We start from the raw sequence: 42,378 nt of genomic DNA, 5'->3' as shown, positions 1-42,378 counted from the left end.
TGCTCGCGATCTCGATCCATTAGTCAACACTTACGTCGACTGACACGACGCGATCGCGAGCAGGCTCACTCCTACAAAATCTAATCAGCTTTCAATCTTGAACTGCCCCTACTGTCGCTCAAGTTGACGTTAACGTAAAGGGTGATTGACAGCCCTTCATCGCAGGCTTACGTTAACGTAAAGGTGAGAGCCGAGTGACCGCCCTCCCCACCCTACAAAAAAGCCAAAAGGTGACCCATGAGCTATCCATCCCTGAACTTCGCCCTCGGTGAAACCATCGACATGCTGCGCGATCAGGTTCAGTCTTTTGTCGCCAAGGAAATTGCTCCGCGCGCTGCGCAGATCGACAGCGACAACCTGTTCCCCGCCGACATGTGGCGCAAATTCGGCGACATGGGCCTGCTCGGCATCACCGTGCCGGAGGAGTACGGCGGCGCAGGCCTGGGTTACCTGGCGCACGTGGTGGCGATGGAAGAAATCAGTCGCGGTTCGGCCTCGGTGGCGCTGTCCTACGGCGCGCATTCCAACCTCTGCGTCAACCAGATCAACCGCAACGGCAACCACGAGCAGAAATCCAAATACCTGCCGAAGCTGATCAGCGGCGAGCACGTCGGCGCACTGGCGATGAGCGAGCCCAACGCCGGCTCCGACGTGGTCTCGATGAAACTGCGCGCCGATAAACGCGGTGACCGCTTCGTCCTCAACGGCAGCAAAACCTGGATCACCAACGGCCCCGACGCCAACACCTACGTGATCTACGCCAAGACCGATCTGGAGAAAGGCCCGCACGGCATTACCGCATTCATTGTCGAGCGCGACTGGAAAGGCTTCAGCCGCAGCAACAAGTTCGACAAGCTCGGCATGCGCGGTTCCAACACCTGCGAGCTGTTTTTCGATGACGTCGAAGTGCCGGAAGAAAATATCCTCGGCGTGCTCAACGGCGGCGTAAAGGTGCTGATGAGCGGCCTCGATTACGAGCGAGTGGTGCTGTCTGGTGGCCCGACCGGGATCATGCAGTCGTGCATGGACCTGATCGTGCCGTACATCCACGACCGCAAGCAGTTCGGCCAAAGCATCGGTGAATTCCAGCTGATTCAAGGCAAAGTCGCCGACATGTACACCCAACTCAACGCCAGCCGCGCCTATCTCTACGCAGTTGCGCAGGCTTGCGAGCGCGGCGAAACCACCCGCAAGGACGCCGCCGGGGTGATCCTCTACACCGCCGAACGCGCCACGCAAATGGCCCTCGACGCGATCCAGATTCTTGGCGGTAACGGTTACATCAATGAGTTCCCGGCCGGTCGTCTGCTGCGTGACGCCAAGCTGTACGAAATCGGCGCTGGCACCAGTGAGATCCGTCGCATGCTGATCGGTCGCGAACTGTTCAACGAAACCCGCTAAACGGAGCTGGCCATGGCTACCCTGCACACTCAGCTCAATCCCCGCTCAGCGGAGTTCGCCGCCAACAGCGCGGCGATGCTCAAACAGGTCGACGCCCTGCACACCCTGCTCGCCCAAGTGGCGCAGGGTGGCGGCGCGAAAGCCCAGGAACGCCACACCTCGCGCGGCAAACTGCTGCCGCGCGAACGCATCAACCGTTTGCTCGATCCGGGCTCACCGTTTCTGGAAATCAGCCAATTGGCCGCCCACGCCGTGTATGGCGAAGACGTGCCCGCCGCTGGCGTGATTGCCGGGATCGGTCGGGTCGAAGGCGTCGAGTGCATGATCGTCGCCAATGATGCGACGGTGAAGGGCGGTTCGTACTACCCGCTGACCGTGAAAAAACATCTTCGCGCACAGACCATCGCTCAGCAGAATCGTCTGCCGTGCATTTATCTGGTGGATTCCGGCGGCGCCAACCTGCCGCGTCAGGACGAAGTGTTTCCGGACCGCGAGCACTTCGGGCGGATCTTCTTCAACCAGGCCAACATGAGCGCGATGGGCATTCCGCAGATCGCCGTGGTCATGGGCTCCTGCACCGCTGGCGGCGCTTATGTGCCGGCAATGGCCGACGAAGCGATCATGGTGCGCAATCAGGCCACCATTTTTCTCGCCGGCCCGCCACTGGTGAAAGCTGCGACCGGTGAAGTGGTCAGCGCCGAGGATCTGGGTGGCGCCGATGTGCACTGCAAGATTTCCGGGGTCGCCGACCATTACGCCGAGAGCGACGAACACGCCCTCGCCCTCGCCCGCCGCAGCGTCGCCAACCTTAACTGGCGCAAACTCGGTGAAGTGCAGCAACGCACGCCGATTGCGCCCCTGTACGCCAGCGATGAGTTGTACGGCGTGGTTTCCGCCGATGCCAAGCAGCCGTTCGACGTGCGCGAAGTGATTGCGCGGCTGGTCGACGGTTCGGTGTTCGATGAATTCAAGGCTTTGTTCGGCACCACGCTGGTGTGTGGCTTTGCGCATCTGCACGGCTACCCGATCGCGATTCTGGCGAACAACGGCATCCTCTTCGCCGAAGCCGCGCAGAAAGGCGCGCACTTTATCGAACTGGCCTGCCAGCGCGGCATTCCGCTGCTGTTTTTGCAGAACATCACCGGCTTCATGGTCGGCCAAAAATACGAGGCCGGCGGCATCGCCAAACATGGCGCGAAACTGGTCACGGCCGTGGCTTGCGCGAAAGTGCCGAAATTCACCGTAATCATCGGCGGCAGCTTCGGCGCCGGTAACTACGGCATGTGCGGGCGCGCTTACGATCCGCGCTTCCTCTGGATGTGGCCGAACGCGCGGATCGGCGTGATGGGCGCCGAGCAGGCGGCGGGCGTGTTGGTGCAGGTCAAACGCGAACAGGCTGAGCGCAGCGGTCAGGGTTTCAGTGCCGAGCAGGAAGCCGAGATCAAACAACCGATCCTCGACCAGTATGAAGAGCAGGGTCACCCCTACTATTCCAGCGCACGGCTATGGGACGACGGCGTCATCGACCCGGCGCAGACCCGCGATGTGCTGGCCCTGGCCCTGTCCGCGTCGCTGAACGCGCCAATCGAACCGAGCCGCTTCGGCGTGTTCCGGATGTGATCGGGAGAATCTCATGAGTGATTTCAACACCCTCGAACTGCAGAGCGACCCACGGGGTTTCGCCACGCTGTGGCTCAACCGCGCGGAAAAGAACAACGCCTTCAACGCCGAGATGATCCGCGAGCTGATCCTCGCGCTGGACAAAGTCGCCAGCGACGCCAGCCTGCGTTTCCTGCTGGTGCGTGGCCGTGGCAAGCACTTCAGTGCCGGCGCTGATCTGGCGTGGATGCAGCAATCGGCCGAACTCGATTACCACACCAACCTCGACGACGCCCGTGAACTGGCAGAGTTGATGTACAACCTCGCCAAGCTGAAGATCCCCACCGTGGCTGTGGTACAAGGCGCGGCATTCGGGGGCGCACTGGGGTTGATCAGTTGCTGTGACATGGCGATTGGCGCCGATGACGCGCAATTCTGCCTGTCGGAAGTACGCATTGGTCTGGCGCCGGCGGTAATAAGCCCGTTTGTGGTGCAGGCCATCGGCGAACGCGCTGCACGTCGATATGCCCTGACCGCCGAGCGTTTCGGCGGGCAGCGTGCGCGCGAAATCGGTTTGTTGTCCGAGAGCCATCCGGCCGCTGAACTTGATCAGCAAGTCGAGCACTGGATCAACAACTTGCTGCTCAACAGCCCCGCCGCCATGCGCGCCAGCAAGGACCTGCTGCGTGAAGTCGGCAACGGCTCACTGACCCCGGCGCTGCGCCGCTACACCGAAAATGCCATCGCCCGTATCCGCGTCAGCCCGGAAGGTCAGGAAGGCTTGCGCGCCTTTCTGCAAAAACGTCCACCGAGCTGGCAAGCCGCAACCACCACCAAGGAGCCGCATTGATGAGCGCACCCGTTCTCACCACCCTGCTGGTGGCCAACCGTGGCGAAATCGCCTGCCGCGTGATGCGCACCGCCAAAGCGCTGGGCCTGACCACGGTCGCCGTGCACAGCGCCACCGACCGCGAGGCGCGGCACAGCCGGGAAGCGGATATTCGCGTCGACCTGGGCGGCAGCAAAGCCGCCGACAGTTATCTGCAAATCGACAAACTGATCGCAGCGGCCAAGGCCAGCGGCGCGCAGGCGATTCATCCGGGTTACGGTTTTCTCTCGGAAAACGCCGGCTTCGCTCGTGCCATCGAAGCGGCCGGGCTGATTTTCCTCGGCCCGCCCGCCTCGGCCATTGACGCCATGGGCAGCAAGTCCGCCGCCAAAGCGCTGATGGAAACCGCCGGTGTGCCTTTGGTGCCGGGTTATCACGGCGAAGCACAGGACCTCGACACCTTCCGCGATGCCTGCGAACGCATTGGTTATCCGGTGCTGCTCAAAGCCACGGCCGGCGGTGGTGGCAAAGGCATGAAAGTGGTCGAGGACGTCAGCCAGTTGGCCGAAGCCCTCGCCTCCGCTCAGCGTGAAGCGCAGTCGTCGTTCGGCGATTCGCGGATGCTGGTGGAGAAATACCTGCTCAAACCGCGTCACGTGGAAATCCAGGTGTTCGCCGATCAACATGGCAACTGCCTGTACCTCAACGAGCGTGACTGCTCGATTCAACGACGCCATCAGAAAGTCGTCGAAGAAGCGCCGGCACCGGGCCTGACCCCGGAGCTGCGTCGCGCCATGGGCGAGGCGGCTGTGCGCTCGGCGCAGGCAATCGGTTATGTCGGCGCCGGTACTGTGGAATTTTTGCTGGATGCGCGCGGTGAGTTCTTCTTTATGGAGATGAATACGCGCCTGCAAGTGGAGCATCCAGTGACCGAGGCCATCACCGGTCTGGACCTGGTCGCGTGGCAGATCCGCGTAGCCCGTGGTGAAGCGCTGCCGATCACCCAGGCGCAGGTGCCGTTAAACGGTCATGCGATTGAAGTGCGCTTGTACGCCGAAGACCCTGCGAATGACTTCCTGCCGGCGACCGGGCGTTTGGCGTTGTATCGCGAATCGGCGCAAGGACCGGGGCGCCGGGTGGATAGCGGGGTCGAAGAAGGCGATGAAATTTCGCCGTTCTACGACCCGATGCTGGGCAAGCTGATTGCCTGGGGCGAGGATCGTGAGCAGGCGCGCCTGCGTCTGTTGAGCATGCTCGACGAATTCGCGATTGGCGGATTGAAGACCAACATCAACTTTTTGCGGCGGATCATCGCCCATCCGGCGTTTGCGGCGGCGGAGTTGGATACCGGGTTTATTCCGCGTTATCAGGAGCAATTGCTACCCGCGCCGGGCGCGTTGAGCGATGCGTTCTGGAACGCGGCGGCTCAGGCGGTGGCGCAGAGCCTGCCGCAGTTGGCGCGCCAGGATGACCCGGCTTCGCCATGGTCACTCAACAGCGGTTTGCGTGCGGGATTGCCTCGGGAAATCACCCTGCATTTGAGTTGCGAGGGACAGGATCGAGCACTGACGCTGAATGCCGATGATCACGCCAGACTGTCCGGCGAAGCCCTCATCGTCGAGCACGATGGCGTACGTCGTACGTTGCGGGCTATCCGCCAAGGTGATGCGCTTTATCTGCAATGGGAAGGTGAGTTGCGGCGCATCGAGACGCATGACCCGATCAGCGCCGTCGAAGCCAGTCACAGTCATCAGGGTGGCCTGACTGCGCCCATGAACGGCAGCATTGTCCGTGTGCTGGTCGAGGCCGGGCAATCGGTCGAGGCCGGTGCGCAACTGGTGGTGCTGGAAGCAATGAAGATGGAGCACAGCATCCGCGCGCCGCATGCGGGAGTGATCAAAGCGCTGTATTGCCAGGAAGGCGAAATGGTCGGCGAAGGCAGCGCTTTGGTTGAACTGGAAGCAGTGTGATGGGGAGGATCGATCCTACGCCGGGCGCGGATCGATCTGACTAGTAACGCGCCGTTGCCTGAACCACAACACCGATGATTCGACACTCATCGGTCAGCAGGGCTTTCGGCCAGGTCGGATTGAGCGGCACCAGGTAACGCTGGCCGCCCTCTTCGTCGAGTTTGCGGAAGATCGCTTCAGGGCTGTCGGGCCACTGGGCGATCACCAGTTTGCCGGGCACCGCTTCGGCCGCCGGGTCGACCAGAATCAGCATGCCTTCGGCGATGCTCTGGCCACTGGGAGCGGTCATTGAATCCCCCGTCACCGTCAGCCAGAACGCCGGGCCACGCGCATGGTAATCCGTCAGTTCGAAGCGCTGCTTGCCGGATGCCTTGGTGTAAGACGCCGGATCGTTCTCGCGCACCTCGCAGGTCGTCTGCCAATCGCTGACCGGGTAACGGAAGTACGGGTTGTACTTCTGCGCCAGCGGCATCTCGTCGTCCGCCATTGGTTGCGGTTCACGGATCACCAGCACCACTTCGAGGAAATCCATGCCCAACGCCTGCAGCACGCGGTTCATTTCCGTGATGCCGGGTTCGCGACGCTTGTTCAGCCAATGGCCTATCCCGCCCTGGGACATGCCGACGCGCTCTCCGAGCTCTGTTTGAGTGATTTTGAGTTCACTCATCTTGGCCTTGACCAACTCAATCCATTTATCCATGTGCAGCACCTTACGTCGACGCCTTCGGCCAACAAAACACATATTGTAGTATTTAAATTCTGGTCACAACTACACAGAGTACTATTCTGAGAGCACGGATTTACAATCGACCAAGGAGTGCTTCTTCATCATGAATATCAGCAGCAAAGACTTGCCCGACCTGCAAATGGACACCAGCTTCACCTCCCCTCAGGGCAATGCGGCAGCGCAGCGAGCGCTGGACTATTACTTGAAACCAGCTGTTTCAGAACCAGAGGTCGACGAGCGTTTTTTTGATGTCAGGCGCCATCTCAGTGGCGAAGAAGCCCTGGTACACGCCTCGGACCTGCTGCGCTGTGCGGCAGCCACTGCGTTCAAGGCAGCCGAAAGCCTGCAAGGCGCGAGTCGCGATCTGGCATTTTCAGTGGTGCACATGGTGGATATGGCGCGGGCGATGGTCGACCATTCGCTCGATGGCGATGAAGCCTGAGAGGGACGCGAGTGTGGGCGGACGGGAAAGAATTTTCCAATCGCGCAGATAAAAACATTTGACTTGCAAATGATAATGATTATTATTGCATGCAGCTGGTCGCGAGATCAGTCGATGGACCAGAGACCTTAGGTCGGTCTTCTGGACTATCTCCTCATCAGGCTAATCACGGTTTTTGACCCGGCTTTTTGCCGGGTCTTTTTTTGCCCGTTTTTCGGGCTTATGGCTTCAGGCTAATGAAGTCTTTAAGTGCTGCAAATTCAATGGCGCGGATAATATCAAAAGAATATCGCTTGGCAAGCGAGGCCCGGCCAGATTGGGGCAAACTAATGACAATTAGCACTTGAGAATCAATCGCACAGTCTCTAAGCTGCTTGCGCGTCATGGAGGACGCCCCCCGCCACACCCCGCAATTCCCCTCGGTTTCAGCCCTGCCTGCGTGTACAGTAACGGCCATAAAAATCATATTCAGGAATCGATTATGACCGTGGCCAAATCTTCGTTCGACATCAGCGCCAACTTCGACAGCGGCAACATCCAAGTCATCGACATCAGCAACCCGCTCAATCCGGTTCTGGCCATTCGCCCGGACACCCGCAGCGCTCACTTTCAGTGGTTCCACTTCAAGGCCAGCGGCCTGCATGTTCATCAGGAACATTGGTTCCGCCTGGTCAACGCCAGCCAATCTTCCTATAACAAAGCCTGGACCGGCTATCAGGCAGTCGCCTCCTACGACCACGTCAACTGGTTCCGCATTCCAACCAGTTTTGAAGGTGACAGCCTGCGCTTTTGCCTCGAAGCCGAGCAAACCCATGCATGGTTTGCGTATTTCGAACCCTACAGCCGTGGCCGTCACGACTGGTTGATCGATCAGGCACTGAGCAAGGCCGGCACCGAATTGCTGGCAACCGGCAAGAGCGTCGAAGGTCGCGACATTCAGCTGCTGCGCAAAGGCACCGGTGCCGAAGGCCAGCGCAAAGTCTGGATCATTGCTCAGCAGCATCCGGGCGAACACATGGCCGAATGGTTCATGGAAGGCGTGATCGAACGCCTGGAAAGACATGACGATCCGGTGCTGAACAAGCTGCTGGCGAGTGCCGATCTGTACCTGGTGCCGAACATGAATCCGGACGGTGCCTTCCACGGTCACCTGCGCACCAATGCGATGGGCCAGGACTTGAACCGCGCTTGGCAGAACGCCAGTCAGGACGTCAGCCCCGAAGTACTTTTCGTACAACAACAGATGGAAAAGTATGGCGTCGACCTGTTCCTCGACGTACACGGCGATGAAGAAATCCCCCATGTGTTCACCGCCGGTTGCGAAGGCAATCCGGGCTACACGCCACGAATCGAGAAGCTCGAAGAGCACTTTCGCAGCCACCTTAAACACACCACCAAAGATTTCCAGACCAAGCACGGCTACACCCGCGACGAACCGGGCCAGGCCAACATGACCCTGGCCTGCAACAGCGTCGGGCAGAAATACGACTGCTTGTCGCTGACCCTGGAAATGCCGTTCAAGGATCACGACGACCACCCTGACAAGGAAACCGGCTGGTCGGGCAAACGCTCCAAACAGCTGGGCAAAGACGTGCTGACCACCATCGCTGAAATGGTTGATACCCTGCGCTGATCCCCTCCTCCGTCCATCAAAAGATCGCAGCTTGTCTGCGATCTTTTGCTTTTTGCCATTCACACACTCGCGCAAACAGGTTGCAAAATAAAACCCGCACTCATACCGTGATCAAGGTTTTATTTTGAAACCTAAAAGGATGCGGGATATGAAACCTCTCAAAAGCAGCGCCGTTTTGCTTTTCTCTGTGGCCTGCGGTCTGGCCGTGGGCAACGTGTATTACGCACAGCCATTGCTGGACGCCATGGCCGAGGCGTTTGCCCTGTCGCCGGCGACCATCGGCATCGTCATCACCCTGACGCAAATCGGCTACGGCATCGGTCTGGTACTACTGGTGCCCCTCGGTGATCTGCTCAACCGGCGCCGATTGATCGTCACTCAAACGCTGCTATCGGCAGCGGCATTGTTGATGATCGCGCTGGCGCCCAACAGTGCGTGGCTGCTGCTTGGCATGACCTTGACAGGGCTGCTCGCGGTAGTGACGCAGGTGCTGGTGGCTTACGCCGCCACGCTGGCGCTCCCGGCCCAGCGCGGGCGCGTGGTCGGTGTGGTCACCAGCGGCATCGTGATAGGAATTCTGCTGGCACGCACGGTCGCCGGCGGCATGGCCGATCTGGCTGGGTGGCGAGCGATTTACTTCCTGTCAGCAGGGCTGACATTGTTGATGGCGCTGCTGCTGTTTCGCGTCCTGCCCAAGCATGAAGCCCCACAACCGGCGACTGGCTACACCGCACTGATCGCCTCGGTATTCAGTCTGTTCAAAGAAGAACCGGTACTGCGTCAACGCGCGATCCTCGCGCTGCTGACCTTTGCCAGCGCAATGGTGCTGTGGACGCCGATGGTGTTGCCGCTCGCCGCGCCGCCACTTTCTTTGTCGCACAGTGAAATCGGTCTGTTCGGACTGGCTGGCGCAGCGGGTGCGCTGGCCGCTGCACGCGCCGGGCATCTGGCTGATCGCGGCCTCGGACAATGGGTCAGCGGTCTTTCGCTGTTGCTGATGCTCGCTTCATGGCTACCAATCGCCCTCACCCAATCTTCGCTGTGGGCATTGCTACTCGGCGTGATCACTCTGGATCTGGGTCTGCAAGCGGTGCACGTCACCAGCCAGAGCATGATCTACAGCGTGCGCCCCGAAGCGCAAAGCCGTCTCACCGCCGGTTACATGCTGTTCTACTCGATCGGCAGCGCGCTCGGCTCCATCGGCTCGACCGCGATGTACGCGTGGGCCGGATGGATCGGCGTGTGCCTGCTCGGCGCGGGCATCAACGCCGTGGCGCTCGCGTACTGGTGGCTGACCCTGAAAAGCGGCGCACCGGCACGCTGCGCCACTCAAGCGAGTTAACCGCGGTCGCGACCGCGCAACATACTGTCGAGCACCTCGTCGCGGCGGATCCAGCCATGAAACAGCGCCGCCGCCAGGTGCAGCAGCACCGTCAGAAACAACAGATAGGCCAGATACCCGTGCGCCTTGCGCAATAACGCGAACAACTGCGCATCGGCCGGAACAATGGCTGGCAACTGCAACGTTGTGCTGAGCATGACCGGTTCGCCCGAAGCACTGATCATCGCCCAGCCCAGCAACGGCAACACCAGCATCAACGCGTACAGCAGCAGATGCGAAGCCTTCGCCGCCATCACTTGCCAACTTGGCAAATCCGCCGGCAGCGGCGGTTGGCGCGTAGTGAACCGCACCAGCAAACGGACAATCACCAGCCCCAGAATCGCAATGCCCAGCGGTTTGTGCAGATGGATCAACCATTCATGCCGCTCGGAAACCGAGGTGACCATGCCGGCACCAATAAACAGCATGGCGATGATCATGATTGCCATCAGCCAGTGCAGCAGGCGCGCCAACAGGGCGAAATGCGTCGGTTGAGTGCTCATGGACGAGCCTCCTGTTTGGCAGCGGGCAACTGGCTGACTTCGCTGGTGCGACGCAGATAGGAATTGGCGTAACCGGCGGAACGCGCCGCGAGCAACGGGTCGTCGGAGCCTTGAATCCCGGCCGGCAGCACCAGCGGGTCGTAGTTGATATCACGGCATTCGCCGCTCAGTTGTGGCTGGGTTTTTTCCAGCACCAGTGTGCCGGCGTTCAACACTTTGCGGCCGTCGGGCCAGGTCTTGCTGGCATCGTTCACCGGGTCCTCAGGATTGGCCAGGGTGATGTTCAACTGAAAACGCAACGGCGCAGACGCCAACCGCTGCACCAGATCCTTCTCGAGAAAATCGCCGCCCTCAGGCGCAGTGGCGCCCGCAGCGTCTCGCGCCAACGGCGTCATGCTCCAGCGCACCGCCTGTTTTTTACCGCTGGCGTCGACCAGATAAAACGCGTTGACGCTGTTGTAGGTTTCGGTGGCGTAACTGGCCGAGGGTTTGGCGGTCTTCACCCAGGTCAGAAACGGCACGGCTTCCGGATGCGATGCGAAGAACGCTGGCACCTTGCTCGGATCCGGTTTACCGGTGGCCGGATCTGGCGACTGCGCCTGCTGCAATTGATAAAACGCTTCAGGCGTACCGACCGGGAACACCGGCATGCTGTTCATCCCGGTGCGCCACTGCTGCCCGTTGGCCTGGGTGAATCGCAACGCCAGACTGCGAATCGGCACGCTGCTGTCCGGTGCATACGGATTGCCGGCTGGCAAGGCGAATCGCCCGACTACCGGGGTCTGCGGCTCGTTGAACACCTGCGCGGTAGAAAACGCCCGTGCCTCACCACTGCTCTCGAAATGCCCGATCACGCACACGCCTTTGGCGTGGTTACGGCGAAACCCGGGGTGCACGCCGTTGTTCTTCTCCAGCACATCGACCAACGCTTTTGGCGTCAGGCGTTGTGGGTCAAAGTTGCCGTGAACGTAGGCGAATGCTCCGGCCACTGCGGCGACTACCACGGCAATGCCGCCCAGACGCAGAACCAGGCTCGCCGCACTCAGTGGCGGACGCTGCGGCCCGCCGGGCGGTGCAGCATCGGGTGATGAACGATCAACCATGAAAAACTCCAGGGCCATCGGCCACAAGTAGGAAGAATCAGCAAGACGCGCCTCGTCCGGGTTTATTCCACGCGACGGTATTTATTTTTCCGAACGTGGAATAACCTCCAACGACGGGCGTCTCCCTAGTCCACAGCGTAGTGACTAGCAGAATTTCATGAGCGAATTCGACGAACAGTTGAGAGAAATCATTCCCAGATTGCGCCGCTTTGCCGTGTCACTGACACGCAACAGCAGCAGCGCCGACGATCTGGTACAGGCTTGCCTCGAGCGGGCACTGTCGAGTTGGGGCGATAAACGCGCCGACGGCGACTTGCGCGCCTGGCTGTTTGCGATCCTCTATCGGCAGTTTCTCGACGCCCATCGGCGCTCCCGACGCTATGCGCGCATGCTCGAATTCTTCACCGGTCGCGACGACGCCGAGCCCTCGGTCGAGCGCACCGTCATCGCCCAGTCGACCCTGCAAGCCTTCGATCGCCTGCCCAGCGAACAGCGCGCCCTGTTGCTGATGGTCTCGGTGGAAGGCCTTTCCTATAAAGAGGTCGCCGAGATTCTCGGCGCCCCGATCGGCACCGTGATGTCGCGCCTGTCCCGCGCCCGCCAGGCCTTGCGCCAACTCAGCGATGGCGAAATCAGCAGCCCTTCTTTGCGGATACTCAAATGATCAGCCTGCCTCCCAACGAGCGTGACCTGCACGCCTATGTCGACCACCAGCTCAGCGACGCCGACCGGCGTGTGCTGGAGACCTGGCTGGCCAGTCACCCGGATGAAGCGGCGCAGGTTCGCGCCTGGCAACAGGATGCCCAGCAATTGCGCGCGGCACTTAGCGGCGCATTGCAGCAACCGGCCAACCCGGCGCTTGATCCGGCGATGATTCGCCAGCGCCGCCAGCGTCAATCGCGTCGCCATCTGGCCAGCGCGGCGGTGTTGCTGATCGCGGTCAGCGTCGGCGGATTCAGTGGTTGGCAGGCTCGGGAAATGACCCTGGTGCGCCCGTCCATGTTGCCGATGACCGACGCCTTGCAAGCCTATCGCCTGATTGCCCAGCAAGGCATGCTGCCGGCTGATTACAAGGTCGACAGTGATGGCGACATGCAGCGCTGGCTCGACCGTTATTTCAACCGGGCCAGTCGTTTACCGGATCTGAAGGCGGCCGGGTTTGAACCGGTCAGCGGACGCCTGCTCAGCACCGACGAAGGCCCGGCAGCGATGGTGATGTATGAGGATGGCAACGGCCACAAAGTGAGTTTCTACGTGCGCCCGCCAGGACCGAAAAACACTTTTTTGCCGCGTGGAAGCCGCAGTGATGGCGACTTGCAGGCCGAATACTGGTCGGGTGGCGGCTACAACTACGCCATGGTCAGCCCGGTCGATACGCCAGCGGCGCAACAGCTCAAGCAATCACTGCAATTCTGAAAACACCGCTGTTCTATGTAGGAGCTGCGGCACGCTGCGATCTTTTGATCTTGTTCTTAAGGGCAAGATCAAAAGATCGCAGCCTCGTTTCACTCGACAGCTCATACAAAGGATCGTGTCAGCTCAGAAACCCACGTCCAAAACCACATTGTCCAGATACGTGCCCGCCGGCGGCGTGGTCTGGTCGGTGTAGATCTTCGCGTTGTAGTTGAAGATCTGACTGCCCGTGCCCAAGCCGTTTCCCGGATTGACCTCGGCGTCGGTACTCGCCCGCCGTGCCGCGCCGACACTGCCCCAACGCGTGGTGCCGGCACTTTTGAAAATGTCGTAGGCCAGATAATTGCTTCCGGAAATCATCCGGCGCCGGCCACCGACACTCACCGCGTTCTGCCCGTCGCTCAGCCCCACGGTGTAGGCACTGCCCTTGGTGCAGGCCAGATTGATCGTCTGTCCGGTCACCGGGGTGAACGCGCTGACCACCGGCGCGCTGCCGAAGGCAATGTTCGGTGCGGTAATCGTACAGTCGTTGGACACCGTCAAGTTCACCGTCAACGACGTCGTGCCGTTGGCGATATCACGCCCGAGGCAAATAGCACCGATGCCGATGCCCGAACAGTAATTCCAGTTCCAGAAAATACTCAGGGTTTCGGTATACACCCCGGCGGCGACGTTGCTGCCAATGGTAGTACCGAGATACAGCGGCACCGTTTTCGGCGTCGTACCGTTGAGCAAGCCCAGAGCATCGATGATGCCGTTGCGCGCAAAGTCATAGGCAGTGCCGCGAGTCAGCGGATAGCTGGTGCTGTTGTTGGCGTAGATCGTGTAATTGATGACATCGCCGGTCGGCCCGACCAGACCACTTTGAGTCGATGAAACGGTGCCCCAGAAGTGGTCGTTGCTGGTCAGCAGGGACAGCAGCGAACCGGTGCAACTCAAACCCGCATTCAACGTGGAACTGGGTTGCGAAGTTGTGCGCACGGCAATCGAACTGAGCGTGCCAAACGCCGCTGGCGTGGTGCTGACCACCGAGCACGCGGCCTGCACCGCCCCGGGTATAAGCAGTGCCAGACATAACAGCCATCGCCGGAACATCATTGGCACACCAACGGGCCAATCAACGGCACCTGATCCTGATTCAGATCGACACTGAACTGCGCCTGACAGGTCTTGCCGTCGGCCAGCGTCACTTGCAACGAGTTCTGCGCCTGCAGGTTTTCCAGATACACCAGCCCATCCCAACCGACCACCGTCCGCGTCCCGCTCTGCTCATGCAGCACGCCCGCGCCCAGCGGCAACTCGCGCTGCTGCGCGTCGACCAGCACGATGCTCGCGGCAATCACTCGGGTCAGCGGAAACTCCAACAGATAACCGCTGCCACGCCGCACAGCGATGCGCTGTTCGACGTTGGGGCTGCGCACGTTGGCCGGCAGATTCAGTGGATCGATTTCATACTTGCCGCGGTAATAGGCACTGCTCCACGGCACCAGCAGATGCCCATTCTTGTCAGTCTGGCCGACCTGCTGATTTTCGTAGCGCACCGGAATGTCGGCAAAACCCTCAGTACTGACCACCACAAATGCATCGTCGATGCGGTTGGCGGCGAACACCTGACGATCCATCCACACCAGCGAACCACTGGCATCGGCCCAACGGGTTTCGGCGTCGGAAGTACCGTAGACGCCGGCCTGCAACTGCACCGATTGCAGACGCCAGGTGACGTCGGCCTGACGATAATCGGCGCCGTCACCCTTGGCGTAACCCAGATTGAAACCCACGCCGCCCTCAGTCGGCACCGCGCGACTGTAGTTGACCCGCTGCTGACTCTGCCCGGTTTTACTGCGATCGCTGCTGATCGCCAGGCTGCCGCGCAGATCGAATGGAATCACCAGTTGCGCCTGCACCGCCCAGTTGCTGTCGCCGATCTCACGGTTGGCCGAGAGGTAGAAACTGCTGTTGCGCCACAGCGGCTTGCTCCAGCTGAGGTTGAGCAGCCGCGTGCGCGAATCGTCCGCCGCGCGCACATCGAAATAACCGGCGCCGAGACTGCCCCAGCGGTCTAGGTTGAGGCTCAGGGTCGCTTGCTCGCTACGCCGGCTAAGACTGATGTACGGGCTGTCGACTACGGTCAGATCGGCGTATTGAGCGTGACGTTGCAGCCGCTGATAAGAAAAGCTGAAACGCTGGTTGCTGTACTGATAGCCCAGGCTTAATTGCTGCCCGCCCTCGCCGTCGAAGCGGCTTTGACTCATCGCGCTGTTGAGTACGCCGAAATTGCCCAGACGCAGGTTGCCGCCGAGGCCGCCCAGTGTCAGCGAATCGGCCGCTTCGGCATGGCTTTCCAGAGTGAAACTGTCGCTGATGCCGTAACGCAGGCTGCCTGAGGTGACCCCCGGCCCGTAACTGAAATCCTTCAAACCGTAGTCGCGACGCAACGTACCGGCGGCCACGGAAAAGTCGCTCAAGCCTTTTTGCAGCAAGGTGCTGGTGACATAGAACGGCACCGTGGTCGAGACCTGCCGACCGAGCGCATCAGTGGTCACAACGACAGCTTCGCCAGCGCCGTTGATGAACGGAATATTGGTCAGTGTGTACGGCCCGGGCTGCAAGTCTGCACTGCTGGACTTGTAGCCATTGATGAACAGATCCACCGAGGACGGCACCGCTGCTTCACCGGCAAATTGCGGCAACGGATAGGTCACCAGATCCGGGCGCACCGCGAAATCCCGCGAGAACTGCACGCCGCCCAGACGCACCGAACTGCTCCACGGCAAAGCGCCGCTGATCACGTCGCCGGCCTCATAGGTAAGCATTCGCTCGTCGTCGGAGTAACGCCAGGTGGTGTCGTATCGCAAGTAGCCGTTGTCCAGCGTGTTGAGCGAATCACCGGACAAGGTGCGCCGGTATTGCCCGGTATTGGACAACGTGCCCCAACTGTCGAACAGCCGCACTTCGTTCCACGCCGCCAGGTAAGTGCCGGCATCGTCAGTGTCGTTGAGGTACAGGTCATAGTTGAACAGCGCGCCGAAACTGCTCAGCGCCGGGGTGCGCGGATAGGCTTGTCGATTACCGATGAACTGTTCCGGCAGCCAGTCCGGCGGCACGTCCAGCAGCAGGCGTTGACCAACACTGTCGTAGTCAGAGTGCAGCCCCGCCAGACTGTCGAGATCGACCTCGGCGCCGAGACTGTCGGGCAGCTTCATGCCGGTTTCACGCAACGCCGTCGCCGGGACAAACAAGCGCCCGTCGCGCTGCTGCACCGCCACTACGCGCCCGGTATTCATCTGGTTGACCACCAGTTCCAGAAACAACTGTGCATCACTCACGGCCTCCATGCCGCTGGGTGGCGGCGGCAGATCGCCGGCCCCGGATGGTTGAATGAACATCAGGCAACACGCGCCGGTGATGAGCCACAACGGACGCTGAATACGGCGAACCCGTCCTGGGCTCATACGCGCTTTACGTCCGTCAATGGACTCAATCCTCCTGATACCGCTTGCGTCGACGCCAGATGCCAGCGCTACGACTCACTCACTTGGCTGGCGTGATGCTCTGCACCTGTGCCGCGCCATTTACTCGTACCTGCAACGCTGAATCACTGGTCAGCGGCGTCGGTGCCGGCCAGCGCATCACCGCACCGGGCAGCACATAACCCAACAACCCTTCGGCCAATGGCTTGCTCTGCCCGGCCTGTTTGATGGCCACGTCGGTCAGCCGAGCATGCACCGCGCCCTGATTGCGCACTTCGACGTAGGGCTTGCCGTCCACCGCCACCGTGCGCCAGCTCAACTGCGGCAGACCGACACCTTTGGGATCGCGCTCACGGGTGCTGTCTTCCTTGCTCCACAGCCCCGCGCCATAGGCAAACAGCGGTACCGAATAACGCATCTGGAAGCGGATCGCGGCGGCGGTTTTGCCGCCGTCGGTAGTCGCTGGTTGCGCAGTGGGAATTTCGTCGATGATGATTCGATAGGCCAGTTCCTGCCCCGGCGGCACTTCCTTGGTCCGGGTCAGACGCACCAATTGTTTCTGCCCCGGTTCGATTTTCGCCACCGGTGGGCTGCCGATCACGTCGCGCTGGTTCTGGTATTGCTCGGCGAACCCACTCTGGCTCCAGCCGAACACGCGGATCTGCAGATTGGCGGTTTCGCTGCCGCGGTTCTCCAGCCACAGCGCACTGGCCTGCTGATCAGCCTCCAGCACCGGATCGATCGGCCAGATCAGCACCGAACTGGCAGCGTGTGCGTTGCTTGCCCCGAACATGACCACCGCGCACATCGCGCAACACACGAGCGAATGCCGTGACGTAACTGCCCCCATAAACCTGCTCCTTGTCGGCCATTCAACTTCGCCTTACCACGACAGTTGCACCTGCAACACGTCGCTGTACGTCCCCCCAGGCTGATTGCCCGGCAATTGCACCTGACCGTAAATCGGCAGGCTGATGTTGTTCGCATCGCTGTAAGCCACCGCCACACTCTGGCCAATACCCAGGCTCTGGCTGTAAGCCGCATCACGAAACAGTGCATACGCCACCCGCGCGCTGCCGCTGTTGACCTGCATATGCCGGCCGCTGCTGTTGTACTGGCCGCCATCGACGCTCATGTTCAGCGTTACGCCCGGCGTGCATTGCAATTGCACCCCGCCGGTCAGCGCGACCTGTACGGTGCCGGTGGCCAGTGCCGAACGTGAACCGAAATTCAGCCCGCCATAATTCGATACCCCGCCCACCACCAGACACCCGGCAGTGACCGTGGCGCTGACCTGAAAGCTCTGGCTGGTCGCGGCGGTCAGCGGCAGCGGTGCACTGCCCGCACAAAGCAGGAGCAACGCGGCGCAGCCATGGCAGCGCATGGCATCAGAACGTCAGTTCAACAGCGACGGTGTCGGTGTAAGTCCCCGCCGGCAAACCGGCCTTGCCCACCGCCTGACCGTAGAGGTTCACCGTCTGCGCGACACCGGTGCTGGCCGCAAGGTTGATGGTCCCGTCGATCGCCAGCAGTTGCGAGTGCCCGGCATCGGTGTACAAGTCGTACGGCACGTAATTGGCCACCCCGTCATACAACGCTCGCGTGCCGCCCGGCGACATGCCGTCATGGGAACCCGCGCGCACCTTGACCGTCGGCGTGGTGCCACTGGAGCAGAGAATCGACAGCGCCCCGCCACCACCGCCCAACACCTGCCCGGTGGCGGTGGTGAACAGGCTGTTGGCGGTGCCGAAATTCAACGCACCGAAGTTCAGCCCGGTGGAACCGCCGGCGCCGTTGACCTGACAACTGCTGATCAGGATCAGGCTGGAGGTGATCTGGCCGGTGACCGTGGTGGCGGCGTTGGCACTGGAAACCAGCGCCAGGCCGAGTAACGACAAACCTATCCTTGATGCAAACGTACGCATGGTGTCCGTCCTCTACGGGTTTACCAGTCGAGCGTCACCGTCAGGGTGTCGGTATAGACCCCTGCCGGCACCGCGCGGGTATTCGCCACCACCGAGCCAAATACCGGAATGGGTATCTGCGCACCGCTGGTGACAGCGAAATTGTGTTGCTGGCCGATGCTGTAGCTCCGGGCGCCGGAGGGATCGACAAACAGCTGATAGGGAAGGGTCTGGCGGCCGTTGCTCAGGCGCCGGGTGTTGCCGTCACCGTGGGTACCGCCATCGATAGTGACGGTGAAGCCGGTGACCGAAGGATTGCAGGCAACGTTGAGTGTACCGCTGCTGTCACCGTCGAGACTGGCCTTGATCGGTGCGTTCCAGGTGGGCCCCTGAAGGCCGAAATCGAGGGTGCCGAGGGCACTGACCGGGCTCTCGGGCGTGCTGGTATTGGTGACTTCGCAGCCGGCAATCAGGATCAGCCGCGCATTGATCTGCCCGCTCATCGCCGCTTGCGCGTCATCTGCGAGCAATGCCAGCGTACCTGCCGCCACCACCATCCAGTGTTTGCCTGTCATTGCGCCCGTCCCTGCTCCTTCACGCTGAATCGATCACCGCGCTCATGATTGAACGCCTTCCTTGTGCACCCGCGTCCAGCGGTTGCCTTGATACCGCGATCACCAGGTAACCGTCACCTTGACCAGATCCGAATAACGACTGACCTGCGGCACCTCAGCCAGGCGTTCGATCCGCGCATACAGCGGCAGTTCTACCGTGCCACTGTCCGGCACCCGCCCGCTGACTGGCACATCCACCACCAGCGGTACCCGGCGCGCCGCGTCCTGATACAAGCGATACGGAATCGGTTTGCTGCCGAACGAACCGGCCATATAGCGGACTTCACCGACACCGCCATGCAAGCCGCCATCGACGCGCATCTGGTACGGCGTGTCCGGGTTGCACTCCAGCCGTGGCAGGCGCTGATTGGTCAATGCGGCAGCCAATGGCCCGGCGGGGTCATCGAGGCGTGCGGTGCTGCCAAAGTCGAGCACACCCAGTTGCTCAATGCCGGCGCCACGCTGCTGGCCGATCAACTGGCAGCCGCGCTGCACGTCAACGCGCACTTCGACTTGAAGATCCGCCGCATGAACAGGCGCAACGAGTACAACCAGCAAGCCCATGACTACCTGTACATTCACTGCGCCGTTCCTTGTCAGCGATCGCTTGCGACGTCGTTTCTGTGATTGAGGTTAGCAATGGTCGACGATTCCGCCAGTCGATTGGATCCAGGGATCGCCCGAGATATGTTTCGAAAGGTTGGCAACACGTCGAGCCATGTCGCTAAAAATAGCTGTACGTGCCGCACAAATTTGTCCAATAACCGCCCACTCTCGGATCGTTGCGGTGGCTGGCCAAGTCGGCGTCTGGTTACACTACGTTGCCGCGCTCCCGGGTGCCGGTCTTGACGAACACGGAGACGCCCACAGTGCCTGCCCAACCGCCGAAACGATCACGACTGATCCAGCGCTGGCCGGCGTTGCGCCGCTGGTTCGGCAAAGGTTTTCCGGCCAGTGCCGGGCATGATGCCAGTGCCCAGTCGATCCGCGATTACTTTCGGCACAAGGCCAGTGGTCAGGGCTACACCCTCAGCCACAGCCAGCAGTGCGTCATCGATTGCATGGCGCAGCAGGCGAGTCTTTTGCTCGGCGCAAGCGCTCGCACACCCCAGAACCTCTATTTGTTCGGCGCTGTCGGACGTGGCAAGAGCTGGCTGCTCGACGGTTTCTTTCAAGCCTTGCCGATCACCCAGAAACGGCGTCTGCATTTCCATCAGTTCTTCGCGCAATTGCATCAGGCCATGTTCAGTCATCGCGAGCACGACGATGCTCTCGAAGTCTCCCTCGACGAATTGCTGCAAGATTGCCGGGTGCTGTGTTTCGACGAGTTTCATGTGCATGACATCGGCGATGCCATGCTCATCACCCGGCTGTTCAAGGCACTGTTCAAGCGGCGGATCCTGCTGCTGGTCACCTCCAACTACGCGCCGGAAGGTCTGCTGCCCAATCCGCTCTATCACGCCCGCTTCAAACCGGTGATCGAACTGATCAATACGCGCATGCAGGTGATGGAGGTCGGCGGCCCGCACGATTACCGCAGCCAGACGCGCCATTCTGCACATCAGATCTTCACCCAAGGGCATTACGTGTGGCCGGCGACGCCAGCACAGCGCGCCGCCCTCGATTTGCCACCTGCCGACGCACCAACCGTCACGCTAACAGTCGGCACCCGGCAGTTTCAGGCGCGGTTTTGTCAGGAGCGGCGGGTCGGTTTCACCTTCAACGACCTGTGTGAACAGCCAACGGCGGTCATGGATTACCTGGAACTGTGTCGACGTTTCGACCGCTGGATCATTGATGATCTGCCAGAACTGGCGCAATGCTCGATCGCCGCGCAACAGCGCTTCATCAACCTGATCGACGTGCTGTACGACCAGGACAAGCACCTGACGCTGCTCGGTCGACTGCCCTTGCGCGAAAGCATGGACGGCCATGTCATCGACCTGGCGCGCACGCGCAGCCGCTTGGGGCAGTTGCAAGAAGTGCACGGGACGATCTGAGCACGCCATTCCCCTGTGGGAGCGAGCCTGCTCGCGAAAGCGCCCTATCAGTCAAAACATCAGCTTCTGACACTCCGCCTTCGCGAGCAGGCGCGCTCCCACCAAGGGCTACTGAAGTTTCGCCATCTGTCCAATTCAAACCCGGGCTTTGCCGTTATCATGCTGCCCATTCCCAGCGCCCCAGCGTCGCTCCACTGAACAATAGCGAACACCAACATGCACACCCTTGCTCAATTGCGCGCCGGCGAGTTGTCGGGCATTACGCGTCTGGATCTGTCTTGTGGACTGACCGAGTTCCCGCGCGAGATTTTCGACCTGGCCGACACCCTGGAAATCCTCAACCTCAGCGGCAACCAATTGAGCAGCCTGCCGGATGACTTGCATCGTCTGACGCGCCTGCGCGTGCTGTTCTGCTCCGATAACCCGTTCACCGAACTGCCAGCCTGTCTCGGCCAGTGCGCGGCGCTGACGATGATCGGTTTCAGGGCCAATCGCATCGTCAACGTCCCCGCTCAAGCGCTGCCGCCTCAGTTGCGCTGGCTGATCCTGACCGACAACTGCATCGAAAGCCTGCCAAGCGAACTCGGTGAGCGCCCTGCCCTGCAAAAACTCATGCTGTCCGGCAATCGCCTGCAAGCGCTGCCGTCCTCGCTGAGCAACTGCCATCGACTGGAGCTGCTGCGCATTGCCGCCAACCGCCTGACCGAACTGCCGCAGTGGCTGCTCGCGCTGCCGAGCCTGACGTGGCTGGCCTACGCCGGTAATCCGCTGGAAACCGAGGCAGACGCCGCCGCGCTGGAAGCGACGCCGCACATCCCTTGGTCAGCGCTGCGCCTGGAGCAATGGCTGGGTGAAGGCGCTTCGGGGGTGATTTCCCGGGCGAGCTGGCAACGCGACGATGGCTCAGTGACGCCGGTCGCGGTGAAACTGTACAAAGGTGAAATGACCAGCGACGGTTCACCGCTGCACGAAATGAATGCCTGTATCACCGCCGGTCTGCATCCCAATCTGATCCGCATCGAGGGGCGCATCAATGGCCATCCCGACGGCCAGCAAGGCTTGGTGATGCAGTTGATCGATCCGTCTTTCCGCAACCTCGCCGACCTGCCAAGCCTGGCATCCTGCTCGCGAGATGTTTACGCCGATGATTGCCGGTTCAGCGCCGAGGTTGCGCTGAACGTTGCCAAAGGCATTGCCTCGGCGGCAGAACACTTGCATCGGCAAGGCATCACCCACGGCGATCTCTACGGGCACAACATTCTGTTGAATGGACACGGCGATTGCCTGCTCGGGGATTTTGGTGGGGCGTCGTTCCACGCGGTTGCCGACACAGCAGAAACACGGGCGTTGCAACGTATTGAAGTGCGCGCGTTCGGGATTTTGCTGGGGGAATTGCTGGCACGCATCGACTCGGGGTTGAGTGATGAATTGCGTGCGGTGCTCGAAGAGCTGGAGCGGCGTTGCTGTCAGGCGGAGGTGCTGGCGCGGCCGGGGTTTGCTGAAGTTAATGCGGTTCTGCGGCAAAGCTGACTGCTGCGCAGTCAATCGCGGGCAAGCCCGCTCCCACAGTGTCCGAGTCGCTCACAAAATGTGTGGACACCTCTGAACCTGTGGGAGCGGGCTTGCCCGCGATGAGGCCATCACCGGAGAAACAGATCAGCCCGCCAGGCCAACAAACATGTCCTGCACGTCATCATGGTTGTCGAGGCCTTCGAGGAACGCTTCAACCTCAGCCATCTGCTCGTCGCTCAAACCGCTCACCGGGTTCTTCGGCTGGTAACCGAGTTTGGCCGACAACACGGTGAAACCTTGCTCTGGCAGTGCTTTCTGCACCGCATCCAGATCGGTAGGGTCGGTCAGGAACAGCGTCGCGCCCTCTTCGCCTGGCTCGAAATCCTGCGCGCCGGCTTCGATGGCGGCCATTTCCGGATCGGCGTCCGGGGTGTCCGGCGAGGCTTCGATCATGCCGACGTGGTTGAAGTCCCAGGCCACGGAGCCGGAAGCCCCCAGTTGGCCCTTGCGGAACGCCACGCGGATTTCCGCGACGGTACGGTTGATGTTGTCGGTCACGCACTCGACGATCAGCGGCACCTGGTGCGGGGCGAACCCTTCGTAGGTCACGCGATGGTATTGCACGGTTTCACCCAGCAGACCGGCGCCTTTCTTGATCGCGCGGTCCAGGGTTTCTTTTGGCATCGAGGCTTTCTTGGCCTGTTCGACCACCAGACGCAGGTGTGCGTTGGTGGTGGTATCGGCACCGTTGCGGGCAGCGATGGTGATTTCTTTCACCAGTTTGCCGAAGATCTTGCCTTTGGCGTTGGCTGCCGCTTCTTTGTGTTTAACCTTCCACTGTGCGCCCATTACTCACTCTCTTGATCTGTGGCGCCGAGACATCTATTGGCCGACGCGTGGCGCCAAGTTTATACGGCCTAAAGTCGGCAATCGACCAAAAAAACGCAATGTGGAATCGACATCTTCACCAAAGCGTGTAGGGCGATTCTGAAAAACGGATTTGACATGACCATTCAACGCTGCGGTTTCGTACCCTCTCAGGCCCGTATTGCCTGACAGAGCCCGTTCGAATGCTCAATGACAAGGAAAGTCCTTTTACCCTGACCCTGACCGACAGCGGTCTGTGCCTGCCAGTGGTGCGCTTTCACGGCGAGGAAGCGCTCAACCAGCCCTACCGTTTCGACATCGAACTGATCGGCCTGGCCCCCGCCATGGCGCCGGGTACATTTCTGCATCAACCGGCATTTCTGCGCCTGGACGACCATCATGGGATTCACGGCGTGATCGACAGTGCCAGTTGCGAACATCGAGGCACACACCGGATCGGCTATCGACTGACGGTTGTGCCGCGCCTGCAGAGGCTGGCCCAGCCGAGCAAACGGCGCGTGTTCGTGCAACTGAGCGTGCCGCAGATCCTTGAGCAATTGCTCACGGAAAATGCCTTGCCCGCTGACGGCTACCGGATTGAAATGAGCGTCGGGCAATACCCGATCCGGCCGTTTTGCATCCAGTACGAAGAAAGCGATCTGGCGCTGCTGGACAGGCTTTGCGAAGAGGAAGGCATTCACTATCACTTCGAACACCGAGTGGACGGGCACATTGTCGTGTTTGCCGATGACAGCCTGAGCTTGCCGCAAATGCCGGTGCTGGTTGCATTCAAGGCTTGCGAGCAAACGCCCTCCCCCTGCGTCAGTGCGCTGTACCAGCATCATCACGCTGCCCCCATCGCCACACTGCATGCGGTGCGTAATCGAGGGCAGCAAGCGCTCAGCGACGATGCCGCCAACCACATCACAGCCAATCCCCTGCCGCCGATACCCTCTCTCGAACAACGTCACCACGAACAACGCAGCCGTCGACATCTGGAACGGCAACGCTGCCAGCATCGCACGATCAACGGCCGCTCTGACCGGGTGGGCTTGCTCAGTGGGCATCTGCTGCAAGTGTCGGCGCATCCGATCAGCCACTTCAACGAACAATGGCGACTCACTTCAATACGCCATCATGGGCAACATCCGTCGATTCTGGATCCGACACCGCCGCGGCACCGCTACCACAACGATTTCACCGCCCAGCCCTGGTCGACCGACTACCGTCCAGCGCTCAAACAAACCCGCCCGGCCATCGCCGGGTATCACCTGGCACAGGTAGTCGGACCCACCGGGCAACCGGCGCAGCTCGATGAGCAAGGTCGAGTCGCCGTCAGGCTGTGGCCCTCGGAACAACCGCAAACACTTGATAGCGACGCGGTCTGGCTGCCCATCGCCATGACGCGAGCCAATGGTCGATTCGCACGGGACGAACTGCCCTGCGCCGGCAGTGAAGTGTGGGTGAGTTTCCTCGACAGCGACCCGGACCGGCCAATTCTCTGTCTGGGCAACTCACCCAACCCGACGCCTCGCGAACCACCGACCGCACGCGACAACGACTTGTTGCTCGACTGGTTGCTCAACAGCAACGCCCGCTGATCACGCTACATCAACACGCCGTGCTTCAACCTTTGTCAGCCTTGCCCGCCGCTGCGGCAAATTTGGCCAGGCGCACATCGAGATGCCGAGGCCGCCGGCCGTGATCCTCGGCGCGCTCCTTGCGGCGGATGGCGTTGCGCACCATCAGCGAGCCGAGGTAACGGATCGGCTCTGGCGGGAAGTAGCCCAGCGGCCCGTTGACCAGCGGCGAAAGCGTCCATGGATTGTCCAGGCCTTGCACCAGCGAAGCGAGAATCTGCCCGCCCATGTGACATGGGCCGACACCGCTGCCCGAATAGCCGAAACCGTAAAACACATTGCCGGCGCTGCTCATCTGGCCGAAGAACGGCAAACCGGTGACCGAGCGATCCGACGGGCCGTTCCAGGTGGCCTCGACTTTGACATCGGCAAATGCCGGGAAGAAGTCGGCGAGGCTGTTTTTCAGCAGGCCGGCATAGGGCGATGGCTGATCGAATACTGGCAGCATGCGCCCGCCAAACGCGAAGGTATTGCCGCCCTTACCGAGCATGATCCGGCCGTCCGGGGTGTTGTGGTAGTAGTGCACGAAAATCCGCGAATCAAGCACGGTGACGCCACTGGTCAAACCGATCTCCTGTAACAGATCCGGGCGCGGTTCGGTGATCAGCATGTCGCTGGAAACAATCGCCACGCTACGTTCGAACTGCGGGAAGGCACGGGCCATCCACGCGTTCATCGCCAGCACCACGCGATCGGCGATCACCGTGCCATTCGGCGTCTGCAACCGCGCCGGGCGTCCCTCCTCCAGCCCGGTCATTGCCGTGTTTTCGTGAATCTTCACACCCAACTGCAATGCCACCCGACGCAAGCCACGCACCAGTTTGCCCGGCTGCACACTGGCCGCTGCCGGCGAGAACCAGCCCTCCAGATGTTTGCTCGAACCGGCCATGCGCTGCACATCGGCCAGCGGACGCTGGGTGAACGAGTTGATGCCATTGCGCTCCAGTGCGGCAATCACCGCGTCGGTCGAACCGACTTGCGCGCGGTTGGTCGCGGTGTACAGCGTGCCGTCCAGACGGTAATCGGCGTCGACACCGTACTGCTCACAGAACTCGCCGATCGCGTGGATACTGCGTTCCGATTCCTTGACCAGACGTACCGCTTCCTCGACGCCAAACAAGCGCTCAAGGGTGAAATACTTCGCCGACCACGACAGCGCACACCCGCCATTACGCCCACTGGCGCCAGCGCCGCAGATGTCCGCTTCGATCAGCAACACATCGAGTTCGGGGTTCTGTTGCTTGAGCATGATCGCCGTCCACAACCCGGTGTAGCCACCGCCGACGATGCACACATCGGCGCGGACTTCGCCGTGCAACGGCGGACAGGTTTCAGAGCTGTCGGCCTGCAAGGCCTGCTCCAGCCAAAACGGTCTCATGTGGGGTACTCCAAGTCAGATGGCCACGACCCAGCCTGCCGCGAGCGCCGCAGCAGGCCGCGAGGCAAAGGGTTTCAGGAACGCAGGGGTTTGATCGTCAGCGGGCAATTGGGGATTGAGGCACGCGGCTCCATCACGCCGACCGGACGGCTGTTCCAGTGCGGAATCAGCACCAGCGCCGAGAACAGCGCACAACCGGCGAAGACGATGAACACCGTCACCGAGTCGAAGTAGCCTGGCAGCAAACCGCCGAGTACCGCGCCGACCGAGCCGCAGCCGTTGACGAAACCGGCCGCCGTGGCGCCGGCCTTGGCTTTGCCGAAGTCGATCGCGGCGGCACCGCTGATCATTGAATCCGGGCCGTAGAGGGTCAGGCCCATGACAAACAACAAGGCGACCACCAGCAACACACTGCCGCTCTGCAACGCAGCCATGAACAGCGCCAGCGTCACGGTCAGCGCCAACAAGCTCAATACGCAGGCCGGCATACGCCGGGCGCCAAAGAGTTTGTCCGAAGCCAGGCCGATCAGAATCGGCCCGAGCAACCCGGCCAGTTCGAACGAAGTGGGAATGATCGCCGCGCCGACCTTGCCGACACTGGGCATCTGTTCAAAGACAATCACCGGGCCCCACAACAGAATCGCGTAACGCGCCGGTTTCAACATGAAATACGCCAGGCCCAGTACCAGCACCGTGCGGTTACGCAGGATTTCCTTTAACGGCTCCCAGACACTGAGTTTGCTGTTGGCTTCGGTTTCTTCCGCCGTCAGTTCAGGCTCCGGCTCTACCGCAGGCAAGCCGACGTCTTCGGGTTTATTGCGCTGGAAGATAAAGAACAACACCGCGACCACGGCAACCACCACCGCACTGGAAATGAAGGCCGCGTGCCAGGTGCCCATCAAGGTATACGCCCACCAACCGGCGAATGGCGACGCCACCAGACCACCAAAGGCGTAACAGGAACTCCATAGGCCGAGCACCCGCCCGCGTTGTTGGGAAGGGAAAAAACTGCCGAGGTTCTTGCACAATCCCGACCATCCGGTGGACTGCGCCAACCCCTGAATCAACATGCAGGTGGCAAAGATCGGCAACGTGGCGAAACTGCCCATCACCAACGCCGCCGCTGCGGAAATCAGCAAACCGCCGAGCACCACGACCCGTGGGCCAAAGCGGTCAGCGAGCATGCCCCAAGTGAACTGGCCGAGGGCATAAGCCGCCAGATAAATCGCATCGAGGTTGGCCATGGCCATCTTGTCGAGCATGAAGGTGGGGTCTTCGGCGATGCCCAGTTTGGCCACCGAAAACGCTTTGCGGGTGAAGTAGAAAGCGGCGTACGCCAGCCAGGTAATCGCGAAAATCTGCACGCGCCAACGCGCAATGGTGCCGATGTGCTTGTTCATGGTGGTTCTGACCTCAGGGTGTGAGTGTGCCGGCAGAATCGTTAAGCAAAACGCCTGTGTTTTTATTGTTGAGCACTGCGATATCACCCCGTCCCTACGGCGATATCGGTCAGATGAGTCCTGCTGTTGCACGCACAGGCTCATGGCCACCGTGCTGCCCGAGCGGGCAGTCAGCGATGGCGTGAGCCGATCAAAGCAATTACTGTTTAATAAATAAAATCGATTTATCGTATTTCACACATAAGCTCAGCTTGTTACTGACTTATCGATCAGGTGACTGCATGTCGGTGTCCCACGCCCAACTCAAAGCCTTCCACGCCGTGGCCGTGCATGGAAGCTTCACCAAAGCCGCCGAGCGCCTTTTTCTCACGCAACCGGCGATATCCGACCAAGTGCGCAAACTCGAAGAGCGTTTCGGCGTTTTGCTGTTTCACCGCAATAAACGTTCCGTGCGCCTGACCGACCTGGGCGAGCGCTTACTGGCGATCACCCAGCGCCTGTTTGTAATTGAAGCCGAAGCGCAGGAACTGCTGCAGGAATCCCAGGCCCTGCAGACCGGCAGCCTGATTCTGGCGGTGGATGCACCGGTGCACGTGTTGCCGCAGATCGCGCGGTTCTGTGAGCGCTATCCGGGCATCAGCGTGAAGATCGAGACCGGCAATACCGATGAATCGCTGTTTCGCCTGTTCAACTATCAGGCCGATCTGGCGTTGCTTGGGCGTGATGTCAGCGATGAACGCTTGCTGTGTGTGCCGCTGCGCAATGATCCGATGGTGGCGTTCGTATCACGCAATCATCCGTGGGCCGAACGTGAATCGATTTGCCTGGCAGACCTGGATGACACGCCGCTAGTGTTGCGTGAACACGGTTCGGTGACGCGGCAAACGCTGGAAGAGGAAATGGCGCGGGCGGGGTTTCGTATTCGTCCGGCGATTCAGGTGGAAGGCCGGGAAGCAGCGCGTGAGGCGGTGGTGGTCGGGATTGGTGTCGGCGTTGTTTCGGCGGCGGAGTTTGGTGCGGATTCGCGGGTGTGTGCGTTGCCGATAATAGATTGCACACGACGACTGACGGAGACGCTGGTGTGTTTGCGCGAGCAAAGCAATCGACGGGTGGTGGCGACCTTCCTCGATATGGTTCGCGACAGTCTTGTGTAAGGAATACCGGCCCCATCGCTGGCAAGCCAGCTCCCACAGGTTTCTTGGCTGTACCCAGCACCTTTGAACGACCGAGATCACTGTGGGAGCTGGCTTGCCAGCGATTGGGGCGACTCGGTGTATCAGGCCGGCGCCAAGCCAAAGAACGCCTGAATCAAGCGCAAATCCCGGCGCCGCTCCATGCAGCCGATCATGTGCCGGTTCATTAGCCCGTCCCCGACAATCGGAATCGCCACCACCCTCGGGTCATGACTGACCTCCACCGAGGACACCACGCCAACGCCCAACTCAGCGGCAACGGCTTCGGTCACCGCCTCACGGCTATCGAGCTCCAGCAACACGCGCGGATGGATCGACGCCTGCGCACAGGCCTCATCAAACGTGCGCCGGGTGATCGAACTCGGCTCGCGCAACACCATGATCACTTGATCCAGCTCCTTGAGCTTCACTTCCCCGGTGCGCATCGCCCACGCATGCCCTGCCGGTACCAAGGCGCAGATCCGTGATTCGCTCAACGCTTGCAGATGCAAGCCTTTGCGCGGCTCCACTTCGGTCAACACCGCCACATCGGCGTGTTCCGACAACAACGCCGCGAGGGTTTCCTGAGCATTGCCCAAACGCAGATTCACGGTGATCCCCGGATAGCGCGCACGCAGGCTGGCGAGCATCGGCATGACCATGTGCGGCCCGTCCGCCGCCACTTCCAGCCGTCCGGTGAGTAATTGCCGGTTGGCCTCGAGCATCGTCTGCGCCTCTTCCGCGAGGCCAAACATTGCGCGGGTAATCGCCGCGAGTTTGGTGCCCTCCTCGGTCAGTTCCACCCGACGCGCGGTGCGCCGCAACAGAGTGATCTGGTAGTGCTCCTCCAACGCCTTGATGTGCCCGGTAACCGCCGGCTGACTGATGAACAACCGTGCGGCGGCGCGGGTGAAGCTGCCTTCACGGGCCACGGCGTCGAAGGCGCGGAGCTGGAACAGGTTCATGAATAACTCTCGCTGATGGCTGGCATAACAACAAACAATTTGATTGATGCAACGGCGAATTGCAACGTATGCCCCGTAGCTTCATCCCACAGCGCAATCCGAGGACATACGAATGAGTATCGCCGAACCCATCCTGCTCACTCCCGGCCCGTTGACCACTTCGGCCCGCACCCGCCAGGCGATGATGGTCGACTGGGGGTCATGGGATGACCGCTTCAATCAACTGACCGCCAGCCTGTGCGAACAACTGCTGGCGATCCTCAACGGCGCCGCCACTCACCACTGCGTGCCATTGCAGGGCAGCGGCACCTTCGCTGTTGAAGCGGCCATCGGCACCCTGGTGCCGCGTGACGGCAAAGTGCTGGTGCTGATCAACGGTGCCTACGGCAAGCGCCTGGCGAAGATTTGCGAAGTGCTCGGCCGCTCGTTCAGCACCTTTGAAACCGCTGAAGATGAGCCGACCACCGCCGCTGACGTCGATCGCCTGTTGCGCGCCGATAGCAACATTACCCACGTTGCGCTGATCCATTGCGAAACCAGCACCGGGATTCTCAACCCGCTGGCGGAGATCGCTCAGGTCGTCGAGCAACACGGTAAACGCCTGATTATCGATGCCATGAGTTCCTTCGGCGCGTTGCCGGTGGATGCGCAACAAGTACCGTTTGACGCGCTGATCGCCGCCTCCGGCAAATGCCTGGAAGGCGTACCGGGGATGGGTTTTGTCTTCGCACGTAAAGAGGCGCTGGCCGCTGCCGCTGGCAATTCGCACTCGCTGGCGATGGACCTGTTCGATCAGCACGCCTACATGATGAAAACCGGCCAATGGCGCTTCACCCCGCCGACCCACGTCGTCGCGGCGCTGCACGAAGCGCTGCTGCAATACAACGAAGAAGGTGGCCTGCCGGCGCGGCATGCGCGCTATGCCGCCAACTGTCAGGCATTGATGGATGAGATGGGCAAACTCGGTTTGCGCAGCTTCCTGCCGGCGGCGATTCAGGCGCCGATCATTGCCACGTTCCATGCGCCGCAAGATCCGCGTTATCAGTTCAAGGATTTCTACGAGCGGGTCAAGGCCAAGGGTTACATCCTCTATCCGGGCAAATTGACCCAGGTCGAAACCTTCCGCGTCGGTTGCATCGGCCATGTCAGCCCGGACGAAATGCGCCAGGCCGTCGCGGCGGTCGGTGAAGTGTTGCGTGAGATGGAAGTCCTCGAAATCTGAGCCACACCACCAATCCCTTGTAGGAGTGAGCCTGCTCGCGATGAGGCCGTGTCAGTCGACGAAGCTGTTGAGTAATCAACCGCTATCGCGAGCAGGCTCATTCCTACAGTTTGAATTGCATTGCCAACTCAGGAATTTGATCAACATGAACTACGTCAATCCAAACAAGCTGCAAGCCGCGATCCTCGACTGGGCCGGCACCGTGGTCGATTTCGGCTCGTTCGCACCCACGCAGATCTTCGTCGAAGCCTTCGCCGAGTTCGACGTGCAGGTCTCCATCGAAGAAGCCCGTGGCCCGATGGGCATGGGCAAGTGGGATCCATCACCCTCTGCGATCAGCCGCAAGTGGCCGAGCGTTATCGCAAGGCATTCGGCCGCACGCCGACCGATGATGACGTCACCGCGATCTACAAGCGCTTCATGCCGCTGCAGATCGAGAAGATCGCCGAGCACTCGGCGCTGATTCCCGGCGCACTGGAAACCATCGCCAATCTGCGTCAGCAAGGGATCAAGATCGGTTCCTGCTCCGGCTACCCGAAGCAAGTGATGGACAAGGTCGTCGAACTGGCTGCCACCAACGGCTACGTCGCCGACCACGTGGTTGCCACCGACGAAGTGCCGAATGGTCGCCCATGGCCGGCACAGGCCCTGGCCAACGTGATCGCGCTGGGCATCGACGATGTCGCGGCGTGCGTGAAGATCGATGACACCGTGCCGGGCATTCTCGAAGGCCGCCGCGCCGGGATGTGGACCGTGGCACTGATCTGCTCGGGCAACGCGCTGGGTCTGGATTACGCCGGTTTCCGCGCCTTGGGCAGCGATGAACTGGCCAGCGAACGCAAGCGCATTCACGCGCTGTTCGAAGGCTCGCGCCCGCATTACATGATCGACACCATCACCGATTTGCCGGAAGTGATTGCTGACATCAACAAGCGCCTGGCCAACGGCGAGATGCCGCAATCGAGCTGATTCCTGGCGCTGGCTACAAACAAAAACGCCAGCGTCTGCACGACGCTGGCGTTTTTTATTGGCAAAGCCCCCATTCAGAGCATTGAAAGTCCGATCAGCCTCAGGCAAATCCGCCAAAGCGGATTACAGTTAAAGCATGCCGTCGCCCAAGAACGGCCGTTTTGACCCTGATCTGTGAGGACACACCGTATGCCGTGGACAAGTTCCGAATCGCGCTACAGCACCGTCTCGGTCCTGTTGCACTGGCTGATGCTGGTCCTGTTGGTGCTGGTGTACGCCAGCATGGAGTTGCGCGGCCTGTTTCCCAAAGGCAGTGGCGGGCGCACGCTGATCCGCGAAGTGCACTACATGCTCGGCCTGACCGTGTTTGTGCTGGTGTGGTTTCGCCTGCTCGCGCGCAGCATTGGCCCGGCGCCGAAAATCTTCCCCGCCTCGCCGCAATGGCAAACCGTGCTGGCGCGGCTGATGCACTGGGCGTTGTACCTGTTCATGATCAGCATGCCGATTCTCGGCTGGCTGATCACCAGCGCCGAAGGGCATCAGGTGATGTTCTATGGTTTTGATCTGCCGCTGCTGGTCGCGGAGAACAAGGATTTCGCCAAACAGGTCGAGTACTGGCATGTGCTCATTGCCACGATCGGCTACTGGCTGATCGGGCTACATGCCCTGGCGGGGATCTATCACCATTATGTGGTGCGCGATAACACCCTGCTGCGGATGATGCCCAAGCGCGGTTGAGCGTCAGGGGCTGGCGATAAACCCGCGCCGCCCCTGCAAACCTCCGGTATGAATGAAGATCAGCCGTGTGCCGGCTGCGAACCTGCCCGCCTCGACTTGCAGTTTGAGCGCCAGCAACGCCTTGCCGGTGTACAGCGGCTCCAGAGGAACGCCGCTGGCCTGTTCGGTTTGTTCGATGAACTCAAGCAACGCCGGATCAACCTTGGCGAAACCGCCGCGGCTGGCGTCGATCAGTTCATAGCGCCCGTTGCCCTGCCCTGCGGCTTGCAGGATCGACTCGACTTGCGGCGCCACGCCGTGATCATCTGGCACAGCCAGCGCGCCATAGACCGGGTGGGCCCCTGCTTCGGCCAGCAGCAATCCCGCCAATGTCGTGCCGGTGCCGCAGGCCAGCCACCAAGCGTGATAATCACTCCAGCCCAGCGTGTGCAATTGCGCTTGCACCTGCTGTTTGATGGCCGCACAACCGAGCGCCCCCGTTAAGCTGCCACCGCCCTCGGGCACCGCATACAACTGCGGATACTGCGCGCGCCAAGGCGCCCAGAATCCCGGTTCATTGCGTGCGCGATAGCCGCCATAACCCAACCAATGCAGTTGCATGCCGAAGGCTTGCAGATCCTGCACGGTCGGCGTTTCCTGCGCATGCCCGCGCAACAGCCCCACGGTTTTGAACCCCAGCCGTTTTCCCGCCGCCGCCAACGCATGCAGATGATTGGAGTGAGCCCCACCGAGACTGATGATGCCTTCGGCACCCACGCGATCAGCGGCCTTGAGGTGTTCGACGAGTTTGAACCATTTGTTGCCGCTGATCAGCGGGTCGATCTGGTCGAGGCGCAGGATGGCGACTTCAATGCCGGCGGTTGCGAGCCAGTCGAGTTGAAGCGGTTGTAGCGGGGCTTGGGGGAGCCAATCGGAGGGAGGCAAAAGCATGGGCGGCGATTCGATCTGGACAGAGCCGGCATTCTAGTCGCTCAGAAGCAGCCATCGCGAGCAGGCTCACTCCTACATTGGTTTGGTGTCCTACATTGGTTTGGTGGTGCTCAGGTTTGGTGGTGCTCACTTTGGTGGTGCTCACTGCATCTGTGAACAACACAAATCCTGTGGGAGCGAGCCTGCTCGCGAAAGCGGAGTGTCAGCCAATACATATGTCGACTGACACCACGCCTTCGCGAGCAGGCTCGCTCCCACAGGTTCAGCGCAGGGCTTAAAGTTCAGCGGCGAGGCGCGAACCCTGGTTGATCGCACGCTTGGCATCCAGCTCCGCCGCGACATCGGCGCCGCCGATCAGGTGCACGTTCTGCCCCGCCTCAACCAGACCGTCGTGCAGTTCACGCAGCGGATCCTGCCCCGCGCAAATCACAATGTTGTCCACCGCCAGCAGTTGGGACTCGCCAGTTTCACCGATTCGAATGTGCAGGCCTTGGTCATCGATGCTCAGGTATTCAACGCTGTTGAGCATCTGCACCTGTTTGTTCTTCAAACCGGTACGGTGAATCCAGCCGGTGGTTTTACCCAGACCATCACCGACCTTTGTTTTCTTGCGCTGCAACAGAAACACTTCACGGGCCGGGGCATGCGGTGCGGCTTTGATCCCCGCGACGCCACCGCGAGCCTCCAGTTTGGTATCGATGCCCCACTCTTTCCAGAACGCGGCGCGATCCTGACTGGTGGCCACGCCTTCGTGGACAAGGAATTCCGACACGTCAAAACCGATACCGCCGGCGCCGATCACAGCGACACGCTTGCCGACCGGTTTACGCTCAAGGATCACATCCAGGTAGCTCAGCACCTTGGCGTTGTCGACGCCCGGAATCGCCGGCACACGCGGCGCAATGCCGGTGGCGAGGATGATTTCGTCGTACCCGCCTTCAACCAGTTTCGCCACGTCGACGCGGGTGTTCAGGCACACCTCAACGTTAGTGGTCTGCAGCTTGCGCTTGAAGTAACGCAGGGTTTCGAAAAACTCTTCCTTGCCCGGCACGCGCTTGGCGATATTGAACTGGCCGCCGATTTCACTGGCCGAATCGAACAACGTCACCTGATGGCCGCGCTCGGCAGCTACAGTGGCGGCGGACAAACCGGCAGGGCCAGCGCCGACCACGGCGATTTTCTTGCTCTGCTGCACCGGCAGGTAGTTGAGTTCGGTTTCGTGGCACGCACGCGGGTTGACCAGACAGCTGGTCAGCTTGCCGCCGAAGGTGTGGTCGAGGCACGCCTGGTTGCAACCGATGCAGGTGTTGATTTCATCCGCACGACCTTCAGCGGCCTTGTTGACGAAGTCCGGGTCGGCGAGGAACGGCCGCGCCATCGAGACCATGTCGGCATCGCCCTCGGCAAGAATCTGCTCGGCGATTTCCGGGGTGTTGATGCGGTTGGTGGTGATCAGCGGGATCTTCACCGAGCCGCGCAGTTTGGCCGTGACCTTGCTGAACGCCGCACGCGGCACTTTGGTGGCGATGGTCGGAATCCGCGCTTCGTGCCAGCCGATGCCGGTGTTGATGATGGTCGCGCCGGCTTGCTCGATGGCTTTGGCCAGGGTGACGATCTCGTCCCAGGTGCTGCCGCCCTCGACCAGATCGAGCATCGACAGACGGAAAATGATGATGAAGTTCGGGCCGACGGCTTCGCGTACACGGCGAACGATTTCCACCGGCAGGCGCATACGGTTTTCGTAGCTGCCACCCCAACGGTCGGTGCGGTGATTGGTGTGCGCGGCGAGGAACTGGTTAATGAAATACCCTTCCGAGCCCATGATCTCGACGCCGTCATACTCGGCGGTCTGCGCCAGTACCGAGCAGGTGACGAAATCGTTGATCTGCTTCTCGATGCCTTCTTCGTCCAGCTCTTTGGGCTTGAACGGGTTGATCGGGGCCTGGATCGCACTCGGCGCGACCTGCTTCGGGCTGTAGGCATAACGCCCAGCGTGAAGGATCTGCATGCAGATCTTGCCGCCCGCGTCGTGCACCGCGCGGGTGACGATGCGGTGCTTGAGCGCTTCTTCCTCGGTGGTCAGCTTGGCCGCACCAGAATAGACGCCGCCCTCGTCGTTCGGACCGATACCGCCAGTGACCATCAGGCCAACGCCGCCTCGGGCACGCTCAGCGAAGTACGCCGCCATGCGCTCGAAACCACCCGGTTTTTCTTCAAGGCCCGTGTGCATCGAGCCCATCAGGGTGCGGTTGCGCAGCGTGGTGAATCCCAGGTCCAGCGGGGCCAACAGGTGCGGGTAATGAGCGGCGGTCATCGGTAACTCCACAACGAGCAATCACGGAAAAGTTGCGGGAGCTCTGCGGCCCCCGTCAGTCATGTTCGACAGACTAAGAGTCGCATCGCTGTCACTCAATGACCGTAACTGACAACTTATTGATCCAAATGCGCAGCGCCCCTTGGCAACCGGAGCCATGGGCCCTACCCTAGTCGCCATACCCTGCACCCGGTAGTTGTTGGTTTTCATGCGCAAACTTTTGTACCTGTTTTTTTCCATGGCCCTCGTTGCCGCCCTGACCACCTACGCCATGTGGGCGGCGGACCGGCCGGCGGGGCATTACCTGTCGGACTTACGCATTAAAGTCGCGGTCGATCAGGGCACCCCCGCCGATCGCGGCAATCTGCTGGGCATCCAGCCCGAACTGTTTCCCACCGATTATCAAAGCGCCGAACGCTTGCACCGCAAACTCGCGGCTTATCTGCAGCAAGCCCAGGATCAAGGCCTGCTGAATGACAAAACCGTCGTGGTATTGCCGGAAAACGTCGGCACCTGGTTGCTGCTCAGCGGTGAAAAAGACGAGCTGTATCAGGCCCCGACCCTCGCCGAGGCGATGAACTGGCTGGCGGCGAGCAATCCGTTGTTGTTCGCCCGCGCCTGGTTCAGTGCCAACGGCAGTGACCGCCTCAATGACGCGTACCTGCGCATGAAATCCAAGGCGATGGCCAAGGATTACCAGGCACTGTTCGGTGGTCTGGCCAAAGAGTTTCATGTGACGCTGGTGGCGGGTTCGATCGTGCTGCCGGAACCGAGCATCCGTGATGGCCAGCTCAAACCCGGCAGCGGTGCGCTGTTCAACAGCAGCGTGGTGTTCGGCCGTGACGGCGTGCCGCTGGGTCAGCCGCAACGGCAGATGCACCCGGTGTTCGATCAACGTGAAGTGATCGAAGGTGCAGACAAACATGCGCTCAACGTGGTCGACACCCCGGCCGGACGCCTCGGTGTGCTGATTGGCAGCGACAGTTGGTATCCGGACAATTACCGCAAACTCGATGAGCAAAACGCACAATTGATCGCGGTGCCGGCGCAGGTGTTCGGCCAAGGCGCGTGGAATCAGCCATGGCGCGGTTACAAAGGTTCAAGTACCCCGGGCTCGGTCAGTCTCAAACCCGGTGAGCTTACAGAAGGACAGGCTTGGCATCGGTTGACGCTGACCGCGCAGCCACCGAGCAGCCGAGCGATCGCCGGCATCAGTGTGTTCCTGCGCGGGCAGTTCTGGGACAAGGCCAGTGCCGGTCAGAGTTTCCTCAGCAGCAACGGTCAGCAGTTCGCCGATGGCGAGGCCCGTGGCGCGCGTTTGTTGAACATCTGGTTGTAAGCCATGAAACCGCTGCCGATGCGTCTGGGGGATCTGTCGGTGGGCTTCGTGCACAGCCTCGCCGATGCCGTGCGCAGTCATGCGGTCGATCCGCAGCCGCTCCTCGAGCAATATGGCCTCGACGCCGCACGGCTGGCCGAGGCCGGGGCGCGTTTGTCGATTCCGCGCTATATGCGCCTGGGCCACGCGGCGATTCAACTGACCGGCAATTCGGCGTTGGGATTGCGCATGGGTCAGCTCAGTCGCCTGAGCCAGGCCGGGCTGGCCGGTGTCACCGCCGCACAAGCGCCGACCGTGCGTGAGGCCGCGCGCTGCCTGATCCGTTTCGAAGCGTTGTACGGTTCCAACTATCGCGGCCAGTCGAGTTTTCACGAAGACGCCCATGGCGCGTGGCTGCGTTTCTATTCGATCAGCCCGTACAACGCCTATAACCGTTTTGTCGTGGACTCAATCATCGCCGGGTGGTTGCATCAGCTCTCCAGTGTCAGCGGTGAACCGCTGCGCGCCGAACGCATTGAAATCGAATTCGATGAGCCCGATTACCGCGAGGCTTACAGCGTGCTGGGGGATTGCTCGATCCAGTTCGGTGCCGAACGAAATCAACTGCGCCTGAACCTCAACAGCCTCGCACAGCGCAATCCCGAGCACTGCCCGAGTACCTGGCGCCATCTGCTGCAGTTGTGTGAGCGGGAACTTGAGCAATTGACCCGAACCCGCAGCCTGCGCGAACGCATCACTCAGCTATTGGGGCCGTTGCTCAATGGCGGCCGGGAACCCGACCTGGAAGAAGTGGCGGCACGCCTGAAGCTGCCGACCTGGACGTTACGGCGCAAACTGGCCGAAGAAGGCACGCAGTTTCGCGCGATCCTCAACGACACGCGTCGGGATCTGGCGATGACCTACATCCGCGACACCGAACTGGCTTTTGGCGAAATCGCCTACCTGCTCGGTTTCGCTTCAGCCGAAGCGTTCCAGCGAGCCTTTAAACGCTGGAGCGGTCAGACGCCCGGCGAATTCCGCCGCAGTCACCGCAAAACGGCATAAAAGCGCCTGCGCGTTACCAGCTTCAAGCTGCAAGTCAAAGCTCGGTGGCGTCTTCGGCGGGCTCGGGTTGATCCAGTTCAAAGGCCTGGTACTCGAGCAGCTCTTCTTGATATTCATCCATCGTGTAATCCCCCTGCTGCTCTCTTGAATGGGCCTGAGCAAATGCCCAGTGCCTCGAGCTTAACGTGCTCGTGTGAAGGAAAAGTGAAGCCCGGCCTTCATGATTAAAACGTAGCAGGTGGTCAGGAATTTATCGCGGGAATTTTGTCAGAGGAATGTAACGAGATTTTAAGCCACCGCAAAAACCACTGTGGGAGCGAGCCTGCTCGCGAAGGCGGCCAGTCAGTCACATGCGTGCTGAATGTTCCGACGCTTTCGCGAGCAGGCTCGCTCCCACAGGGATTTGCGGTGAGGCTGGTTTATTGGCCGGACGCTGGCATCGCCGGAATCGGCTCGGATGGCGGCGGGATGTCCGGGTTGGCCGGTGGCGTGATGGTTTCGGTCGTCGGCGCCGGTGCAGGTTCTGCGCTCGGCGCCGGAGTGATCGGCGCGGCCTCTGCCGGTGGCGCAACCGGTTCAGACATCACTGGCGCGGCCTCGGCAGGTGCGGGAGCGGGCTCCGCTGCAGGCGCAGGGGTTGCGGCGGGCGCAGGCGTTGGAGTCGGCGTTGGCGCCAGCGCTGCCGGAGCCGCCTTCGCCTCAGGCACACCGAGGTCAGCCTTCGGCTTCTCTTCAATGTGCGCAGCTTTCTTTGCTTCCGCCGGCAGGAACAACTCCACCAGCGTGAAGAAGCGCTCATAGAACTTCTGCGACGTCACCGTCTCGCTGGCAACCTTGACCATCGAATCGTCGGACGAGCCGATCGGCATCGACACCGAACCCAACACACCCACGCCGAGGCTGGCGGAGTTGTTGGTCTTCTTCAGCGCATAACGATCCTGCAAGGCGTTGGCAAACATCGTCGCATGGTGCCCGACACTGCCGTCATCGGCGCAGACCACGTTGAAGCTGATCTCCATGTGGGTGTCGCCGGTTTGCTGGAAACTCTTGTGGCCACTGACCAGTTTCGGGTCACTGCTGGTGATGATGTAGCCCTGGCTGAGCAACGCACGACGGGCCGCTTCGCAACTGACCGAATCGGTCACCGGGTAATTGCGCGAAAACGTACCAGAGTCATCGAAGTTCTCATGCTCATACATCGGCTTGTCTTTCGAACAGCCGGCAACAGCGGTCAACAACAGCGCCAACCCGACAACACGCATGGGAGTGGAAATCAACATTGAACATCCTGAGAGAAAACAGTCCGGGGCGTATTGTGCAACAGATCACGACCCTGCGGCGCATGGATTAGTGTCTTAAAGCAGTTACAACTCTATCGACCGCGCGTTGCGGGAAAAAGTCGCAACGCCAGATGATCGATAAACACGCGCAGTTTCGCCGTGGCGTGGCGACTCGATGGCCATAGGACCCAGAACTGCCCGGTGTGTTCCAGATGCGCATCCAGCACCCGCTGCAAGCGCCCTTGGGCCTCGGCCTCACGGGTCATGAAATCAGGCAGACAGGCAATGCCCATACCGGCCAGCACCGCGTGGCTCACGGCCTCGATGGACGTACTGACCAGCCGCGTCGGCAACGTCGGCTCGGCGGCACCTTGCGCGCGGATCAGCGGCCATGTTTCCAGTTTGCCGGTCGCATGAAACGTATGCCGCAGGCACGCGTGCGCTGCCAGATCGCCCGGCGTTTGTGGCACACCGCGTTGCGCCAGATAGGCCGGGCTGGCCACCAGCACCATGTGAAAATCGCCCAACGGTCGCGCCATCAGTCGCGAATCTCGCGGTTTGCCGGTACGGATCACCGCGTCGAAACCTTCCTCAACCACATCGACCATGCGATCGGTCAAATCCAGATCCAGTTCAATCTGCGGGTACAACCCCATGAACTCGGTCATGACCGGCATCACCAGGCCATGCACCTGCGGCAGGCTGATGCGTAACTTGCCATGGGGTTTGGCGGCGGCATCACACAACTCGAATTCCGCCGCCTCGACTTCCGCGAGGATCTTGCGACAGCGCTCCAGAAACAGCGCGCCCTCACTGGTCAGCGTGACGCTGCGCGTGGTGCGTTGGAACAGGCGCACGCCGAGTCGCGCCTCCAGCCGCGCGATACTTTTGCCCACCGCCGACGATGACACCCCTTGCAAGCGGCCAGCCTCAGTGAAACTGCGCGTTTCGGCGACCTGAACAAACACCGAAATACTGCCCAGGCTATCCATACCACTCTCCCATTGCTGACATCCGTGTCCGATATGTTCGGAACCTTAACCCGTTTTTCACCGATGTGCAGCGCTCTACCCTGTGCTCCTCGTCAACTCTGCACACGGATGCCGGCTCATGAACGACGCACAACTCGAATGCCCCGCACTTGAACAACCTGCCGAACGCCGCGAGCGATTACCCCTTGCTGCGCTGCTGGCACTGGCTACCGCCGGATTCATTACGGTCATGACCGAAGCCATGCCCGCCGGCCTGTTGCCGCAGATGAGCAGCGGCCTGAACGTCTCCCAGGCGCTGATCGGGCAATTGGTCACGCTGTACGCAATCGGCTCGATTCTGGCAGCGATTCCACTGACGATCGCCACCCGCGGCTGGCGGCGCAGACCGCTGCTGCTGTCCGCCATCGGCGGCTTTGCCATCGCCAACAGCATCACCGCGCTGTCGGAGCTGTACTGGCTAACGTTGATTGCACGTTTCATTGCCGGCGTATTTGCCGGATTACTTTGGGCACTGCTGGCCGGATATGCGAGCCGTATGGTCGCCCCGCACCTGCAAGGCCGCGCCATCACCGTGGCCATGCTCGGCGCACCGCTCGCGCTATCGCTGGGAATACCCGTCGGCACCCTGCTCGGCAGCCTGATCGGTTGGCGTCTGAGCTTCGCGATCATGACCGCGCTGACCGTAGTGTTGGTGGTCTGGGTACGCTGGCAAGTACCGGACTTCGCCGGCGAACGCGTGGGAAAGCGCATGCCGCTGCGTCAGGTGTTTAACTTGCCGGGCGTGCGAGCCGTATTGTTTGTCACCGTCACCTACGTCGTCGCGCACAACTTGCTCTACACCTACATCGCGCCCTTTCTGCAGCTTTCCGGGCTGGATACCAATGTCGACCGCGTGTTGCTGGTATTCGGCCTCGCCTCGGTGCTGAGCCTGTGGATCGTCGGCAGCCTGATCGACCGTTGTCTACGCGAACTGGTATTGATCAGCGCCGGATTGTTCATGCTCTCGGCGATAGCACTGGGTCTGTGGCGCGACTCGCCGAATGTGGTGTACATCGCCACCGCTGTGTGGGGACTGGCGTTTGGCGCAATGCCATCGCTGCTGCAGACCGCCTCAGCGAAAACCGCGAAAGAGGCTGCTGACACAGCGCAATCGATGCTGGTGACGTTGTGGAATGTCGGGATTGCTGGCGGTGGTTTGATGGGTGGTGTGTTGCTGGGCAACCTCGGTGTGGGGGCGTTTCCGTGGATCGTTGCAGGGTTGTTGGTGTTGACCCTGTCAGTAACTATCAAAGCTCGGAGACATGGTTTTCCAAGAGCCGAATGAGACCGAATGAGCTGTTGGATTAAGACCTGACCGCTGGAAATCGGCCGATTGACAGGCCGCCATCGCGAGCAGGCTCACTCCTACAATGGAACTGAGTACCCTACAATGGAACTGAGTACATCAGACAATGGAACTGAGTACATCAGACAGAAGATGGGTCGGCTCTCAGGCCGCCTTCGCGAGCAAGCTCGCTCCCACAGTTAATTTGTATACCGCCCACGCGGCAAAGCCGCCCCACTCAACAGGATGAGCGTTAGCTCGGCTGCAGCTCTTGATCTTAAGGCCCGTCGGCAGGCTGAGTGG

Annotated in this window: 37 protein-coding genes and 1 pseudogene; 19 read left to right on the top strand and 19 right to left on the bottom strand. The window is 60.9% G+C overall.

Annotated features, from left to right (window positions below; genetic code table 11):
- Positions 1 to 237 precede the first annotated feature (237 nt).
- From PMI23_RS05845 to PMI23_RS05830, 4 genes are read left to right on the top strand one after another with little or no spacing between them, the layout of a single operon-like run.
- Positions 238 to 1,401, top strand: coding sequence for an isovaleryl-CoA dehydrogenase (locus PMI23_RS05845; protein ID WP_007917237.1), 1,164 nt, complete (start codon positions 238 to 240; stop codon positions 1,399 to 1,401).
- Between the two features lie 12 nt (positions 1,402 to 1,413).
- Entirely contained in the window at positions 1,414 to 3,021 is a 1,608-nt protein-coding gene (locus PMI23_RS05840) for a carboxyl transferase domain-containing protein (protein ID WP_007917238.1), read from the top strand.
- A gap of 13 nt (positions 3,022 to 3,034) precedes the next feature.
- Complete coding sequence (locus tag PMI23_RS05835) at positions 3,035 to 3,850, top strand: gamma-carboxygeranoyl-CoA hydratase (protein WP_007917240.1); 816 nt, start codon at positions 3,035 to 3,037, stop codon at positions 3,848 to 3,850.
- Positions 3,850 to 5,799 (top strand): acetyl/propionyl/methylcrotonyl-CoA carboxylase subunit alpha, encoded by a 1,950-nt coding sequence (locus PMI23_RS05830; RefSeq protein ID WP_007917248.1) that lies wholly within the window; start codon positions 3,850 to 3,852, stop codon positions 5,797 to 5,799. The genes PMI23_RS05835 and PMI23_RS05830 overlap by 1 nt, the downstream gene beginning before the upstream one ends.
- Positions 5,800 to 5,839: 40 nt before the next feature.
- Here PMI23_RS05830 and PMI23_RS05825 read toward each other — a convergent pair whose 3' ends face one another.
- A complete protein-coding gene (locus PMI23_RS05825) occupies positions 5,840 to 6,499 on the bottom strand; it encodes a LexA family protein (RefSeq protein WP_007917250.1) in 660 nt (219 codons plus the stop codon).
- A gap of 130 nt (positions 6,500 to 6,629) precedes the next feature.
- Between PMI23_RS05825 and PMI23_RS05820 the strand changes: the two genes are divergently transcribed.
- Entirely contained in the window at positions 6,630 to 6,968 is a 339-nt protein-coding gene (locus PMI23_RS05820; RefSeq protein ID WP_007917252.1) for a DUF6124 family protein, read from the top strand.
- A gap of 220 nt (positions 6,969 to 7,188) precedes the next feature.
- Here PMI23_RS05820 and PMI23_RS05815 read toward each other — a convergent pair whose 3' ends face one another.
- A complete protein-coding gene (locus PMI23_RS05815; protein WP_157279732.1) occupies positions 7,189 to 7,353 on the bottom strand; it encodes a hypothetical protein in 165 nt (54 codons plus the stop codon).
- A gap of 96 nt (positions 7,354 to 7,449) precedes the next feature.
- Between PMI23_RS05815 and PMI23_RS05810 the strand changes: the two genes are divergently transcribed.
- The gene (locus PMI23_RS05810) at positions 7,450 to 8,601 is read left to right on the top strand and encodes a M14 family metallopeptidase (protein WP_007917255.1); all 1,152 of its coding nucleotides are present in this window, start codon (positions 7,450 to 7,452) and stop codon (positions 8,599 to 8,601) included.
- 148 nt (positions 8,602 to 8,749) lie between these two features.
- Positions 8,750 to 9,943 (top strand): MFS transporter, encoded by a 1,194-nt coding sequence (locus tag PMI23_RS05805; protein ID WP_007917257.1) that lies wholly within the window; start codon positions 8,750 to 8,752, stop codon positions 9,941 to 9,943.
- Here the strand turns inward: PMI23_RS05805 and PMI23_RS05800 are convergent.
- Together PMI23_RS05800 and PMI23_RS05795 are read right to left on the bottom strand one after the other, a co-directional pair.
- Positions 9,940 to 10,485 carry a cytochrome b gene (locus PMI23_RS05800; protein WP_007917259.1) on the bottom strand — a complete coding sequence of 182 codons (546 nt, stop codon included), beginning with the start codon at positions 10,483 to 10,485 and terminating at the stop codon, positions 9,940 to 9,942. The two genes, PMI23_RS05805 and PMI23_RS05800, sit on opposite strands and share 4 nt — an antisense overlap.
- A complete protein-coding gene (locus tag PMI23_RS05795) occupies positions 10,482 to 11,588 on the bottom strand; it encodes a catalase family peroxidase (protein WP_007917260.1) in 1,107 nt (368 codons plus the stop codon). The genes PMI23_RS05800 and PMI23_RS05795 overlap by 4 nt, the downstream gene beginning before the upstream one ends.
- Before the next feature lie 157 nt (positions 11,589 to 11,745).
- Between PMI23_RS05795 and PMI23_RS05790 the strand changes: the two genes are divergently transcribed.
- Positions 11,746 to 12,252 carry a sigma-70 family RNA polymerase sigma factor gene (locus PMI23_RS05790; RefSeq protein ID WP_007917263.1) on the top strand — a complete coding sequence of 169 codons (507 nt, stop codon included), beginning with the start codon at positions 11,746 to 11,748 and terminating at the stop codon, positions 12,250 to 12,252.
- A complete protein-coding gene (locus PMI23_RS05785; protein WP_007917265.1) occupies positions 12,249 to 13,004 on the top strand; it encodes an anti-sigma factor family protein in 756 nt (251 codons plus the stop codon). Before PMI23_RS05790 ends, PMI23_RS05785 begins: the two co-directional genes overlap by 4 nt.
- 123 nt (positions 13,005 to 13,127) lie before the next feature.
- Here PMI23_RS05785 and PMI23_RS05780 read toward each other — a convergent pair whose 3' ends face one another.
- The 7 genes from PMI23_RS05780 to PMI23_RS05750 form a co-directional block, all read right to left on the bottom strand.
- A complete protein-coding gene (locus PMI23_RS05780) occupies positions 13,128 to 14,099 on the bottom strand; it encodes a Csu type fimbrial protein (protein ID WP_007917267.1) in 972 nt (323 codons plus the stop codon).
- Positions 14,096 to 16,453, bottom strand: a complete 2,358-nt coding sequence (locus PMI23_RS05775; RefSeq protein ID WP_007917269.1) for a fimbria/pilus outer membrane usher protein — start codon at positions 16,451 to 16,453, stop codon at positions 14,096 to 14,098. Before PMI23_RS05775 ends, PMI23_RS05780 begins: the two co-directional genes overlap by 4 nt.
- Before the next feature lie 79 nt (positions 16,454 to 16,532).
- A complete protein-coding gene (locus PMI23_RS05770) occupies positions 16,533 to 17,321 on the bottom strand; it encodes a fimbrial biogenesis chaperone (protein ID WP_007917270.1) in 789 nt (262 codons plus the stop codon).
- Between the two features lie 33 nt (positions 17,322 to 17,354).
- A complete protein-coding gene (locus tag PMI23_RS05765; protein ID WP_007917272.1) occupies positions 17,355 to 17,855 on the bottom strand; it encodes a Csu type fimbrial protein in 501 nt (166 codons plus the stop codon).
- A gap of 4 nt (positions 17,856 to 17,859) precedes the next feature.
- Positions 17,860 to 18,396 carry a Csu type fimbrial protein gene (locus PMI23_RS05760; RefSeq protein WP_007949687.1) on the bottom strand — a complete coding sequence of 179 codons (537 nt, stop codon included), beginning with the start codon at positions 18,394 to 18,396 and terminating at the stop codon, positions 17,860 to 17,862.
- Positions 18,397 to 18,416: 20 nt separating this feature from the next.
- Positions 18,417 to 18,950: a Csu type fimbrial protein gene (locus tag PMI23_RS05755; protein ID WP_007917274.1), complete on the bottom strand. Its 534-nt coding sequence runs from the start codon at positions 18,948 to 18,950 to the stop codon at positions 18,417 to 18,419.
- A 99-nt stretch (positions 18,951 to 19,049) separates the two neighbouring features.
- A complete protein-coding gene (locus PMI23_RS05750; RefSeq protein WP_042704908.1) occupies positions 19,050 to 19,553 on the bottom strand; it encodes a Csu type fimbrial protein in 504 nt (167 codons plus the stop codon).
- A 305-nt stretch (positions 19,554 to 19,858) separates the two neighbouring features.
- Here PMI23_RS05750 and zapE point away from each other — a divergent pair, with 305 nt between their 5' ends.
- Both zapE and PMI23_RS05740 read left to right on the top strand, forming a co-directional pair.
- Positions 19,859 to 20,989: a cell division protein ZapE gene (gene zapE, locus PMI23_RS05745; RefSeq protein ID WP_007917276.1), complete on the top strand. Its 1,131-nt coding sequence runs from the start codon at positions 19,859 to 19,861 to the stop codon at positions 20,987 to 20,989.
- A 216-nt stretch (positions 20,990 to 21,205) separates the two neighbouring features.
- Positions 21,206 to 22,519: a leucine-rich repeat-containing protein kinase family protein gene (locus PMI23_RS05740; RefSeq protein ID WP_007917277.1), complete on the top strand. Its 1,314-nt coding sequence runs from the start codon at positions 21,206 to 21,208 to the stop codon at positions 22,517 to 22,519.
- Positions 22,520 to 22,645: 126 nt separating this feature from the next.
- Here the strand turns inward: PMI23_RS05740 and PMI23_RS05735 are convergent, their stop codons facing one another.
- Positions 22,646 to 23,350 carry a YebC/PmpR family DNA-binding transcriptional regulator gene (locus tag PMI23_RS05735; protein WP_007917279.1) on the bottom strand — a complete coding sequence of 235 codons (705 nt, stop codon included), beginning with the start codon at positions 23,348 to 23,350 and terminating at the stop codon, positions 22,646 to 22,648.
- A gap of 221 nt (positions 23,351 to 23,571) precedes the next feature.
- Here PMI23_RS05735 and PMI23_RS05730 point away from each other — a divergent pair, with 221 nt between their 5' ends.
- Positions 23,572 to 24,969, top strand: a complete 1,398-nt coding sequence (locus PMI23_RS05730) for a type VI secretion system Vgr family protein (RefSeq protein WP_007917282.1) — start codon at positions 23,572 to 23,574, stop codon at positions 24,967 to 24,969.
- A 25-nt stretch (positions 24,970 to 24,994) separates the two neighbouring features.
- Here PMI23_RS05730 and PMI23_RS05725 read toward each other — a convergent pair whose 3' ends face one another.
- Together PMI23_RS05725 and PMI23_RS05720 are read right to left on the bottom strand one after the other, a co-directional pair.
- The gene (locus tag PMI23_RS05725) at positions 24,995 to 26,386 is read right to left on the bottom strand and encodes an FAD-dependent oxidoreductase (protein WP_007917284.1); all 1,392 of its coding nucleotides are present in this window, start codon (positions 26,384 to 26,386) and stop codon (positions 24,995 to 24,997) included.
- 74 nt (positions 26,387 to 26,460) lie between these two features.
- Positions 26,461 to 27,786, bottom strand: a complete 1,326-nt coding sequence (locus PMI23_RS05720) for an MFS transporter (RefSeq protein ID WP_007917286.1) — start codon at positions 27,784 to 27,786, stop codon at positions 26,461 to 26,463.
- Positions 27,787 to 28,067: 281 nt separating this feature from the next.
- On the opposite strand from PMI23_RS05720, the gene PMI23_RS05715 reads away from it, so the two are divergent.
- The gene (locus PMI23_RS05715) at positions 28,068 to 28,940 is read left to right on the top strand and encodes a LysR family transcriptional regulator (RefSeq protein ID WP_007917288.1); all 873 of its coding nucleotides are present in this window, start codon (positions 28,068 to 28,070) and stop codon (positions 28,938 to 28,940) included.
- Positions 28,941 to 29,062: 122 nt separating this feature from the next.
- Here PMI23_RS05715 and PMI23_RS05710 read toward each other — a convergent pair whose 3' ends face one another.
- Entirely contained in the window at positions 29,063 to 29,923 is an 861-nt protein-coding gene (locus tag PMI23_RS05710) for a LysR substrate-binding domain-containing protein (RefSeq protein WP_007917290.1), read from the bottom strand.
- 112 nt (positions 29,924 to 30,035) lie between these two features.
- Here PMI23_RS05710 and PMI23_RS05705 point away from each other — a divergent pair, with 112 nt between their 5' ends.
- The 3 genes and pseudogenes from PMI23_RS05705 to PMI23_RS05695 all read left to right on the top strand — a co-directional run bounded on the left by PMI23_RS05705 (position 30,036) and on the right by PMI23_RS05695 (position 32,852).
- Positions 30,036 to 31,145, top strand: a complete 1,110-nt coding sequence (locus tag PMI23_RS05705) for a 2-aminoethylphosphonate--pyruvate transaminase (protein ID WP_007917292.1) — start codon at positions 30,036 to 30,038, stop codon at positions 31,143 to 31,145.
- Positions 31,146 to 31,290: 145 nt separating this feature from the next.
- Positions 31,291 to 32,114: pseudogene (gene phnX, locus PMI23_RS05700) on the top strand (phosphonoacetaldehyde hydrolase).
- Between the two features lie 189 nt (positions 32,115 to 32,303).
- Positions 32,304 to 32,852, top strand: coding sequence for a cytochrome b (locus PMI23_RS05695; RefSeq protein ID WP_007917296.1), 549 nt, complete (start codon positions 32,304 to 32,306; stop codon positions 32,850 to 32,852).
- Between the two features lie 3 nt (positions 32,853 to 32,855).
- Here PMI23_RS05695 and PMI23_RS05690 read toward each other — a convergent pair whose 3' ends face one another.
- Positions 32,856 to 33,782 (bottom strand): 1-aminocyclopropane-1-carboxylate deaminase/D-cysteine desulfhydrase, encoded by a 927-nt coding sequence (locus PMI23_RS05690; protein WP_007917298.1) that lies wholly within the window; start codon positions 33,780 to 33,782, stop codon positions 32,856 to 32,858.
- Positions 33,783 to 34,056: 274 nt separating this feature from the next.
- Positions 34,057 to 36,096, bottom strand: a complete 2,040-nt coding sequence (locus PMI23_RS05685) for an NADPH-dependent 2,4-dienoyl-CoA reductase (RefSeq protein ID WP_007917300.1) — start codon at positions 36,094 to 36,096, stop codon at positions 34,057 to 34,059.
- Between the two features lie 208 nt (positions 36,097 to 36,304).
- On the opposite strand from PMI23_RS05685, the gene PMI23_RS05680 reads away from it, so the two are divergent.
- Both PMI23_RS05680 and PMI23_RS05675 read left to right on the top strand, forming a co-directional pair.
- On the top strand, positions 36,305 to 37,435 hold the full coding sequence (locus tag PMI23_RS05680; protein ID WP_007917302.1) for a nitrilase-related carbon-nitrogen hydrolase: 1,131 nt from the start codon (positions 36,305 to 36,307) through the stop codon (positions 37,433 to 37,435).
- Between the two features lie 3 nt (positions 37,436 to 37,438).
- Positions 37,439 to 38,479 (top strand): AraC family transcriptional regulator, encoded by a 1,041-nt coding sequence (locus PMI23_RS05675; RefSeq protein WP_007917304.1) that lies wholly within the window; start codon positions 37,439 to 37,441, stop codon positions 38,477 to 38,479.
- Positions 38,480 to 38,898: 419 nt separating this feature from the next.
- Here the strand turns inward: PMI23_RS05675 and PMI23_RS05670 are convergent, their stop codons facing one another.
- Complete coding sequence (locus PMI23_RS05670; RefSeq protein ID WP_007917311.1) at positions 38,899 to 39,759, bottom strand: DUF2242 domain-containing protein; 861 nt, start codon at positions 39,757 to 39,759, stop codon at positions 38,899 to 38,901.
- 92 nt (positions 39,760 to 39,851) lie between these two features.
- Complete coding sequence (locus PMI23_RS05665) at positions 39,852 to 40,751, bottom strand: LysR family transcriptional regulator (RefSeq protein WP_007917313.1); 900 nt, start codon at positions 40,749 to 40,751, stop codon at positions 39,852 to 39,854.
- Positions 40,752 to 40,869: 118 nt separating this feature from the next.
- On the opposite strand from PMI23_RS05665, the gene PMI23_RS05660 reads away from it, so the two are divergent.
- Positions 40,870 to 42,075 carry an MFS transporter gene (locus tag PMI23_RS05660; RefSeq protein WP_007917315.1) on the top strand — a complete coding sequence of 402 codons (1,206 nt, stop codon included), beginning with the start codon at positions 40,870 to 40,872 and terminating at the stop codon, positions 42,073 to 42,075.
- Positions 42,076 to 42,378: the final 303 nt, after the last annotated feature.

Origin of the sequence: Pseudomonas sp. GM24 (assembly GCF_000282235.1) — a bacterium.
Taxonomy (GTDB): Bacteria; Pseudomonadota; Gammaproteobacteria; order Pseudomonadales; family Pseudomonadaceae; genus Aquipseudomonas.
This window is presented reverse-complemented; position numbering and strand designations above follow the sequence as displayed.

Bases quoted from the DNA above. Each gene is read 5' to 3' on its own strand.
- PMI23_RS05845 (WP_007917237.1), top strand. From the start codon at position 238: ATGAGCTATCCATCCCTGAACTTCGCCCTCGGTGAAACCATCGACATG.
- PMI23_RS05840 (WP_007917238.1), top strand. From the start codon at position 1,414: ATGGCTACCCTGCACACTCAGCTCAATCCCCGCTCAGCGGAGTTCGCC.
- PMI23_RS05835 (WP_007917240.1), top strand. From the start codon at position 3,035: ATGAGTGATTTCAACACCCTCGAACTGCAGAGCGACCCACGGGGTTTC.
- PMI23_RS05830 (WP_007917248.1), top strand. From the start codon at position 3,850: ATGAGCGCACCCGTTCTCACCACCCTGCTGGTGGCCAACCGTGGCGAA.
- PMI23_RS05825 (WP_007917250.1), bottom strand. From the start codon at position 6,499: ATGGATAAATGGATTGAGTTGGTCAAGGCCAAGATGAGTGAACTCAAA.
- PMI23_RS05820 (WP_007917252.1), top strand. From the start codon at position 6,630: ATGAATATCAGCAGCAAAGACTTGCCCGACCTGCAAATGGACACCAGC.
- PMI23_RS05815 (WP_157279732.1), bottom strand. From the start codon at position 7,353: ATGACGCGCAAGCAGCTTAGAGACTGTGCGATTGATTCTCAAGTGCTA.
- PMI23_RS05810 (WP_007917255.1), top strand. From the start codon at position 7,450: ATGACCGTGGCCAAATCTTCGTTCGACATCAGCGCCAACTTCGACAGC.
- PMI23_RS05805 (WP_007917257.1), top strand. From the start codon at position 8,750: ATGAAACCTCTCAAAAGCAGCGCCGTTTTGCTTTTCTCTGTGGCCTGC.
- PMI23_RS05800 (WP_007917259.1), bottom strand. From the start codon at position 10,485: ATGAGCACTCAACCGACGCATTTCGCCCTGTTGGCGCGCCTGCTGCAC.
- PMI23_RS05795 (WP_007917260.1), bottom strand. From the start codon at position 11,588: ATGGTTGATCGTTCATCACCCGATGCTGCACCGCCCGGCGGGCCGCAG.
- PMI23_RS05790 (WP_007917263.1), top strand. From the start codon at position 11,746: ATGAGCGAATTCGACGAACAGTTGAGAGAAATCATTCCCAGATTGCGC.
- PMI23_RS05785 (WP_007917265.1), top strand. From the start codon at position 12,249: ATGATCAGCCTGCCTCCCAACGAGCGTGACCTGCACGCCTATGTCGAC.
- PMI23_RS05780 (WP_007917267.1), bottom strand. From the start codon at position 14,099: ATGATGTTCCGGCGATGGCTGTTATGTCTGGCACTGCTTATACCCGGG.
- PMI23_RS05775 (WP_007917269.1), bottom strand. From the start codon at position 16,453: ATGAGCCCAGGACGGGTTCGCCGTATTCAGCGTCCGTTGTGGCTCATC.
- PMI23_RS05770 (WP_007917270.1), bottom strand. From the start codon at position 17,321: ATGGGGGCAGTTACGTCACGGCATTCGCTCGTGTGTTGCGCGATGTGC.
- PMI23_RS05765 (WP_007917272.1), bottom strand. From the start codon at position 17,855: ATGCGCTGCCATGGCTGCGCCGCGTTGCTCCTGCTTTGTGCGGGCAGT.
- PMI23_RS05760 (WP_007949687.1), bottom strand. From the start codon at position 18,396: ATGCGTACGTTTGCATCAAGGATAGGTTTGTCGTTACTCGGCCTGGCG.
- PMI23_RS05755 (WP_007917274.1), bottom strand. From the start codon at position 18,950: ATGACAGGCAAACACTGGATGGTGGTGGCGGCAGGTACGCTGGCATTG.
- PMI23_RS05750 (WP_042704908.1), bottom strand. From the start codon at position 19,553: ATGGGCTTGCTGGTTGTACTCGTTGCGCCTGTTCATGCGGCGGATCTT.
- PMI23_RS05740 (WP_007917277.1), top strand. From the start codon at position 21,206: ATGCACACCCTTGCTCAATTGCGCGCCGGCGAGTTGTCGGGCATTACG.
- PMI23_RS05735 (WP_007917279.1), bottom strand. From the start codon at position 23,350: ATGGGCGCACAGTGGAAGGTTAAACACAAAGAAGCGGCAGCCAACGCC.
- PMI23_RS05730 (WP_007917282.1), top strand. From the start codon at position 23,572: ATGCTCAATGACAAGGAAAGTCCTTTTACCCTGACCCTGACCGACAGC.
- PMI23_RS05725 (WP_007917284.1), bottom strand. From the start codon at position 26,386: ATGAGACCGTTTTGGCTGGAGCAGGCCTTGCAGGCCGACAGCTCTGAA.
- PMI23_RS05720 (WP_007917286.1), bottom strand. From the start codon at position 27,786: ATGAACAAGCACATCGGCACCATTGCGCGTTGGCGCGTGCAGATTTTC.
- PMI23_RS05715 (WP_007917288.1), top strand. From the start codon at position 28,068: ATGTCGGTGTCCCACGCCCAACTCAAAGCCTTCCACGCCGTGGCCGTG.
- PMI23_RS05710 (WP_007917290.1), bottom strand. From the start codon at position 29,923: ATGAACCTGTTCCAGCTCCGCGCCTTCGACGCCGTGGCCCGTGAAGGC.
- PMI23_RS05705 (WP_007917292.1), top strand. From the start codon at position 30,036: ATGAGTATCGCCGAACCCATCCTGCTCACTCCCGGCCCGTTGACCACT.
- PMI23_RS05695 (WP_007917296.1), top strand. From the start codon at position 32,304: ATGCCGTGGACAAGTTCCGAATCGCGCTACAGCACCGTCTCGGTCCTG.
- PMI23_RS05690 (WP_007917298.1), bottom strand. From the start codon at position 33,782: ATGCTTTTGCCTCCCTCCGATTGGCTCCCCCAAGCCCCGCTACAACCG.
- PMI23_RS05685 (WP_007917300.1), bottom strand. From the start codon at position 36,096: ATGACCGCCGCTCATTACCCGCACCTGTTGGCCCCGCTGGACCTGGGA.
- PMI23_RS05680 (WP_007917302.1), top strand. From the start codon at position 36,305: ATGCGCAAACTTTTGTACCTGTTTTTTTCCATGGCCCTCGTTGCCGCC.
- PMI23_RS05675 (WP_007917304.1), top strand. From the start codon at position 37,439: ATGAAACCGCTGCCGATGCGTCTGGGGGATCTGTCGGTGGGCTTCGTG.
- PMI23_RS05670 (WP_007917311.1), bottom strand. From the start codon at position 39,759: ATGTTGATTTCCACTCCCATGCGTGTTGTCGGGTTGGCGCTGTTGTTG.
- PMI23_RS05665 (WP_007917313.1), bottom strand. From the start codon at position 40,751: ATGGATAGCCTGGGCAGTATTTCGGTGTTTGTTCAGGTCGCCGAAACG.
- PMI23_RS05660 (WP_007917315.1), top strand. From the start codon at position 40,870: ATGAACGACGCACAACTCGAATGCCCCGCACTTGAACAACCTGCCGAA.